56 protein-coding genes and 2 pseudogenes (2 of these 58 running past the window's edge) are annotated in these 57068 nt (G+C 58.8%); 40 read left to right on the top strand and 18 right to left on the bottom strand.

The genetic code is table 11. The annotated features are described in order from the left end of the window. Positions 1–2 carry a 2-nt sliver of a four-helix bundle copper-binding protein gene (locus EPD59_RS00825; RefSeq protein WP_394347193.1) on the top strand. It extends 370 nt beyond the left edge of the window, so a 2-nt sliver of its 372-nt coding sequence is all that appears in the window; the start codon falls outside the window, past its left edge; the stop codon is cut by the window's left edge — 2 of its three bases fall inside, at positions 1–2. Between the two features lies 1 nt (position 3). Here EPD59_RS00825 and EPD59_RS21445 read toward each other — a convergent pair whose 3' ends face one another. Then, positions 4–144, bottom strand: a complete 141-nt coding sequence (locus EPD59_RS21445; protein WP_165963426.1) for a hypothetical protein — start codon at positions 142–144, stop codon at positions 4–6. A gap of 23 nt (positions 145–167) precedes the next feature. On the opposite strand from EPD59_RS21445, the gene EPD59_RS00820 reads away from it, so the two are divergent. The 12 genes and pseudogenes from EPD59_RS00820 to EPD59_RS00760 all read left to right on the top strand — a co-directional run bounded on the left by EPD59_RS00820 (position 168) and on the right by EPD59_RS00760 (position 11042). Beyond that, a complete protein-coding gene (locus tag EPD59_RS00820) occupies positions 168–812 on the top strand; it encodes a hypothetical protein (protein ID WP_222841501.1) in 645 nt (214 codons plus the stop codon). A 276-nt stretch (positions 813–1088) separates the two neighbouring features. After that, positions 1089–1427, top strand: coding sequence for a DUF6799 domain-containing protein (locus EPD59_RS00815; protein ID WP_133271139.1), 339 nt, complete (start codon positions 1089–1091; stop codon positions 1425–1427). A 56-nt stretch (positions 1428–1483) separates the two neighbouring features. Beyond that, positions 1484–2191 carry a class I SAM-dependent methyltransferase gene (locus EPD59_RS00810; RefSeq protein WP_133271138.1) on the top strand — a complete coding sequence of 236 codons (708 nt, stop codon included), beginning with the start codon at positions 1484–1486 and terminating at the stop codon, positions 2189–2191. A 53-nt stretch (positions 2192–2244) separates the two neighbouring features. Continuing rightward, positions 2245–2835 (top strand): hypothetical protein, encoded by a 591-nt coding sequence (locus EPD59_RS00805; protein ID WP_133271137.1) that lies wholly within the window; start codon positions 2245–2247, stop codon positions 2833–2835. An 85-nt stretch (positions 2836–2920) separates the two neighbouring features. Then, complete coding sequence (locus tag EPD59_RS23050) at positions 2921–4210, top strand: efflux RND transporter permease subunit (protein WP_133271136.1); 1290 nt, start codon at positions 2921–2923, stop codon at positions 4208–4210. Continuing rightward, positions 4210–6236, top strand: a pseudogene (locus tag EPD59_RS23990) (efflux RND transporter permease subunit). The gene EPD59_RS23050 and the pseudogene EPD59_RS23990 overlap by 1 nt, the downstream one beginning before the upstream one ends. Further along, entirely contained in the window at positions 6229–7500 is a 1272-nt protein-coding gene (locus EPD59_RS00785; protein WP_133271133.1) for a TolC family protein, read from the top strand. The pseudogene EPD59_RS23990 and the gene EPD59_RS00785 overlap by 8 nt, the downstream one beginning before the upstream one ends. Further along, complete coding sequence (locus EPD59_RS00780; RefSeq protein WP_133271132.1) at positions 7484–7786, top strand: hypothetical protein; 303 nt, start codon at positions 7484–7486, stop codon at positions 7784–7786. Before EPD59_RS00785 ends, EPD59_RS00780 begins: the two co-directional genes overlap by 17 nt. Next, entirely contained in the window at positions 7783–8739 is a 957-nt protein-coding gene (locus tag EPD59_RS00775) for an efflux RND transporter periplasmic adaptor subunit (RefSeq protein WP_133271131.1), read from the top strand. The genes EPD59_RS00780 and EPD59_RS00775 overlap by 4 nt, the downstream gene beginning before the upstream one ends. Further along, complete coding sequence (locus tag EPD59_RS00770; RefSeq protein ID WP_133271130.1) at positions 8736–9890, top strand: efflux RND transporter periplasmic adaptor subunit; 1155 nt, start codon at positions 8736–8738, stop codon at positions 9888–9890. Before EPD59_RS00775 ends, EPD59_RS00770 begins: the two co-directional genes overlap by 4 nt. Positions 9891–9999: 109 nt before the next feature. Then, positions 10000–10644 (top strand): ceramidase domain-containing protein, encoded by a 645-nt coding sequence (locus EPD59_RS00765; protein WP_165963424.1) that lies wholly within the window; start codon positions 10000–10002, stop codon positions 10642–10644. 191 nt (positions 10645–10835) lie between these two features. Continuing rightward, positions 10836–11042 carry a heavy-metal-associated domain-containing protein gene (locus tag EPD59_RS00760; protein ID WP_133271128.1) on the top strand — a complete coding sequence of 69 codons (207 nt, stop codon included), beginning with the start codon at positions 10836–10838 and terminating at the stop codon, positions 11040–11042. 80 nt (positions 11043–11122) lie between these two features. Here EPD59_RS00760 and EPD59_RS00755 read toward each other — a convergent pair whose 3' ends face one another. Then, positions 11123–11383 (bottom strand): hypothetical protein, encoded by a 261-nt coding sequence (locus EPD59_RS00755; protein WP_133271127.1) that lies wholly within the window; start codon positions 11381–11383, stop codon positions 11123–11125. 74 nt (positions 11384–11457) lie between these two features. On the opposite strand from EPD59_RS00755, the gene EPD59_RS00750 reads away from it, so the two are divergent. The 14 genes from EPD59_RS00750 to EPD59_RS00685 all read left to right on the top strand — a co-directional run bounded on the left by EPD59_RS00750 (position 11458) and on the right by EPD59_RS00685 (position 23163). Further along, on the top strand, positions 11458–11850 hold the full coding sequence (locus EPD59_RS00750) for a metal-sensing transcriptional repressor (protein WP_133271126.1): 393 nt from the start codon (positions 11458–11460) through the stop codon (positions 11848–11850). 54 nt (positions 11851–11904) lie between these two features. Next, positions 11905–12177: a YbbN family protein gene (locus EPD59_RS00745; RefSeq protein ID WP_133271125.1), complete on the top strand. Its 273-nt coding sequence runs from the start codon at positions 11905–11907 to the stop codon at positions 12175–12177. An 85-nt stretch (positions 12178–12262) separates the two neighbouring features. Further along, on the top strand, positions 12263–12460 hold the full coding sequence (locus EPD59_RS00740; RefSeq protein ID WP_133271124.1) for a hypothetical protein: 198 nt from the start codon (positions 12263–12265) through the stop codon (positions 12458–12460). 298 nt (positions 12461–12758) lie between these two features. Beyond that, positions 12759–13877 (top strand): DUF2231 domain-containing protein, encoded by a 1119-nt coding sequence (locus EPD59_RS00735; protein ID WP_133271123.1) that lies wholly within the window; start codon positions 12759–12761, stop codon positions 13875–13877. A 6-nt stretch (positions 13878–13883) separates the two neighbouring features. Then, positions 13884–16277, top strand: coding sequence for a multicopper oxidase domain-containing protein (locus EPD59_RS00730; RefSeq protein ID WP_133271122.1), 2394 nt, complete (start codon positions 13884–13886; stop codon positions 16275–16277). An 87-nt stretch (positions 16278–16364) separates the two neighbouring features. Next, positions 16365–17075 (top strand): DUF6122 family protein, encoded by a 711-nt coding sequence (locus EPD59_RS23390; RefSeq protein WP_317128344.1) that lies wholly within the window; start codon positions 16365–16367, stop codon positions 17073–17075. A gap of 587 nt (positions 17076–17662) precedes the next feature. Beyond that, on the top strand, positions 17663–18454 hold the full coding sequence (locus tag EPD59_RS00720; protein ID WP_133271121.1) for a DUF6503 family protein: 792 nt from the start codon (positions 17663–17665) through the stop codon (positions 18452–18454). Beyond that, entirely contained in the window at positions 18454–19080 is a 627-nt protein-coding gene (locus EPD59_RS00715; protein WP_133271120.1) for a DUF2911 domain-containing protein, read from the top strand. Before EPD59_RS00720 ends, EPD59_RS00715 begins: the two co-directional genes overlap by 1 nt. 58 nt (positions 19081–19138) lie before the next feature. Continuing rightward, positions 19139–19387: a DUF6122 family protein gene (locus tag EPD59_RS22050; protein WP_133271119.1), complete on the top strand. Its 249-nt coding sequence runs from the start codon at positions 19139–19141 to the stop codon at positions 19385–19387. Positions 19388–19636: 249 nt separating this feature from the next. After that, positions 19637–20101: a DUF6756 family protein gene (locus tag EPD59_RS00705; RefSeq protein ID WP_133271118.1), complete on the top strand. Its 465-nt coding sequence runs from the start codon at positions 19637–19639 to the stop codon at positions 20099–20101. Positions 20102–20432: 331 nt separating this feature from the next. Then, entirely contained in the window at positions 20433–21422 is a 990-nt protein-coding gene (locus EPD59_RS00700) for an IS110 family RNA-guided transposase (protein ID WP_133271117.1), read from the top strand. Positions 21423–21664: 242 nt separating this feature from the next. Then, positions 21665–21907 carry a hypothetical protein gene (locus EPD59_RS00695; protein WP_133271116.1) on the top strand — a complete coding sequence of 81 codons (243 nt, stop codon included), beginning with the start codon at positions 21665–21667 and terminating at the stop codon, positions 21905–21907. 45 nt (positions 21908–21952) lie between these two features. Next, on the top strand, positions 21953–22618 hold the full coding sequence (locus EPD59_RS00690) for a hypothetical protein (protein WP_133271115.1): 666 nt from the start codon (positions 21953–21955) through the stop codon (positions 22616–22618). Positions 22619–22758: 140 nt separating this feature from the next. After that, the gene (locus EPD59_RS00685; RefSeq protein ID WP_133271114.1) at positions 22759–23163 is read left to right on the top strand and encodes a hypothetical protein; all 405 of its coding nucleotides are present in this window, start codon (positions 22759–22761) and stop codon (positions 23161–23163) included. 35 nt (positions 23164–23198) lie between these two features. On the opposite strand, the gene EPD59_RS00680 is transcribed toward EPD59_RS00685, so the two are convergent. The 6 genes from EPD59_RS00680 to EPD59_RS00655 all read right to left on the bottom strand — a co-directional run bounded on the left by EPD59_RS00680 (position 23199) and on the right by EPD59_RS00655 (position 27060). After that, positions 23199–23474 carry a hypothetical protein gene (locus EPD59_RS00680; protein ID WP_133271113.1) on the bottom strand — a complete coding sequence of 92 codons (276 nt, stop codon included), beginning with the start codon at positions 23472–23474 and terminating at the stop codon, positions 23199–23201. A gap of 435 nt (positions 23475–23909) precedes the next feature. Next, positions 23910–24446: a GNAT family N-acetyltransferase gene (locus EPD59_RS00675; protein WP_133271112.1), complete on the bottom strand. Its 537-nt coding sequence runs from the start codon at positions 24444–24446 to the stop codon at positions 23910–23912. A 243-nt stretch (positions 24447–24689) separates the two neighbouring features. Then, a complete protein-coding gene (locus EPD59_RS00670) occupies positions 24690–25220 on the bottom strand; it encodes a sensor histidine kinase (protein WP_165963423.1) in 531 nt (176 codons plus the stop codon). Then, entirely contained in the window at positions 25220–25660 is a 441-nt protein-coding gene (locus tag EPD59_RS00665) for a hypothetical protein (RefSeq protein WP_133271110.1), read from the bottom strand. Before EPD59_RS00665 ends, EPD59_RS00670 begins: the two co-directional genes overlap by 1 nt. After that, positions 25661–26308 (bottom strand): hypothetical protein, encoded by a 648-nt coding sequence (locus tag EPD59_RS00660; protein WP_133271109.1) that lies wholly within the window; start codon positions 26306–26308, stop codon positions 25661–25663. A gap of 539 nt (positions 26309–26847) precedes the next feature. Continuing rightward, positions 26848–27060 (bottom strand): hypothetical protein, encoded by a 213-nt coding sequence (locus EPD59_RS00655; protein ID WP_133271108.1) that lies wholly within the window; start codon positions 27058–27060, stop codon positions 26848–26850. A gap of 554 nt (positions 27061–27614) precedes the next feature. On the opposite strand from EPD59_RS00655, the gene EPD59_RS00650 reads away from it, so the two are divergent. Further along, positions 27615–27950 (top strand): hypothetical protein, encoded by a 336-nt coding sequence (locus tag EPD59_RS00650; RefSeq protein WP_133271107.1) that lies wholly within the window; start codon positions 27615–27617, stop codon positions 27948–27950. Between the two features lie 128 nt (positions 27951–28078). Further along, positions 28079–29176, top strand: a complete 1098-nt coding sequence (locus EPD59_RS00645; RefSeq protein WP_133271106.1) for a DUF6268 family outer membrane beta-barrel protein — start codon at positions 28079–28081, stop codon at positions 29174–29176. 23 nt (positions 29177–29199) lie between these two features. On the opposite strand, the gene EPD59_RS00640 is transcribed toward EPD59_RS00645, so the two are convergent. The 3 genes from EPD59_RS00640 to EPD59_RS00630 form a co-directional block, all read right to left on the bottom strand. After that, the gene (locus EPD59_RS00640; protein ID WP_133271105.1) at positions 29200–29727 is read right to left on the bottom strand and encodes a hypothetical protein; all 528 of its coding nucleotides are present in this window, start codon (positions 29725–29727) and stop codon (positions 29200–29202) included. A gap of 11 nt (positions 29728–29738) precedes the next feature. Continuing rightward, positions 29739–30803 carry an ArnT family glycosyltransferase gene (locus EPD59_RS00635; protein ID WP_133271104.1) on the bottom strand — a complete coding sequence of 355 codons (1065 nt, stop codon included), beginning with the start codon at positions 30801–30803 and terminating at the stop codon, positions 29739–29741. Positions 30804–30974: 171 nt separating this feature from the next. Beyond that, complete coding sequence (locus EPD59_RS00630; RefSeq protein ID WP_317128343.1) at positions 30975–31907, bottom strand: NAD-dependent epimerase/dehydratase family protein; 933 nt, start codon at positions 31905–31907, stop codon at positions 30975–30977. Between the two features lie 185 nt (positions 31908–32092). Here EPD59_RS00630 and EPD59_RS00625 point away from each other — a divergent pair, with 185 nt between their 5' ends. The 8 genes from EPD59_RS00625 to EPD59_RS00590 all read left to right on the top strand — a co-directional run bounded on the left by EPD59_RS00625 (position 32093) and on the right by EPD59_RS00590 (position 46159). Beyond that, positions 32093–32770: a response regulator transcription factor gene (locus tag EPD59_RS00625; protein ID WP_133271103.1), complete on the top strand. Its 678-nt coding sequence runs from the start codon at positions 32093–32095 to the stop codon at positions 32768–32770. Further along, positions 32767–34020, top strand: coding sequence for a sensor histidine kinase (locus EPD59_RS00620; RefSeq protein ID WP_133271102.1), 1254 nt, complete (start codon positions 32767–32769; stop codon positions 34018–34020). Before EPD59_RS00625 ends, EPD59_RS00620 begins: the two co-directional genes overlap by 4 nt. A 233-nt stretch (positions 34021–34253) precedes the next feature. Then, entirely contained in the window at positions 34254–34922 is a 669-nt protein-coding gene (locus EPD59_RS00615) for a lipid-A-disaccharide synthase N-terminal domain-containing protein (RefSeq protein WP_133271101.1), read from the top strand. A 224-nt stretch (positions 34923–35146) separates the two neighbouring features. Beyond that, on the top strand, positions 35147–36568 hold the full coding sequence (locus tag EPD59_RS00610; RefSeq protein ID WP_133271100.1) for a TolC family protein: 1422 nt from the start codon (positions 35147–35149) through the stop codon (positions 36566–36568). 19 nt (positions 36569–36587) lie between these two features. Further along, positions 36588–37805 carry an efflux RND transporter periplasmic adaptor subunit gene (locus EPD59_RS00605; RefSeq protein ID WP_133271099.1) on the top strand — a complete coding sequence of 406 codons (1218 nt, stop codon included), beginning with the start codon at positions 36588–36590 and terminating at the stop codon, positions 37803–37805. 98 nt (positions 37806–37903) lie between these two features. After that, complete coding sequence (locus EPD59_RS00600) at positions 37904–40984, top strand: efflux RND transporter permease subunit (protein ID WP_133271098.1); 3081 nt, start codon at positions 37904–37906, stop codon at positions 40982–40984. Positions 40985–41511: 527 nt separating this feature from the next. Beyond that, positions 41512–42300 (top strand): undecaprenyl-diphosphate phosphatase, encoded by a 789-nt coding sequence (locus tag EPD59_RS00595; protein ID WP_133271097.1) that lies wholly within the window; start codon positions 41512–41514, stop codon positions 42298–42300. 100 nt (positions 42301–42400) lie between these two features. Further along, a complete protein-coding gene (locus EPD59_RS00590) occupies positions 42401–46159 on the top strand; it encodes a BamA/TamA family outer membrane protein (RefSeq protein ID WP_133271096.1) in 3759 nt (1252 codons plus the stop codon). Between the two features lie 118 nt (positions 46160–46277). Here the strand turns inward: EPD59_RS00590 and EPD59_RS00585 are convergent, their stop codons facing one another. The 7 genes and pseudogenes from EPD59_RS00585 to EPD59_RS00555 form a co-directional block, all read right to left on the bottom strand. Beyond that, entirely contained in the window at positions 46278–46463 is a 186-nt protein-coding gene (locus EPD59_RS00585; RefSeq protein ID WP_133271095.1) for a hypothetical protein, read from the bottom strand. Positions 46464–46658: 195 nt separating this feature from the next. Continuing rightward, positions 46659–46883, bottom strand: coding sequence for a hypothetical protein (locus EPD59_RS00580; RefSeq protein WP_133271094.1), 225 nt, complete (start codon positions 46881–46883; stop codon positions 46659–46661). Between the two features lie 190 nt (positions 46884–47073). After that, the gene (locus EPD59_RS00575) at positions 47074–47286 is read right to left on the bottom strand and encodes a hypothetical protein (protein WP_133271093.1); all 213 of its coding nucleotides are present in this window, start codon (positions 47284–47286) and stop codon (positions 47074–47076) included. A 103-nt stretch (positions 47287–47389) separates the two neighbouring features. Next, positions 47390–47638, bottom strand: coding sequence for a hypothetical protein (locus tag EPD59_RS00570; protein ID WP_133271092.1), 249 nt, complete (start codon positions 47636–47638; stop codon positions 47390–47392). Positions 47639–47970: 332 nt separating this feature from the next. Continuing rightward, a pseudogene (locus tag EPD59_RS00565) lies at positions 47971–48564 on the bottom strand (recombinase family protein); the annotation flags it as partial. Positions 48565–49139: 575 nt separating this feature from the next. Further along, a complete protein-coding gene (locus tag EPD59_RS00560; RefSeq protein ID WP_133271090.1) occupies positions 49140–50045 on the bottom strand; it encodes a sugar transferase in 906 nt (301 codons plus the stop codon). Further along, complete coding sequence (locus tag EPD59_RS00555; protein ID WP_133271089.1) at positions 50042–50575, bottom strand: hypothetical protein; 534 nt, start codon at positions 50573–50575, stop codon at positions 50042–50044. The genes EPD59_RS00560 and EPD59_RS00555 overlap by 4 nt, the downstream gene beginning before the upstream one ends. A gap of 137 nt (positions 50576–50712) precedes the next feature. Between EPD59_RS00555 and EPD59_RS00550 the strand changes: the two genes are divergently transcribed. The 3 genes from EPD59_RS00550 to EPD59_RS00540 form a co-directional block, all read left to right on the top strand. Continuing rightward, a complete protein-coding gene (locus EPD59_RS00550; RefSeq protein WP_133271088.1) occupies positions 50713–52992 on the top strand; it encodes a KAP family P-loop NTPase fold protein in 2280 nt (759 codons plus the stop codon). 599 nt (positions 52993–53591) lie between these two features. Next, entirely contained in the window at positions 53592–54674 is a 1083-nt protein-coding gene (locus tag EPD59_RS00545) for a hypothetical protein (protein ID WP_133271087.1), read from the top strand. A 2262-nt stretch (positions 54675–56936) separates the two neighbouring features. Then, positions 56937–57068, top strand: partial view of a hypothetical protein gene (locus tag EPD59_RS00540; protein WP_133271086.1) — the start only. Its footprint extends 144 nt past the window's final position; only the first 132 of its 276 coding nucleotides appear in the window; the start codon lies at positions 56937–56939; the stop codon falls past the right edge of the window.

The following is a 57068-nucleotide window of genomic DNA, read 5'->3' as shown; positions in this document are numbered from 1 at the left end:
AGCTTACCCCGCCTGACTTTCCAGCAGCCAGCCGGTATTCGTACCAGCTGGCTGCTGCTGTTTTTCGGGGCCTAAAAAACAGGCAGGTGGTTGGCGCACTTCTGTAGCGTAGCCTACCCCAGGGCCGGTAAATTCGCGGGCCATCTCCGTCTCTCAATTCCATGTCGATGACTTTATCCCCGCTCCTGCGCAAGTTCATGCTCACGGCCCATATCACGTTCTCCGTGGGCTGGCTCGGGGCGGTAGCCGTGTTCCTGGCCCTGGCCATCACCGGGCTGACCAGCGAGGATGCCTTGCTGGTGCGCACGGCGTACCTGGCCATGGGACTCAGCGGCTGGTTGATTATTGTGCCCTCCAGCCTGGGGGCGTTGCTCACGGGCGTGGTGCAGGCCCTGGGTACGCCGTGGGGGCTCTTCAAGCACTATTGGGTGCTGGTGAAGCTGGTGCTCACGGTGGGGGCTACGCTGCTGCTGCTGCTCCACATGCAGCCCATCAGCTACCTGGCCGAAGTGGCCGCTAAAACGGATCTTTCCGCGACCGATCTGCGTGGACTGCGCCTGCAACTGCTGGCCGATGCCGCCGCCGCGCTGGTGGTGCTGCTGGCGGCCACCGCTATTTCGGTGTACAAGCCCTGGGGGCGGATCGGCCAGTGGCGCCGGCAACAACGCGAACACACCCAGCGGGTAGCCGCTGGGCGCGCTTCGGCGGCGCCCACGCCGTGGGGGCGGTACGTGCTCTTCATCCTTTTGGGGGCGGGCCTGCTGTTGGTTATCCTCAAACACCTGTTAAGTGGGGGCATGGGGCATCATTAGCGCCTGCCCGCTAACGCCTGACTGGGTGGCGCGGGCCACTAGCAGGGCCGCTTAGGCGACTGCCCTGGTTCCCAGATATCCATTTCCACTCCTCAAAGTACCGGCCCGGCGGGGCTTTCGTGCCGGGCCTTTCGGCAGGGGGTAAGCCATCACTGCTGGGTAGACTATGATAAAGGTCATGTGCTTCGGGCACGAAGATCATGGGGAGGGCCTCCCCAAAGCCGGAATTTTGCTCGCTCTTATTACGCTCTCCCGCGTGCGCCCTGCCGTCCCGTTATGAAGAAGCTACCCTTTCTGCTGTTCGTTTTCCTGCTGCTGGGGCTCGCCAGCGCCTCCCACGCGCAGACCAGTCCCCCTGGCCCGGCGGCCGCCCTGCCGCTGCACGACTACTGCGTGCTGAAGGACGGCCGGATGATGTTCGTTCAGGGCGGCCAGCTGCTGCCGATGACCCAACCCATGACCATGCGCGACGGCACCGTCTGCCGAACTAATGGTAGCTGCACCCGCAAGGATGGCACCGTCATCCAGATGAAAGAAGGGGAGCACATGATGAAGAATGGCAAAATCATGAAGAACCCGCGCTTCTTGAGCAAAGGCGCGAAAGCCGGGGCCTGAGCCCTCCACGGCCCGCCACCTGCGGACTCTTGCCCTGCCTGTTTTCGGTAGGGTAGTTGGGTTCCACCACTCTTTCTACGCTATTGCTGATGTCCGTTTCCACCGCTTCGGCCCGCACAACCTCGACCCGGCGCCTGTATTCCAGCCGCCCCGGTCTCTACGAGACCATGATCGGGCTGCTGCGCTACCCGCAGGGGCTGACCCGGTACTTTGCGCAGGCCGACTTTCTGCGGCCCGACCTGAAGGTGCTCGACGCGGGCTGTGGCACTGGGGCGGCCACCATAGCCCTGCACACGGCCCTAGCGGGGCGCCACTTGCTGCCGGCCCGGTTTCACGCCTTCGATGTGACGCCGCGCATGCTCCGCCGGTTCGCCCGGCACTTGGACCAGCACCCTGTGGTCGGCATTGAGCTGGAAGTAGCCGATGCCCTGGACTTAGGCACGCTGCCGGCCGGCTGGTGGGACTACGACCTGATTATCTCCTCGGCCATGCTCGAATACCTGCCCAAGGCCGATCTGGCGGCGGCGCTGGAGAGCCTGCGGCTCCGGCTGCGGCCGGCCGGCACGCTCGTGGTGTTTATCACGCGGCAGAGCCCGTACATGGTGCCGTTTATCGGCCGGTGGTGGCACGCCAACCTCTACGACAAGTCGGAGCTGCACCAAGCCTTTCGGCAAGCGGGCTTTAGGCAGCTCGATTTTCAGGCCTTTCCCCGCCCGTACCGCTACCTCAACTGGTGGGGCCACGTCGTGGTCGCCCGCCTCTAAGGTGGGGCTGCTGCTTTCCGCCCTTTCCTCCTCCAAGCCTCTTGTCCACTGTCATGCAAACTTACTTTTTTGCCCTGCTGAGCCTGCTGATGGCCGTGGCCACCAGTGCCCGGGGGCAGACCGCCCGGCTGGGCAGCGGACTGTACCGCTCGGCCGAAGACTTCCGCCAGCACCGCCTCACGCTGGGCGTGGACTGCAAAACGGCAACCCACAAGCTGCGCCTACATGAGTTCAGCGGCAAGCCCACCATGACGGTCATTCACGGGGGCAGATCGTATCAGGTAGCCAAGGACAGCCTATTTGGGTTTCGTGACTGCGACGGACGCGACTATCGGTTTGCCTCCAATAATCAGCACTATCCCATCCTAAACCCCGGCGAGGAGTTGCTACTCTATAAGGTGGAGCAGCCCACCGTGGGCAAGAGCCCCGGCTTTGTGCGCCTGTTTTTTAGCCCCAACGCCGAAGCGCCCCTGCAGCCGCTGACGCTGCTGGCTGTCAAAAAGGCCTTCCCCAACAACCACCGCTTTCACGACCTGCTCGACGCGCAGCTTCCGCACGGCAATCTCACCGCCTACGACCAGATGCACCGCATGACCAAAATCAACTGGCTGCTCCAGCAAAGCCGGACGGGAGCGGCGCACTGAGCGCCTATCCAACGACACAGCGGCGGGCCCTTGCTGCTGGCAAAGCGCAGCGCCCACTTTTTATGAATCACCACTTCAATCTTACATGTTAGAACGCCTGATTTCCTGGTCGGTGAACCACCGCTTCTGGGTCAGTCTGCTTGCGGGCTTGCTGGTGGCGGGCGGCGTGTATTCTATTTACACGACGCCGGTGGACGCGCTACCGGATTTGTCGCAGAACCAGGTCATCATCTACACGGAGTGGATGGGGCGCAACCCGCAGATTATGGAGGACCAGGTGACTTACCCGCTGGTGTCCAACCTGCAGGGCGTGCCCCGGGTTAAGTCCATTCGCGCCGCTTCCATGTTCGGTATGAGCTTCGTCTTTATGATATTTGAGGACGACGTGGACATCTACTGGGCCCGCTCGCGGGTGCTGGATCGGCTAAACTACGCGCAGAAGTTCCTGCCGCCCAATATCACGCCCTCCCTGGGGCCCGATGGCACGGGCGTAGGCCACGTGTTCTGGTACACGCTGCAGGCCCCCGACTACAACCTGGGCGAGCTGCGCGCCCTGCAGGACTGGTACGTCAAGTTTGCCCTGCAAAACGTGGAGGGCGTAAGCGAAGTGGCTTCCTTCGGTGGCTTCCAGAAGCAGTACCAGGTGAGCATCAACCCCCACAAGCTGCTCTACTACGACATCCCCCTGACCAAGGTCATCAGCGCCATCAACCGCAACAACCGCGACGTGGGCGGCAGCCTGTTCGAGAGCAACCGGGCCGGCTACCTGGTTAAGGGCCTGGGCTACATCAAGAGCGTCGAAGACATCCAGAACATTCCCCTGGGCCAGTACAAGTCCGTGCCCGTGCGTATCCGCGACGTGGCCACGGTGCAGATGAGCGCCGACTTGCGCCTGGGAATCGCCGACGAAAACGGCGAGGGCGAGGTGGTAGGCGGCATCGTGGTGATGCGCTACGGCGAAAACGCTAAGGAGGTCATTGACCGGGTGAAAACCCGCCTCGCTGACGTGGCCAAGGGCCTGCCGCCCGGCGTGAAATTCAAGGTGGCCTACGACCGCAGCGACCTGATTATGGCCGCCATCGGCACGCTGAAGGAGACCATTTCCGAGGAGCTGATTGTGGTGTGCATTGTGGTGCTGGTGTTCCTGTTTCACTTCGGCTCGGGGCTGGTGGCCATCGTCAACATTCCGCTCTCCATCCTTATCGGCTTCATCCTGATGAAGCTGTTCGGGGTCTCGTCCAACCTCATGTCGCTCGGCGGCGTGGCCCTGGCGGTGGGCGACCTGGTGGACTCGGGCATCGTGATGGCGGAAAATGCCTACCGCCAGCTCACCGACCGGGTGGTGGGGCCGGACCAGCCCAACGACGCCACCTGATGATGGAGAAACAACGCATTGGCCACACCCGTGAGCTGCCCGAAGCCGAGCGCATCCGCCTCATCGAGCAGTCGGCCCGCACCATTGGCCGCGCCGTGGTGTCGTCCATTCTCATCACGCTCGTCTCATTTGCCCCCATCCTGCTGCTGACGGGCCAGGAAAAAAAGCTGTTTACGCCCCTGGTGCTCACCAAGAGCTTTTGTCTGGTGGGCTCGGCCCTGGTGGCCGTGCTCATCCTGCCCATGGCCCTGCGGGTGCTGCTCAAGGGCAAGCTGATTCCTAATAGCCGCAACCCGGTGTCGCGCTTCTTCACCGGGGTGTTCGGGCCGGTGGTGCGGCTGGCGCTGCGCTGGAAAAAGACGGTGCTGGCCCTGGTGCTGGCCCTGGTGCTGGGCAGCATTCCGCTGGTGCTGAGCACCGGCACCGAGTTCATGCCGCCGCTCGACGAAGGCTCACTGCTGATGATGCCCACTACGCTGCCCGACGTGTCTTACGCCGAGGCCAAGCGCATTTTGCAGGTGCAGGACAAGCTGCTGATGGGCTTCCCGGAGGTGGCCAACGTGCTGGGCAAGGCCGGCCGGGCCAACACGGCCACCGACAACGCCCCGCTGAGCATGATTGAAACCATCATCCTGCTCAAGCCCCGCGACCAGTGGCGCGACGGCATGACCACGGAAAAGCTGATTGCGGAAATGAATCAGCGGGTGCGCATTCCGGGCGTGGCCGTGGGCTGGACCCAGCCCATCATCAACCGCATCAACATGCTTTCTACCGGCATCCGCACCGACGTGGGCGTGAAAATCTACGGCGCCGACCTGGACAGCATCTACGTACTGGCGCAGCAGGTAAAGCAGGCCATCAGCGGCATTGAGGGCCTGGCCGACCTCTACGTGGAGCCGCTCACGGGGGCAAGTACCTGGAAATTGCCGTGCGGCGCCACGAGCTGGCCCGCTACGGCCTGGACGTGGACGACGTGGGCGTGCTCATCGAAACGGCCCTGGGCGGAGCCCGCATCGGCACCACGGTGGAAAAGCGGGAGCGGTTCACCATCAACGTGCGCCTGGCCCAGGACTTCCGCAACAACCTGCAGGAGCTGGGGCGCGTGCCGGTGCAAACGGCCCAGTACGGCCCGGTGCCGCTCTCGGCCGTGGCCGAGCTGCGCATCACCGAGGGGCCGGCCATGATCAACTCGGAAAACGCCCTGCTGCGGGGCACGGTACTCTTCAACGTGCGCGGCCGCGACATGGGCAGCGTGGTGAACGAGGCCAAGGAACGGGTGGCGGCCCACTTCCCCCGCCTGCCCCAGGGCTACTATATCGAGTGGAGCGGGCAGTACGAAAACCAGGTCAGTGCCCAAAAGCGGCTCCAGCTCATCATTCCGGGGGTGCTGCTCGTCATCTGCTTCATTCTCTATTTTACGTTCAAGGCCATGCGGGAGGTGCTTATCATCCTCTCGGGCATCCCCCTGGCTTTGATTGGGGGCGTGTACTCGCTGCACCTGTTCGACGTCAACTTTTCGGTGTCCGTGGCCGTGGGCTTCATTGCTCTGTTCGGCGTGGCTATGGAAACGGGGGTGCTCGTAGTGGTGTACCTCAACCAGGCCCTGGGCGACTTGGTGCGCTCCCGCCAGCCACCGGCTCTGCCAGATGGGGCGGCCCCGCCGCTCACTGCCCCGCCACCACCCGATGCAGCAATGCCCGGAGTGCCCGCGGGGGTCGTGGCCCCCGCGCCGCCAATGCCACCGATCACGCAGCAGGACATTGAAAAGGCCGTGTACGCCGGCGCCGTGCTGCGCATTCGGCCGGTGCTGATGACGGTAGTGGTGGACATGCTGGGCCTGTTTCCAGTGCTCATTGCCACCGGCGTGGGCAGCGACCTGATGCGGCCGCTGGCCCTGCCTTACGTGTTCGGCCTGGTCACGGCCACCCTGTACGCCCTCGTGGTGGTGCCCGCCCTCTTTGCCCTGGTGAAGGAATGGGAATGGCGCCGCACCGGGCAGCTGACTTACCTCACCCTCCATGATTAACGCCATGCCTCGTCTGTTGTGTATCCTGCTGCTGGGGGCGGCCCTGAGCGGGCCCGCGCCGGTCCGCGCCCAAGTTCAAGCTCCCGCCGCGCCCACGCTTTCCCTGGCTCAGGTGCTGGCCGGGGTGGAAGCCAGCTACCCCTCGCTGACGGCCTACCAGCGCCGCATTCAGGCCCTGGATGCGCGGGCGGCGGGGGCCCGCAGCCAGATGCCGCCGCAGGTGGGCTTCGGGCTAGCCCAATATCCCTACCGCACGGCCATCCTCAAGGAAATGGACTCACCCGAAAATCAGGCTGGTATGGTCGTGTCTGTCGAGCAGATGCTGACCAATCCCGCCAAGCTCAACGCCCGGCGCGACCTGCTGCGGGCGCAGGGGCAGGTGGTGCAGGCCGAGCAGCGCGGGCAGCTCAACGAGCTGCGCGCCGGGGCCAAGGCGGCGTATTACCAGCGGTTCGTGGCCGAGCGCAAGCGGCGCGTGCTAAGCCAAAGCCGGCGCACCCTGCAGCGCGTGGTTGCCCTCACCCGCGACCGGTACACCTACAACCAGGCCGCGCTGGGTACCCTGTTCAAAGCCGAGGCCCAGCTCAAGGAGCTGGACAACACCGACGCCACCCTGCTCTCGCTTATTCGCGAAGGCAGCATCGTGCTCAACACCCTGCTGGGCCAGCCCACCGACCGGGCGTTTGCCCTCGACACCGCCCAGCTGCTGCGCCCTGATTTCGCCGACACCACGGTGGCGCGCCGCAGCGACCTGGCCGCCGGCGAGCGGATGATTGAAGCCACGCGCCTAGAGCAGAAAATTGCCCGCCTAGGCCGCAAGCCCGACTTTGGCGTCCGCTTCGAGCACATGCAGATGACACCGGGCATGGCCAACCGTTACACCCTGATGGGTATGGTCACAGTCCCCATCGCGCCCTGGTCGGCCCGCCTGTACCGGTCCGAAGAGCAGGCCGTGGCCCTGCAGCTCGACGAGCAACAGCTCATGCAGCAGGCCCTGCGCCTACAAGCCCACCGGGCCGTGGCCGAAAAGCGCAGCCAGCTCCGGGCCGGCCACGAGCAGCTGCACAACTACGAAACCGCCATCCTGCCCGCCTACCGCCGCGCTTTCGAGGTGCAGAACCTGGCCTACGGCCAAACCACGGGCAACCTGTTCGTGCTGCTCGATGCCTGGCAGATGCTGCTGATGAAGCAGATGGACTATTGGGACACCTACGGGCAGGTCCTCGCCCTGCAAGCAGCCTACGACTATGAAACCGAGCAATAACTCGCTATTCTCGGCCGCCAACCTCACCGGCTGGCGCACGGCCCTCGTGCTGGGCGTCAGCGTCCTGGCTGGCTGCGGCCGGGATGAGCCACTGGCTGCCTCCGGTGCTAAGCCTGAACCAGTCACGGTGTCGGGGCTGCCTGCCTCGGCTGACCATCTGCTGCAGTCACCCAGCCGGCTAGTGGTATCCGCGCAAGCGTTGGTGGCACCCGTTGGGGCCGGCATGGCTGACTCCATTGCCCTGACCGGCTACGTGGCTCCCGACCCCGGCGGCAGCGGCAGGTGAGCGCCCGCGCGGGCGGCCGCGTGGAGCGCCTGTACGTGCGCTACAACTACCAGCGCGTGCAGGCCGGCCAGCGGCTGCTCGACCTCTACAGCCCCGAACTCAACACGGCCCTGCGCGAATACCAGTACCTGGTGGCCCAGGGCGTGGACGCGGATTTGCAGCAGCGCAGCCGCGCCAAACTGCAGCTGCTGGGCGTGTCCGCCAGCCAACTGGCCAGTGACTCTAAAAACGCCACTCCTACGCTGCTCATTGTCAGCCCCTACGCCGGCTACGTCGTGCCGAGCCAAGTGGCCCCAGCGGCGGCCATGCCGGCGGCGGCCGGGGGCATGGGGGCTACGGCCACTGACGATGGCATGGGTTCCGCGCCGGCCGCGCCGGCCGCCGGCGCAACCGCCCCCGCCGCGGGGAGTGGGCTGCGCGAAGGCGGCTACGTAGCCGTGGGCGACCCGCTCTTTACCATCAACGACCTGCGGCAGGTGTGGGGCATCCTGGCCGTCGAAGCCCGCTACGTGGACCGCGTGCGGCCGGGCCAGCGGGTCCGGCTCCGCAGCGAGCTGAACCCCGGGCAGCTCATCGAAGCGCGGGTAGCCTACATTGAACCCGCCTTCGCCCCGGACCAGAAGTTCCTGCAGGTGCGCGTGTACCTGGACAACGCCGCCGGCCAACTCAAAGTCAACTCCCTGCTCACCGGCACGCTGGAAGCCCCGGCCCCGCGCGGGCTGCAGCTACCAGCATCCAGCGTATACGACACCGGGCGGCGGCACCTGGTGTGGGTGCACCGCGGCACGACCGCCGCCGGCCGCCGCCTTTTTGAGGCCCGTACCGTCACCACCGGCCCGTTGGGCGGGCCGATGGTGGCCATTCTGGCGGGCCTCGGCCCCCAGGAAAAAGTGGCGCGGGAAGCCGGCTACCTGGTCGACAGTGAAAGCTTTTTAGACCCCCAAACGCCATGAGCCCGTACCTAAAAGCCGACTTTCGAATGCCACGCGGCCTGCGGTGGCTGGCGCTACTCCTGGCCCTGACCAGCGGGCTGGGGGCTTGCCGATCGCGCAAAACAGCACCGGATGCCCAAGCACCGGAACACGCCGGGATGGCTACGGATGCCCATCAGCAGCACGGCAAATCTGAAACGACACGGGACACGCTGGGCATCGACGCGGGCCAGCAGGCGCGCGCGGGCCTGCAAACCCGCTTGGTAACGACGACAAGCCTGCCCGCCGAGCTGCTGGTACTGGGCACCGTGGCGGCCGACGAAAACAGCACCGTGGTGGTCAGCGCCCGGGTCGATGGCCGCCTCGACCACCTGTACGCCAATACCCCGGGCCAGCTCATCCGGCGCGGCCAGCCCCTTTACGGCCTCTACAGCGAGCAGCTTCTGAGTGACGCGCAGGAATACGTGCGCATGGGCGGTGCGTCGTCCTCGGCGGGAGGCAAAGCCGCCGCCGCCAAGCTCCGCCTGCAAGGGGTCAGCGCCGCCCAGATTGCCGCCCTTAACGCCGGCCCCCTGCCGGCCACGCTGCGCTTCGACAGCCCGGCCGGCGGCTACCTGGGCGAGCTGCTGGTGCGCGAGGGCCAGTACGTGACGCGCGGCACGCCGCTGCTGCGCATTACCAACGCCGCCACGGTGTGGGTGGAGGCCCAGCTCTACGCTTCGGAGCTGCAGGTGCTGCGCCGGGTGGGGCGCCTGCAGGTGGAAGTGGAGGCCTACCCCGGCCAGCGCTTCGAGGCCCGGCTGGTGGACGAGCGGCCCGTGCTGGAAGAAGACCGCAAGATTAACCTGGTTCGGCTGCAGGTGGCCAACCCCGACGGGCAACTGCGCCCCGGCATGATGGCCACGGTACTGGTGGGCCAGCGGGCCCGTTCCTCCACCGCCGCTCCCGCGACGGCCCTCAACGTCGGCAACATGACCACGGTGTGGGTGCAAACGGCCCCCACCGTTTTCGAGCGGCGCATGGTCCGCACGGGCCTGCAGGCCGGCGGCAACGTCGAGATTTTGAGTGGCGTGACGGCGGGCGAGCGGGTCGTTTCCTCCGGGGCGTACCTGCTGGAAAGTGAGCGGGAGCTGCGGCGCGGCGGCGGGGCTATGGCCGGTATGAAGATGTAATCTACCGGCCCGGCGTGCAGTCCTGACCGTTAGTAAGTATTCTCCCCCTTATCTCCATGGATTCCACTGCCTGCCCCTGGCACAGCCTCGAATTCACCGCCGCTGCGTTTTGCGAGGAGTCGGTGTGCGGTTGGGTGCGGCAGCCCGGCAACACGGTCTCCAACCTGGGATTTCTACTCGGGGCTGGCTTATTTACCGCCACGCCCGGCGCCACGGCCACGCGCACCTGGTGTTGCTGGCCTACATTTCGGTGGTCACGGGCCTGACCTCGGCCTTTTTTCACGCGTCGGAAACGCGGCTCGGGGCCATTCTCGACTTTTCCGGCATCTACCTGGGCTCGGCCTACATGTTTGCCATGAACATCCGCCGGCTCACGCGCTGGGGCAAAGGGCGCATCGGGGCCGTGTATCTGCTCTTTTTCGGGGTCTCTTTTGCCCTGCTGCTCATCGACCCGGACCTGTCCCGCCAGTTCTACGCCCTGCAGAGCTTTGCCTGCTGCGTCGTGCTGGAAGCCATCTTGTTCTTCACCCAGAAAGTCCGGCCGGACTACCGCTGGTTCGGAGCCTTTTGGGCCTCGTTTCTGCTCGGCTACGGGCTGTGGCTGCTGGATGTGCAGCACCTGGTGTGCGACCCCACTAACCACTGGATTTCCGGCCACGCCCTCTGGCACTGGCTCGACGCGCTGGCCCTGTACTGCGTGTACCGGTTGTACACCCAATTCCAGCTCCTGCGATTTGAAGACAGCCGTCCTTAAGAGTTAATTGCCAACCGCGCCAGGGGTGCACAGCAACCATAATACAGCCTCAACCTAACCTGTGGTCCGACGCGGGCTACAAATCATGCAAGCCCCAAGCTTAATTCTGTACCCCTGCCGGCGCACCCCGCGCTAGTTTTGGGTGTTCTTATATCGAACCCGCCCGCCTAGGGCGCTACCTTATTCCTTCCATGAAAACGCTCCAATTCAACACCAACATCAACTGCGGCGGCTGCATTAAAGCCGTGACGCCCACCCTCAACGGCGAGAAAGCCATCACCTCCTGGCAGGTCGATACGGCCAACCCCAACAAGGTGCTGACCGTGACCGGCGACATCACCGAAGAGCAGGTGCTGGCCCTGGTGGAAGATGCCGGCTTTAAAGCCGAGAAGGCCTAAACTCTCTTTTGAGTGCTACCCACGACGTACGGACCGTGGCTTTTCTTCAACTACCCCGCGGCCGTACCGGCGGGCCCATCTTAACCACTAGAACCGATGAAACGCAAGATGATGCTGGTCGGCGCCGCGGCGCTGCTCTCCGGCGGAGCCCTATTTGGCTTCACCAGCCCCGCATCCACTGCGGCTGACTGCCCACTGAAGGGCACCCCCGATTGCCCGCTGGTACAAAACTGCGTGCAGGCCGGTACCCCGGCCTGCATGGCGGGCGCCCCAGCCTGTTGCGCCGCCAAGTAAGTGAACCCAAAGCGTGACTGCGCTAATGAATGAGAAGGAATGTCCAAACACGAATTGGGCATTCTTTTTTTTGCTTGACGGACACCCCTAGGGGCGTGGTTATTGCTGAAAATCGTGAACTATGCTCCCTAAAGATCTCACCCGCGACCTGAAAAGCCGCCTGAACATGCTGGCCGGCCAACTGCACGGCATTGTCAAAATGCTGGACGCGGAAGCCACCGAGCCCGAGCAAATATTGGTGCAGTTTAAGGCCGTGACCAATGGGCTGGGCAGCGCCGAGCACCTGCTGCTGGACGAGGTATTTCGCAAAAGTTTAGCCCTGCAACTCGTGGACGTGGTGAGCGCCTGCCCCGGCAACTGCCAGGACGCCGGGCGCATCGAGGAGTTGCGGCAGCAGTTCCCGAACCTGACGAATGCCGAGCTGACGCAGAAAATGCAGGAGCTGCGCGAGATTGGCGGCCGGCTGGAGCAGCACAATTCCAAGGGGGAGAAAAAAACAGGAAGTAACGCTTGACCGATACCCGGGGAGCGGGCCGAGCTTTGTACTATTACTTATCAACGCCCTTCCATGAAACGCATTATAGAAGTTTTCACCGCCGGGTGCCCCTTGTGCAGCCCCGTGGTCGAGTTGGTTAAAAGCACCGCCTGCAGCAGCTGCGACATCATCACCCACAACCTGACTGAGACCGAAGCCGGCAACCCGGCCCTGCGCCGCGCCCGCCTGCTGGGCGTGCAAAGCCTGCCCGCCGTGGCCGTCAACGGTACCCTGCTGGCCTGCTGCCAAACCGGGGCCATCACCAAGGAAGCCTTGGAGGCCGCTGGAATTGGCCAGGCGGCTTAGCCACTTCACCCTTGCAGGGCCCGGCCTGCGTTTACTCATCGGCCTGGCTGCCGTATCCGGCCGGCTCACTCAAACCCTTTATTGTATGAAACAGAAAGTGTTGATGCTCACCTCTGCGGTTCTGCTGGCCGGCGGGGCCCTGTTCGGCTTTGCCAGCCCCAGCAACACGACGGACTGCCCGCTCAAAGGCACCCCAGAGTGCCCACTGGTGCAAAACTGTCCCGATAAAGGAACAGCCGCTTGCACCTTGGCTGGAGTGCCCGCCTGCTGTGCCGCCAAGTAAGCGGCTCCACGCTTGGATGAAACGCCCGGCCCTGTGCCGGGCGTTTTTCTTTTAGCGGCCCACCAAAGCCGCTCAAAGCCGAGTCCGGCGCGCTTGAAATTATGCAACCGGGCGACCTTGTGTATGCAAACATTGGGGCGAGCTGACCACGTATGGAAGCACAAGGAAAAGCACCGACCACTTGGCTAGAACTGGCGGTCAGCGCTTCTCTCCCTCGCCCTCCGGGAACGGTCCCCCGCGCTGCTGCTTGCGGTGAGCCGGGGTTTTCTCGTGTACCAGCCTTATCCCATTCGGCTCTATGTTTTCAGATTTTCCCAATCTGCACCCCTTGGTGGTGCACGTGCCCATCGTTCTGATTATGCTGGCCGCCGCCCTGCAGGGCCTGCTGGTGTATCGCAACTGGCCCCCGGTGCGCTGGATAACGCTGGGTATCATGGCCGGCGGCTTTGCCGGGGCCCTGGCGGCTAGCACGGTGTTCCACGCGGCGGCGGCTGGTTTGTCGCCCCGGGCGGCCGCGGTCTACGCCGCCCACGAGCAGTACGCGGGCTATACCCTGTGGCTATCGGGCATCACCCTGCTGCTGGCTGGCGTAGGCCGATACTTTAAGATTGAGCGCCGGTCCTACGAAGGGCTGGTGCTGGTGGTGGCCGTGGCCGCGGCCGGCGCGCTCTCCGTGGCCGGCCACCGGGGTGCCCAGTTAGTATACGTGGAGGGCGTGGGCCCCAAGGGCAACCTGCTCGATAAAAGCCACGGCCACGGCGGGGAGGAAGCTATGCCCGCTATGGACATGCCGTCGCCCGGCACCGACGCGCCCCACCTGGATCCTGTACCGCACGACCCGCCGCCCGCGGGCCCGTCGGCCAGCGGCTCGCCTAACCAGGCCCAACCCGGAATGGAGGGCATGAACATGCCCCCTCAACCGCGCGGCGGCCAACCCTCGCGGGCACCGGCGGCCGGGGCCCCGCGGCCAGGGGCCAGGGCGGATATGCCGGGGATGAATATGCCCGGGATGAGCACGCCGCGTTCCTCCGCCCCGGCTCCCGGCCGTAAAGCACAGCCCGCACCGATGGACATGAGCAACATGCCGGGCATGGACATGGGTCCTGCCCGCTCTAAAAATACGCCCCGGAATCAGCCCGCCATGGGCAATATGGGTACGATGCCGGGCATGGAGAACATGCCCGGCATGCCGCCCGCCGGCGGCCAAAAGCCCGCCACGACCCGCCAGCCAATGAACGACATGCCGGGCATGCCCGGCATGAAAAAGGGCGAACCCATGCCTAGTATGGGCGATACGAAGGGAATGGAAGGGAAGGGCGCGGGGACAATGCCGGGCATGGCGATGCCCAGTCCCCTGGACAAGTTTCGCTTCGAGGACAACAACCCGGCGCGCAACCAACCCAAAAGCAGTAACTAATTGACAATGAGAATACTCTTTCTACTGGCTGCGCTGCTGGCTACCTTGCCCGCCTGGGCGCAAAGCATGTCCGGCATGCGCATAGCTAAGGGCACCGAACCCCACCTGACCCAGTCCGCACCCCCGGCCGCCGAGCTACAAGGCAAAGTCGTGACGCCCCGCAGCAGCTACGTGGGCAAGCGGGTGGAATATGACCTATACGTCGACGAGCGCCTGGTCAACTTCACCGGCCGCACCCGCCGGGCCATCGGCATCAACGGCCAGATTCCGGCCCCCACGCTCACCTTCAACGAGGGCGACACCGCCGTGATTCGGGTGCACAACCAGATGCACATGGAAACTTCCATTCACTGGCACGGCCTGCTGCTGCCTAACGAGCAGGACGGCGTGCCTTACCTGAACACGGCCCCGGTCGAGCCGGGCGGCACCCACACGTTTGTATTCCCCCTGATTCAGAGCGGTACCTACTGGTACCACTCCCACACTATGCTGCAGGAGCAGGACGGCGTCTACGGCTCCATTGTCATCCACCCCAAGCGTATTCCCTACGAGATGAAGGAGTATGTGCTGGTGCTCTCCGACTGGACCGACCACAAGTCCAAGGAGGTGCTGCGCTACCTCAAGCGCACGGGCGAGTGGTTTGCCGTGCAGAAAGGCGCCACCCAGAGCTACGGGGAAGCCCTGGCCGCCGGCTACTTCAAGGACAAGCTCAAGCAGGAGTGGGGCCGCATGCCGGCCATGGACCTGACCGACATCTACTACAACAAGTTTCTGACCAACGGGCAGGAAAAAGGGTATTTCAAGGACGCCAAGCCCGGGGAGGTAGTGCGCCTGCGCGTCATCAACGGCAGCGCCTCCTCGTACTTTTTCCTGCAGTACGCCGGCGGCCCCATGCAGGTGATTGCCGCCGACGGCATCAACGTGGAGCCCTTCCCGGTCAACAAGCTCGAAATTGCCACGGCCGAGACCTACGACCTGCTGGTCACGGTGCCCACCATGGGCGCGGCCGAGTTTCGGGCCACGGCCAACGACATCACGGGCTACACCTCCACCTACATCGGGGAGGGCGAGCCGATGAAAGCGCCGGACCTGCCCCGCATCAACTACTTCCAGATGATGCGCGAAATGAACAGCATGGAGGGCATGAGCGGCATGGACATGGGCGGCGCCGGCATGACCAAGCAGCAGGGCGGTGGGGAAATGAAAGGCATGGACATGTCGGGCCAGAAGCCAGCCAGTGGCTCGCCGATGCCGGGGATGGACATGCAGCACGGGGCGCCGCCCGCCACCACGGCGCCCTCGCCGCAGAACCGGCCGGAGAATGCCCAGGAAAAAGCCGGTAAAAGCATGGGCAGCATGCAGGACATGGGCGGCATGTCGGGCATGGACATGGGCGGCATGGCCGGCATGAGCGGCAGCGCCGGCGACTTCAATTACAATATGCTCCGGGCTCTCAACCCTACCACGCTCGATTCCACCAAGCAGTGGCGGGAAATAAACCTGACCCTGACCGGCAACATGCTGCGCTACGTGTGGTCGTTCGACAACAAGACCCTGTCGCAGGCCGACAAGATTCCCATCCGCAAGGGCGAGAACGTGCGCATGACCTTCACCAACACCACCATGATGCGCCACCCCCTGCACCTGCACGGGCACTTTTTTCGGCTCGTCAACGCCCAGGGCGCCTACTCGCCCATGAAGCACACCTTCGACATTCAGTCCATGGGCAAGGTCACCATCGAGTTCGACGCCAACGAGGAGCAGGACTGGTTTTTCCACTGCCACATCCTCTACCACATGATGGCTGGCATGGCCCGCGTCATCAGCTACGAGGGAAGTCCGCAGAACGAGTACGCCCGCACCGACTACAAGGAACTGAAAAAGGAAGACAACCGGCCCTACCTATGGGCCGACCTGATGGCGCACTCGCAAGGCACTTTTCTAGAAAGCACCCTCTCCAACAACCGCCACGCGCTGGAGTTCGAGGGCCGGGTGAACTACCAGGGCAACTTCGAAACCGAAACCCACCTGCTGCGCTACCTCGACAACCGGCAGTTTCTCGCCGCGTTCGTCGGCTTCGACTACCGCAACAACCGCACGCTGCTCGCGGAAGGCGAACGCAACACCAAAAACAACCGACGGGTATTCGACGTGGGAGCCTATTACCTACTACCCCTGCTCGTGCGCTCGGAGCTGCGCCTGGACAGCAACGGCCAGGTGCGCCTGCAGCTGGAACGCACGGACCTGCCTCTGAGCAACAACTTATTCGCTGACCTGCTGGTGAACACGGACCGGGAGTACAACCTTACCTTTCGCTACATGGTCAGCAAGTACGTGTCGTTGAGCACCAACTACGACAGCGACTACAAGTGGGGGGCCGGCCTGACCATTCACTACTAATCCGGCCTATTGTAGTCCAATGCTGCCCTTGCCTGTTGTCCGCCTCATCCTATCCATCGCTACCGGCCTGGTGCTGGTAGTGACCGGTTGCCGGTCCTCCGCTATCGTCCCTACGTTTTTACATACGGGCGGGTACCACCCCCGCGGCCAGTACCGCGCGTCGACACGACGACGGCCGTCACCGTCCAGGAGCAGCCCACCACCCTGCCCAGGCGGGTAAAGGCGGAAGGGCGGCCCCAAGTCGCGGACACGGGGGACCACGTGCGCAGAGCGAAAAAAGAGCCAGCGGGCGAGCCGGGCCGCCGGTATGCCAGAGCAACGCCCGGGGATACCGTGAGCAGCGCTACCCGGCCGGTGGCCCCGCGCGGGCCCCGCCAGTACGCCTCCCCCCAGTTATTCCGCGCCCAGACGCTGGTGCACTATAGCCTGCACTTTGTTTTCCCGGTCGTATTGGCGCTGGTGTTTTTCCCCGTGATGTGGCAAACCGCTTACCTGATTATGTTGGCTACAATGCTCATTGACTTGGACCACCTACTAGCCAAACCCATCTTCGACCCGTTGCGCTGCAGCATCGGGTATCACCCGCTGCACTCCTTCTATGCCATCCCGGTGTATGCGCTACTGCTGCTGCTGCCGGCGACGCAAATGGTGGCTGTGGGGCTGCTGTTCCACCTGTTCACGGATACGGTGGACTGCTTGTGGAACTTCAGCCACTGCCGCGAGTGCTACCTCAACTCCCGTATTTATGCCTTGCGCAACTGGGTGCGGAAGCTTCTGGGCCGGGAGGTGGTTGAGTAGGTTAGAACAGAAGAAAGGCTTGAATGGAGGCAGTACTTTAACAGTCATTCCGGAAGTCAGGCAACAAAGAGAAAAGGAGGAGCCCACGCTTGTTACCGGCTCCTCTTTTTCTCTTTGTAATCCCTCAGAAAGTGTCGCTGGCTGTTTCCCTAATCCTGGCAGATACAATGGCACTAACAATAGACTCGTCCATTTCGAAGACGCATTGGAGGGACGCCGGTCATGTAGTATCCCAAAACCTGCTTAAAATGACAGCTCCTCAACCTGGGATTATAGGTAGCAATTAGGAAGTCTTATCACAACCTGCTATTTATCAGTTAAGGACTGATAATATAGATTTTTCAAACCTAATGAAGTTTGAATGGGATGGCCATTCGGCTCAACCAATAGAGATTGTATGAGTTCCTGTGGATGCTGCACATTTTGGATTATAAAGGCGAGGCAACTTGGGAAACTTGCTTTAAAAGCTTTTTCGGTGTCAAGGATGAATATGGTTTTCTAGGGGTTACATTTTCGATGTTTCATTGCCTTCTCCTTGCAAAAGGAAAGGGAATTTAGAAAAATAAAAAAAATGATTAGCTGATTTTATGAGAAATAATTGGTTTCGAGGTTGTAAATTTTTTTTGGCTGTAATACACGCAGTCGCGGTTCTTTCGTGCCAGAAGGGAGTCGATAAAATACCCGTTTCCATAAAGGCTAAAAGCAAAGCCCAGGAGGTGGTAGACTTATCTATAAAAGCGCACGGCGGCAAATTGTTTGATAAAATCTTGGTTCGCTTCACCTTCAGAGAAAGGCAGTATACAGCTTTTAGAAATGATGGCTTTTTTACCTATACAAGAGCTTTTAGAGATTCTTCTGGCCATGTGAAGGACGTACTGCAGAACAACGGCTTTTACCGTGAAGTGAATGGCAAAAGGATTGACCTGTCAGAAGATAAAAAACTGGCCTACTCAAACTCTGTAAACTCTGTTATCTATTTTGCCTTATTGCCTTATGGTCTGAACGATGCCTCTGTCCACAAACAGTACCTGGGGCAGTTTATGCTGAAAAATATTCCTTTCCATAAAATTAAGGTAACGTTCAACCCGGAAGGGGGAGGAATTGATTTTGATGATGAGTTTGTGTATTGGATACACCCCCAAACATATAAAGTACACTATCTGGCCTATAGCTATAAAGTCAATGGAGGAGGGCTGCGGTTCAGGGAAGCTTTTAACGACAGGGAAATCAACGGCGTGGTGTTTCAGGATTATATAAATTTTGAACCCCTGTCTGACACCGCTTCGCTGGAACACTTGGACAAAGCTTTTCTAACCGAGAGCCTTAAAAAACTTTCCGACATTCACCTGGAGAATATTTTGGTAACCATCAACAAATAATGAAGACAACCTATTTAAACCTATTAGCAGGTGCTTTGGCAGTTGTAGCAGTTGTAAGCTGTAACAATCCCAGCCAACACAGAGATGAAACCCAGGCCAAGCTGACTACAAAAGCAGATGATAAGGAACAAATCTCTGCCTCTACGGAATCTCAGCCAGATACCATCAAGAAAAGTATTCCGTCAGAAACCAACGGAAAGATAGGCAAGGCCAACGTGCAGATTAACTATCACTCACCGGGTGTGAAAGATCGGACAATCTGGGGCGGACTAGTAGCATTTGACCAAGTATGGGTGACTGGGGCACACAAAGCAACTGCTGTCAAGTTTGATAAGGCAGTAAAAATTGACGGAAAGGAAGTGGCAGCAGGTACTTATGCCTTATTCACTATACCGGGGAGAGAAGAGTGGACCATCATCCTGAACAAAGATTATGAGCAACACCTGGCAGATGACTATGATCAGAAAAAAGACGTTCTGCGGGTAAAGGTAAAGCCGAAAACGCTTGATCAACACCAGGAAAGACTTAAGTACGAGATACATGCTACTACTACCGAAGAAGGAGCAATCACCATTTCTTGGGAGAAAGTCCAAGTTTCCTTGCCAGTAAGCACGAACTTCTACTAAGTATTGTGGCAAGGGCAAACAGTTAGAGTTCCTTTCCTAGATAGGCAAAAGTACTGGCATGAGCGGCGCTTTCCTTTTACATAGGGTGCTGCAGGTGGTTGTTCCAATGGCTATTGCGTGGTTGTTCTATCAGTCAATATTCAAGCGAGCCACCTTGTTGCTGCTGGCAGGGATCCTGATAGACTTAGACCACCTGCTGGCCAATCCAATTGTTGATCCCAACCGGTGCAGCGTAGGGTATCACCTGCTGCACCAATACTGGCTTATCCCAGTGTATGGACCAGGGCGTACGCATCAAAAATTCTAGACTTCTTTTCTAGCTTGTGAGAGCATACTGAGTTCGAAAACCTGAATGCTATAGCTGATTGGAAAACGGCACTAGCGCCGCAAAGGCACTTCGCTAGGTTTGATGCGTAAGCCCTGATCAACTACCCGCGATAAGGACTGATAAGACCCTTTATTCTTATCGGTCCCTATCCTAAGAGTAGCAATCCACCTTTCCGCTGGAATTACAGCGAAAGACGGTATCTTTTCCGCCTTTACTAGGGGGACTGCCATGACTGAATTCAAAAACGATTTGCTTCAACTCGCGCGTCACTTGGGTATAGCCGAGGCGGAGTTTGCTGCCGTTGGTATTCATTCTTGGCCTGCTATTATGCACCGGATAAAAACCACCTTTTTTATCCAATCCGAATCTAGTACTTCCTATTCTTGGTCTTGGGATAACCTAAAAAAACCGTACTGCCAAGTGCCCTTTGCGAATGGGCAGGCTTATAAGGTTTTACCGAGCCTCGTTGAGGACTCGGAGAAGGTATGGTTCGTAGCGTGTGACACGAAGTTCTGGCTCTTTGAAGGCACTGTCCGAGCCATCCAGCTTCTGATTCAAGAACATTACGCCTTTGAGTATTATCTCGTCTCTAAAAAGTATGCGTGGCTATTGTGCGAAACAGACCATGACGTTCTGCTTGGTGCAGGAAGCATGATGGCCAAGATGCGCCCGCTGCTTTCGCCTATAAGCTAAGTGGATAAATGCCGAGGCTATCGCAGTAAAGTTATGCATTGCGTCAGCTGAAAAGTTGAATGGTATCTACCACTATTCCCAGACCTTGCCTATAACTCCGATTATCCTATGTTCGCCAACCCGCCCTAACTTGAGGCTGCTGAGAAGGAAAAGGGAGGAATAAGATTCCGCCATTATGGGGCTATTGCAAGCTCGTTTGACATGACAATCCCCTCCCTTTTCTAGGGCTACTTTGGACAGTTCCACGAGGCCGCAGAGCCTGTATCAGGATAACAAAAGACTCCCTAGAAGTCCTTGTCGCGTCATCTTACCACCTTACTTACTGCTTGTTATGGTCTCGCACGTATTATTCTCTGTCGTTGGCATTGACGTGAGCAAAGCCACGCTGGCCGTCTGTTACCAAGTGGGTGAACAAGTCAAGCACTTGGAGGTGCCCAACACCAAAGCTGGCTTTCAGCAGGTAATCAAGACGTGCGGAGCGCACTGCCGGTTCGTGATGGAAGCCACCGGCACCTATAACCTGGCCCTGGCCTATTACCTGCATGAGCAGGGTGGCCAAGTCGCCGTGCTCAATCCCTTGGTCATCCGGCGCTTTATTCAGATGCATCTGAGCAAAGGCAAGACTGACCGCAAGGATGCCCAGTGGCTGCTGCGCTATGGCCAACAGCAGACAGTCACCGTCTGGCAGCCCGAGGAATCCGTACTGGTGGAGTGCCGCCAACTCGAACAGGTGACGGAGCAACTGCTCAAACAGAAAACCATGGTCAGCAACTCGCTCGAAGCGTTGCAGCGCCAACCGGTTATCAGTAAGTTGGCCTGTAAGCGCCTCCAGCGGTTGTTGAAAGCCCTCACCCAGCAGGTAGCAGCCGTGGAGACCGAGCTGCTGACTTTACTGGAACAGCGTTTTGCGGCGGAAATGACCTTGCTGTGCTCCATTCCCGGCATCGGGCGCAAGACGGCGGGCATGTTGCTCTTGTTTGCCGGCGGCTTTACGCGCCTGGATAACTACCGCCAGCTCATTGCCATGGCGGGCCTCTCGCCGCGCGAGCACAGTTCGGGCACGAGTATTCGCGGCAAGGTGCGCATCACCAAGATGGGCGGAGGCTTGATTCGCGGCAAACTGTTCATGTGCAGCTTCGCAGCCAAGAAAACCAACGCGGCCTGTAGCGCGCTTTTTGACCGCCTGGTGGCCAAAGGCAAGAACAAGAAACTCGCCTTGATTGCCGTCTGCAACAAGCTGCTCAAGCAAGCCTTTGCCATCGTCAAATCGGGCGTGCCCTACCAAGCTGATTTTACCTCCAAACTGGCCCTCAACGCTTGACTTTTAACACAGTTCATGTCAAGCGATATTTCTGCGAACATAAGTTCGATCTTAACGAAGGAAGATCTTCGTTAAGGTCTAATTATGCCTCTCAAGATCTTACTATGAAAAGAACGATTTATGTCGCCGTTGGGTGTAGCCTTGGTGCTGCACTTGTAGGTTTAGTAGCCGGCTATCGTCTAGCAATCTATAGGCAAGAAGAATTTTTTAGTTTAGAGAACGACATTCGCAGAGGAGCCAATGTGGATTACGAGGACACCTTGGTCAATGCCTCCGTTTTTCGCACCCAACTGCGGGAGACGCCTAACCTGGATACTGTATTCGCGCGGGTGCCTTTTCTAGCAAAGTGCATCCGGGTTCTGTGGCAGGATTCGGTAGCATTAGAGGCTATATCCATTCCTGCCCCGGGCGAGGACAACAACTTCTATCTGATCCGGGGTGATTCTATTACCCAACTATGGATGCGTCCGCGAAAAACCCGCTAGACTTCATCGGTCTTAGAAGGTAACGTTATGTTAAAAAGAGCATCTATGAACTTAGTTATGCAGGACAAAAGGCATTTCGGCCTGACAACAGGCGATGCCATCCGCTTGCTCGTCATTCATCTGCTTACCGCGATGCTAATCCTGTCCCCGTTTTTGCCCGGTCCCAGTGCCTTTAGCCAAGCGACGAATGCCCTCTTTAGTGTTTTTCAGCTCCTAAGCTTGCCCTGCCTGCTCCTCGTGCCCGTCGGCTTGCTATGGCTGTGGCACCAGCGGCGGCAAGCTAAGGCCACGCGCCTTGGCTTTTACCCACTGCTCGTGTGTACCCTACCCGTGATGCTATTCGTGCATAGTATCGGCAGTGCCCAAGTGCTTCGTTCGTGGAGCAGAAGCAGAGCCATCACCCGCAGTGCGCCGCTGTTGGCTGCGTTGGCAACCTACCAGGCAAAGCACCAGCGCTATCCGGTTCACTTAACCGAACTAAGTCCGCGCTACTTACCCCAGCTTCCTAGTCCCGGCGTGATGGGCATCGCAGGTTATGCGTATGAGACGCATCCGGACTGCTTCCAGCTCACCTTCGCCCAGAACGTGTTGTTAGGCTTTAACTTTGAAGTAGTGGCCTATGACCCGAGCGACCATCACCGGGCGCAAGGCGAGCTGTCCACGCTCTCTTCCGCCGGTGCCCCGCACTGGCAGTATTACATCTATGATTGACCAGGTACCGAGCCGCAACGGGTTTGATCAAGAGGATAGGTTTGCCGTCGTATAATGGCCATTATGATAAGTGACTTCTTAAATTTTGTATTGGTGTGAGAGCAGCGGTTGCTATCACTATTTCATGCAATTTGCTACGTATGAATCAACACCTTTACCTGTTCCTGGAATCCTTTCTGAACAAGCATTCCAAGAAGCAATGGTTGGACCAGGTGAACCGGGCCAAGCCGAGTGATAACTTGCTTCGGGGGATGGATGCCTTACCCCGAGAATTCGATGAGCGCTACTGCGTCAAACTAGCCAAAGGAAGCAAGCAGCAGGATATTGCTTTCGTAAACCAAGCCCTTGCCCGGTATAAGCTGACCACCTGTTATGTGCTGTCGGCTTACGCACCGTTGCATGAGCAAACGATGACAATCAGCGAAGCGCTGGACACGATCGTAGGGGATAGCTCCACGACGCTTATCTCCTTCATCGCGGGCAAAGTAGCCTATTTTGAAGGGCATTCGCCAGGGGACCGTTACCTCTGTATTCGCGAAGTATAATTAAGCAAAAGCGTTAGTTCATCTTCTGCGTTAACTCAATCGCCCAGCAGAATCAAAAACCCTTCTGTTTCCGGAGATGATACGCCCGCTTGTATCTCCTGCAACGCGTTAGTTGGGTAGCCCCGTTGCTGGGCCATCTCGATTAACTTTTGCCACTGGGTAAGGTATAAGCGGGCCTTGCCATAGGGATCAACCGGAATACCCGTGGTTTGCCCATACGCATAGAGTAAGTCCTCCAAGGGAGTATCAATTGCCAAGCTACCGAGGTATTGTTTCTTTTGTCCTGCCTGCCAGTAAATGTCTAGTCCCATAATGGCGCTTGGGTTGCATTTGTGAAAGGTACGCTAGTTAGACAAAAGGCAGAAAAGGCGCATCTGTCAGCTTGGCGGGTTTCGCGGAATCCTTTCTTAACATAAGATAGGTTATAAGAGCTGTCTTAGAATAAGTGCGGTTTTGGCCCTGTTGTCTCTGGCCTCAAACCGTGGTACTTTGGCGGGGACTAGGCTCCCATAGGGGCGTTTACGAAACTCGTTTTTTCGGAGTACTTCGTACACGTGGATTCGCAGACGAGTTTCGTACACTCCCCTGGCCCTACAGCGGCCGGCTGGCACTTGGTGCCGGCCAACTGCCAGGCGTTCACGGACAGGAGGGTCCGCATAGAACATGTGGGAAAATTACAGTAAGCGGTGGAGGCCAGGGGGTGGCGGTGGCGCACCGGGTCTTACAACTACATGATTGGCGGTCCGTTATTCTTTCTTCCAGCCATTATGGGTCAAGTTGAACAGCGTGACGTTTTCGGCGGCCGCACGGTCGCTCTTAAAATGGAATTTCTCCAAAACGCTGGTAGAACGGTGGTTTTCGAAGTGGGTATAGGCTTCTATTGCCTGTAGTCCGACCTGTTGAAACCCAAAGTGAATTACCGCTGCAATCGCTTCGTGCATAAACCCTTTTCCCTGACAGTCCGGTAATAATTCATACCCAATTTCTGCCTTCGAAGCGTTGTCCGAAAAGTTAAACAAGCAGACCGTTCCCATTACGTTGTCAGCCCCGCTCAGCGTAATAGCCCAATAAATTAAATCGTCGCGTTGGACATTTTCGTTAATGGTGTGGATGAAGGTCCTGGCCTCGTCAATTGATTTGCTGGGTCGCCTGTCCAGGTATTTGTTCACGTGCTCGTTCGAACGCAAAGCCAATATTTCCTGGTCATCGCTGCGTCTGAGTTGCCGCAATGTCAGCCGTCCGGTTTTCAACACTGGAAACGGTGTAAACCTTTTGCCCGTCATTTTTTCCTAACTAAGCGCTTTTGGGGGAATCGATCGTGAGGGAAAGCAAAATGGTGGTTTCGAGGAGGTGCAAGCGCTTTTAGGTACTGCAAACGACCTGCTACAAGTTGTAAAGATGGCTACATAAGGACCGATAAGAATAAAGGGTCGTATCGGTCCTAAAATAGGGTCGTCAGGTCGTCGCGGAGCAATAGCCGGCCAGCAGGGCCCGGCCGGGAACGGCATGGGGTGGCCGACCGCCGGTTAGCGCGGGAAGTAGATGGAAAAGGTCGAGCCCTGGCCCAGCATGCTGGCGACTTCGATTTTGCCGCCCCCGTTTTCCACCAGCTTCTTGACCATGTGCAGGCCCACGCCCGAGCCTTCCACGTGGGTGTGGTAGCGGCGGAATAAGCCAAACAACTGGTACTCGCCGCTCAAATCCAGGCCCAGGCCATTGTCCTGCACTTCTAACACCACGTACTCGGTTTCCACCCGGCTGCGGACCGTGACCTGGGCGGGCCGGGTGGGGTCATGGTACTTGAAGGCATTGCTGAGCAGGTTATACAGGACGGAACGCAGGTTTTTCTCCGCGAACGTGATGGTGGGCGTGGCCGCCACGTCCACCCGCAGCTGGCCGCCCACCTGCTGCTGCAGGCTAGCTAGGTCCAGGCGCACGGCTTCAATGAGCGGGGCCACGGCGACGGGGGCCGCCGTTTCACGGAAGGAATCCTGCAGCTTGGTGATGTCGGTGAGCAAAGCCAGGGTATGGGTGAAGCGCGCGATGGAGTCCTGCATCAGCTCCAATAGGACGGCCACGGCGCTGCCTTCGGCCGGGGCGGGCAGCTCCTGGCGCAGGGAGGTGAGCAGGCCTTCGAGGTTGGCGATGGGGCCTTCAGGTCATGGGAGGCCGTGTAGACGAAGTTGTCCAGGTCCATGTTGGTGCGCAGCAGTTGCTGGTTGCTGTTCCGCAATTCCGCGTTGCGGGCCTGCAGCGCCTGGTTGGCCACGGCCAGCTCCTCGTTCAGGGCCTGCACCTGCTGGCGGGCCTCCACCTGCTCGCTCACGTCGTAGGCGAAGTTCAGGACGCCGTCGATGCGGCCCTGGGCGTCGCGCAGGGCCTGAAAGAACACGTCGAAGTAGCGTACTTCCGGCTGGCCGGCGTTGGCATAATCCACGGCGGCGGGCATGGCGCGGCCGTAGAACGGCTCGCCGGTCTGGTACACCTGGTCGAGCAACTAAAAAAACTGCTGCCCGGCCAGCTCCGGCAGGGCCTGGCGCACGGGCTGGCCCTGCACCACGCGCGCGGGAAACTGCTGCTGGTAGCGCGGGTTAACGAGGGCGTACACGTGGTCGGGCCCCCGGTTGAGGGCCACTTGCGCCGGCATCTGCATCAGAATGTCGTGCAGGCGCTGCCGCTGGGCCTCGGCTTCGGCGCGGGCCGCCTGCTCCCGGGCCTGGCTCTCGCGCAAGGCCTGCTCGACCTGGCTCCGGTCTTGGTCGCTGGTATCGGTAAAGCTGACCACCAGCCGCTCGCCGCTGCGCTGGGCCACAATGTGGAAGTAGTTGTCGAGGCCGTCCGCTTGGTAGTTGACTTGGTGCCGGTCGGGGGCCCCGTCTTGGTACGCGCGCCGGTAGTAGTCGAAAATGCCGGCGGCGAGGGTATGCGGAAAATGGGTGAGCAGCCGCCCTCCCGGCTGCTCCGGCAGGCCCATCATGCGCTGGGCAGGGGGATTGAGGTACTCAATCGTGAAGTCGACCAGTTCGCTGGTGGTGTCATAAATGGGGCGTAGCACACCGATGCCCGTGAGCGAGACGTCCAGCACCGTTTGCAGCAGGTCGAAAGGAGCGGAGGGATCAGCTGTCAACCAGGGGGCAGGGAGCATAAGCAGAGGCACGAAAGAGCGAAGCGAGGCAAAGGTACAGCCGGGATCTCGGCCTTCCCAGTGGCTATACGCGACAGCCGAGGAGAACGAAGCATAGACGCTTCCTAATTAATGATTCCCTTCGACTAGACGAAAGCAAGAAGGAACTTCCAGCAGCAAGCCGTCTGGATTCTGGGAATCGTAGTTAACGTAATGGCCGTGACTGTTGCAAAACCCCCTCTAGTGAATCTACTCGGTCGCATCAATCACTAGTAAGAGGCGAAAAGGCTTGGTAGCGCCCCTAACTGGTGGCGTATGGAGGCACGAATAACCTGGTTTCCGCCCACTGACCGACTTTTGCAACAGCCACAGGGTCTTTTCGGTCCCTATACGGGAGGCTGAACAGTTGTTGAACGCTCGTTGCACACCTGTGCAGCGTCAACAGTCCGTACTGATAAGGCCGGCTTATCGGACCTTATCCTTGTCTAGCGCCAGACTTATGCCAACCCTTAGCGACCGGATCTGCGGGCGTAGCGCCCAAGTCTAGGGCACTGGTGCCCTTACGTCGGTATCAGATTGCCGGACCGCATCAAGGGAAAGGGAAGCTGCTGGTGGGGGAGGGTCAACGGCGGCTGGGGGCAGGGTTGCTGGCTTTCGCCTGGCTTGCAGCACTGGCGGGGCGGGGTGTGCCCCCGATAAAGCAGGCGGTTGATCACGACAATAGCGGCCCCAATGCCAAGTAGCGCTAAGACGGAGGCTTGTTGAGTTACCATCCAAGTAAGCAGATCATCGAACAGAAAGGAGCACTACGCATGAGCCTCCTATACGTAGTCTACCTAATTTTAGGATTGTTAGGGTCAGCTACAGCTACCTACCTGAGTACCTTAACGAAAGCAGTGGGCCCCGGATGAGCGGTGTTACTGCGGCTTAGGCAGCATCGGGGTGGATGCGGACGCCCGTGCGGCCCCCTGGAAGCCGGCCGTGGCTGCCACATTCACGGCTTCTAAAAGGACGGCGCCCGCAACGACCGGACTGCTGGTAGCCGTTCAACATGGAAAAAAGATCTACTGCGGCTTTTGGACGCCGAAGCACAGATTTACGACAGAATTGAAGGGTACTATGGCAGCTCCTTAGCGCGCTGGCGCACCCCATGCTTACTTAACAATTCCTTGTTTTGCAGAAGCTTTCTTGTTGTACCACGGGCCTCGCCTGGGGACTAATCAGTTTCGCGGCGGGGTTGGCAGGGTGCGACGCGGACCCGCCCTCAACCCACCGGCAGTCACCCACCTCAGCATCCGTCCTCGTGCCGAAAGCTGCGCAACAGGCCTTGCATCAACGGTTCCAGGGGCCGCTGGAGAAGCTGCACTGGCAGACGACGCCAACGGGTCTGACCGCCACTTTTCGCTGGCGGACGATTCCGATGCGGAGCCAGGTGACGCGCGGCGGCGTGATCGCAGAAACGGAACTGGAAGTAGAGGACCTCGACGTTCCGCCAGCGTTGTGGGATGCGCAGCAGCACCAGTATCCATCGTATCAGGTCCGGCAGCTGCGCTTGGTAGAAACCGGCAACAAGCGCTTCTTCCGGCTGCACCTAACCAGCCCCAGGGGCGAAACACGCGCCTATTCCTTCACCCGAGCTAGCGGGTTAGTGGTCGACCACTAACCCGCACACCCGCGTAGAACCTATTTGGCTGGGCTGGGCTCAACACAGCCCACCCTAGCTTTTCTTCTAACCCCTTTTTCCCGGCTATGCGACCCCTTGCTCTTCCTGTTCGCTGCGGGCAACTTGCTGTGATCAGCCTTGTCTGCCTACTAAGTCTGCCTGCGGGCGCGCAAGTCCAGCCGCCGCGCACCCCGGTGTACCCGCCTCCTGCTCCCCTCGCCACCGATACGGCGGCGGCCAACCAGGTCGGGCAAAGCCAGGAATTCGCGGTGCCTTCGGTCTTGGGCAGCGGCCCGAGCAAGGGCGTCGTGGCGCACTACGAACGGCTCAGCAACTTCTCTATTAGCACGAAGCTGCGGGACCAGAACCCCGAAGCCCGGGCGACGACCACCGTCACGAAAAATGCCCGCGCCTTTATCAAGGCCTATGCGCCCCTGATCAACCACCCGCATCTCAAGCTGATTCTGGGCGTGAACTACGACCGGGAGGAGTTTCAATTTAAGAGCCCTAATGCCTCCACGTTTTACCGCGACCTCGAAGATAAAGGCTTGAAGGTGCTGGGAGCCCAGCTGGCCGCTATTCGGCCGGTCGACCAGGTCCATTGGTACATCGCGCGGGTGAAGGGCGAGTTGAATGGCGACTATACCTCCGGCGAGCTGTCGGTGCCGGACTATCTAAAGGTGTCGGGTGAGTTTATTTACGGCTGGAAACGGTCGCCTACCTTCGCCTGGGGCGTGGGCGCGCAGCTTGGCTACACGTTTGGGCGTCAGAGCATCTACCCCGTTATCTTGTACAATCGGACGTGGAACAACCGATGGGGCGTGGAGTCGCTGTTTCCGGCTCGTGTGTCGGTGCGCTACAACCTGTCGCCCACCACCCTGCTGTTCGCGGGGTATACCGTGGACGGCTATAACTATAATATTAAGCTGCGCGAACCGCTGCAGAATGGCCTGCAGACCCTGATTCTGCGCCAGACCGAGCTCAAGCCCCGGGTGCGGCTGGAGCGGGAAATCTATGATTTCGTGTGGGTAGGCCTGGAAGCCGGTTACCGCTACAATGCCTCGTTCAACGCCCTGGATGAAGAGGGGAATGAAGGCCTAAGCCTGTTGCGCGGTAGCCCGCGTCCGCGTATTATTGACAATACGCTGGGCGGCGCCCCGTATGCCAGCGTGGAAATATTCTTGGTGCCCCCGCGTAAGTTCTTGCAGAAAACGACCAGCCAATAGCCCCCGCAGGCACCGTAAGTTACCTAATGGGGAGGGTTCGCGTTGGGCCGGACAAGGGACACCAGCCAGCGCCCCGCTTCGCGGGACCGGCCCGTGTAGAAACTGTCTACTAGTTGCACGTGCACCTGCCGTTGCCAGAAAAGCGGCAGCTGGGGGGCGACCGGCGAGAGCGAAAACACGACGATCGGGTGGTGGGGAACGGCCCGCCACTCCGGCTGTAACTGGGGAATGGAGCGCCCCGCCTGCCACACCTGCTTGATGTGCACCTCATCAAGGCTATACCAGGGCAGCTGTTGCAGGCCGGGATGCTGGCGCACCTGCGGTAAGCGCCGCAGGCCGGCCTTGTCCCGCCATTCCCACACCGGATAAGCGGGCATAAGCAGGGTGACCACCAGCGCGAGCAGCGTGACGGAGATTCCACTTAATCGGCCCGGGTGGGGGCGGCGGAAGCCATAGAATAGCGCCAGGGCCCCCAGCATCCCGAACGCGGGCACGGCGACCCAGAAGCGGACACTGTGCCCGTCGAAGCCAGGTAGCGGGAAGAACGCCATGGCCGCGGGTATCAGCCCGCACACCAACGCCAGCAAGCCCGCCCAACTTCTGAGCACCAAACGGTCAGCTCGGGGCACGACCCGCTCGCGAAACAGGACCTCCCAAGACCGGAGAAGCCCCCCATCAGCAACACCAGCGGCGGCAGCAGGGGCAGCATGTACCGCGTTTTCTTTTCGGGCACTACGCTTAGCAACACCAACGCGGTAATGAGCCAAGCCAGCGTGAACGCCACGGGCACATAGCGCTGAAGGCGGGGCCGGCTATAGGGCACCACGAGCGCGGCCAGGGCCACGATCACCCAGACGCCTGTGAACACCGGCAGCTGCCCATAGTACCAAAGGGACTTGACGTGGCGATCCGACCACGCCGCCACCTCTAGTTGGGCGACGCGCAGCGCCTCGGGTGCCACGTGGTAGAGTACATACCAAGGCCACGCTGCGCCCATCACTAGCCCTACGCCCGCCGCTACGAGCCCCCCGCGCCAGTGGGTACGGACCGTGGCCCGCCAGGGAGATAGGGGCGAGAGAAAGCAGCCCAGAAAGGGGAGCAGCAGGCTATACAGCGCCACGGGTCCTTTACTCAGGATACTCAACCCCAGGAATAAGCCCCCCAGCGCAAACCAGCCGTAGCCGCTGCCGCGCTGCCGCCAGCCCCGCACGAGCCCCCATAAGGCCCCGACCAAGAAGCTGTTAGAGAAGATATCCCACTGTCCATCACGGCCGACCGTGAGCAGCAGCAGGCTACTGGCCAGGACCAGCGCCGCGAGCCAGGCGGTGCGGCCCGGCGCTTCCACTTCGCCGGGCAAGTCGGCGGTGAGCTCCTGAGCGAGCCGCCAGAAGAAAAACACCAGCAGGGTAGCCATTAGCGCCGCCGGCAGCCGCAGTACCCCGAGGTTCTCCGTCGGTCCCGTCACGCGCATCACCGCTGCTACGGCCCAGGTCGGCAGCGGGGGCTTGGCCACCCGCAGCTCGCCGTTCATGGTCGGTAACAGCCAGGAGCCGCCGGCCGCAATTTCGCGGGCGGCCGTGAAATTGCGTGCTTCCATCAGGCTGGCCTCGGGGGCCCCCAGGTGCATAAAGCAACTGAACAAACACACGACCAGCAGGACCAGGGGGGAAGCCAGCGAACTGGGCGCAGGAAAGCAGAAATTACGAACAGAAAACGGACGTCACGGACAGCGCCGCGCGGTCGCGGAGGGAGTAGAAGTCTTGCGCGTTTCATCTGGTCACCCACTCTATAAACTGCTTCAGGCCTTCGGCCAGGGAAGTCTGGGGGGCATATCCCAGTAGCTGTTGGGCCTTGCTGATGTCGGCGTAGGTGACCTCCACGTCGCCGGCCTGCATGGGCTGAAACTCCAGCTGGGGGCAATGCCGACCGCATCGCCCACGGCTTGAATTAGCGCTAGCAGGCTCACAGGGTGGCTGTTCCCTAGGTTCACGGTGTGAAAGCCTGCTGGTTGGGACAGTAAGTACGCGACGCCTTTGGCCACGCCATCGACGGTATCCAGCACATAGGTGTAGTCGCGGGCGGTGGTGCCGTCGCCGAATACGGGTATTGGCTCACCCGCCCGCAGCAGGCGCACAAACTTGTGGATGGCCAGATCGGGCCGTTGGCGGGGGCCAAAGACGGTAAAGAAGCGGGCGTTCATGACGCTCAGCCCGTAGAGGTGGTGGTAGGTATAGGTCAGCTGCTCGCCGGCCAGCTTGGAAGCCGCGTAGGGGGAGATACACGCCTGCAGTAACGACTGATCCTCCCGAAAGGGCCGCTGGGGCGAATTGCCGTACACGGAGGACGAGGACGCAAAAAACAGCTTACCGATCCCCTGCAGCCGCATCCATTCCAGCAGGTGGGTAGTGCCCAGCACGTTGTTCTCCAGGTAAGCGGCTGGCTCGCGCACCGAGGGGCCCACACCAGCTTTGGCCGCCAGGTGCACCACCACCTCTACGGTCGTCTGGCCCAGTGCGTGGGTCAACGCGTCAGGGCCGGCGCGTAGGTCCAGCTCGTGGAAGCGAAACCGGGGATGCGCCAAAAAGCCCCCCAGGTTCGCCTCTTTCAGGGAGCGGGCATAAAACGGATCAAAGTTGTCCAGGCCCACAACCTGATAGCCGTCGGCCAACAGCCGCTCACACAGGTGAGAACCAATAAAGCCGGCGCAACCCGTAACCAAAACCGAAGGCATAAGCAAAGAGGGATACTCGACTAAAAACTAACACCGGCAATGAGGGGGCGAAGGTGACGGCCGATTCTGAAGAATATCTGTAGCTAGGCCACCAAGAGAATGTATCCGGAGGCAGTAGAGCAGTGGGTTCAGAAAGTCTTCAGATTCGTTCGCTACTTTTCGCCTTTCCCCTAAGCCCTGCTATTGTGAAAATTCTGATTGTGGAAGATGAGCCCACCCTGCGCACTTCCCTGGCCGACTACCTGCGCCAGGACGGGTACGTGATTGAGCTGGCAGCCAACTACGCGCAGGCCCACGAAAAGATCAAGCTCTACCAGTACGACTGCGTGCTGCTCGACCTAACGCTGCCCGACGGCAACGGCCTGAACTTACTGCGCACGCTCAAAGCCGATAGCTCCCCCGCCGGCGTGCTGGTCGTATCCGCCCGCGATGCCTTGGATGATAAAGTTCTGGGCTTGGAGCTGGGAGCCGATGACTATTTGGCCAAGCCCTTTCACCTGTCCGAGCTCAGCGCCCGCCTCCGAGCTATTATCCGGCGCCGCAACTTTCAGGGCAACCGCCACATCCTGTTTCAGGAATTAACCGTTTTCCCCGACCAGGGCCAGGTACTGGTTAAGGGTGAGCCCGTGGCCCTGACGCGGAAAGAATACGACCTGTTACTGTACCTACTCGCCCACCCCGGTCGCGTCCTGACGAAGGAATCAATTGCCGAGCACGTCTGGGGCGACGCGGCGGACGCGGCCGACTCGTTTGATTTTATCTATACGCACCTGAAGAACCTGCGCAAAAAGCTGCAGGAAAAAGGGGCGGGCGATTATATCCGCACCATTTACGGAATGGGTTACAAGCTGAGCGTCGAATGAAATTACTGGCCGCTACCAACCGCTATTACCTTTTGCTGGCGGGCTTGCTGTTCACGATCGGCAGCGTGCTGCTGTACGTGGGTGTGCTGTGGGCGCTGCGGGAAGAAGTAGAAGAGCGCTTGTTTCAGCAGCGGGAGTACCTCACGCGGGCCGTGCAGCGTACCGGTAAGTTGCCCAATACGCCCTTTGAAGGGCGCACGAGCCTCAGCGCCACGCCCCAGCCAGTGGGTCTGCGCGACGTACTGCTCCTCGAGCCCCTGGAAAATGAGCTGGAGCCCTACCGGCAACTGACCTTTGTCCTACCCCTGGAGGGCCGCCCCCAGTGGGTGTCCCTGAGTAAATCCTTGCTGGAAACCAAGGATGTGCGGCGGCTTATCCTGCAGTTGTTACTGGGCGTGCTGGGTTCGTTGCTGGGCGGGATGGTGGTGCTGAACCGTTGGCTGGCCCGCCGCCTCTGGGCCCCGTTTGAGCGCACCCTGCACCAACTGCAAGGCTATGACGTGCGGCACCACCAGGTTCTGCACCTGCCCGATACCCGCATCGAGGAATTCACGCAGCTCAACCGCGCGCTTACCAGCATGAGCCAGCGCGTGGCCAACGACTACACCATGCTCAAAGAGTTCACCGAGAACGCGGCCCACGAAACGCGGACGCCGCTGGCCATCATGCAAGCCAAACTCGAGCAGCTGCTCCAACTCCCGGATTTACCGCCCGCCGCGGCGCCCCTGATTAGTGACCTGTACACGGCGACCCAGCGGCTCACCCGGCTGCACCAGAGCCTGACGCTGTTGAGCAAAATTGAAAATCGGCAATTCATCGCTGCCGAGCCCATCCGTTTGGAGGAGGTGCTGCGCGAGAAACTGCACCAACTGGAAGATTTTATTCAGGCCAAGCGCCTGCGCTTGGAAGTATCGCTAACCCCCGTGCCAGCGCTTCCGCTCCACCCCGCTCTGGTCGATTCCTTGGTCAGCAACCTGCTACACAATGCCATCCGCCACAATCATGAGGGCGGGCTGCTGCGCGTTCTGCTCACGGCTACGGAGTTGGAAATAACCAACACGGGTCCGGCTTTACCCGCAAAGGAGCAGCCGGCGCAATTTTTCGAGCGCTTTCGCAAGCATAATATGGCCTCCGATTCGCCGGGACTGGGCCTCTCTATTGTGCAGCGCATCGGCGAGTTATACGGTTTTGACATTCACTATGCGTACGCCCCCGAGCAGGCCCTGCACACACTACGCGTTGTTTTTTAAGCTGCTAAGCGAATCAACCGGGGTTGGGTCCAAGGGTTGGGTCCGGGCGGCGGGGCCGGTGCGCAGGCGTAGCGCGTGAAACCGAAACCTGAGGCGTTTTGCCGCCCTGATTTCGCCCGCACTATAAAAAATTAAACAATGTTTTTTTTACGCCGACGTCTAGCATCCCTTACCCCCTGGCTTACTCTCCCTCTGCTACCGGTTGCTGATCGGGCTACTAAATGCCTTGACCAATGGCGCTAGTGAGCACCCAAACCGCTGCCTTGGGCCTCGGGTTTATGGCGCAGCTGCTGTTTTCGAGCCGCATTATTCTGCAGTGGATTGAGAGCGAGCGGGCCAAGCGCGTGCTCGTGCCGGTGCGGTTCTGGCAAATCAGCTTGATCTCATCGTTGCTGATGATCCTGTACGGCATGCTGCGCCACGACCCCATTATTCTGGCGGCTCAACTGATCAGCTACGGCATTTACATTCGCAACCTGCAGCTGCTAGGCGAGTGGGGCAAGCTCCACGGCGCTTTTCGGGCGGGCGCTTACACGTTTCCCTTAGCAGCTATTGGCTGGTTTGTGGTCGGCACCTCGTTTTTTAGTCTGCGCACCATGCTCGAAAACCGGATTCCGGGCGGGGTGCTGGTGCTAGGGGCCGTGGGCCAGACCATCTTTCTGCTGCGCTTCGTCTACCAGTGGCTGTACTCCGAGCGCAAGGGCGAGTCGGTGCTGCCCCTGGGCTTCTGGCTGGTCAGCCTGATTGGCTCCGCCCTGATTCTGGCCTATGCCGTGCTGCGCCGCCCCGTGGATTACGTGCTGATTTTGGGTAATGTACCGGGCATCGTGGTGTATGCCCGCAACGTGGTGCTGCTGCGTCGGGAGATCAAAGGGCTGCGGGTGGAGGAAATAGAGCAATGACGAACGAGGCAATGAGGGTGCGATTGTTCAGGCTTTTTTTCGGGTTAAAGCGGTGTTTAAGATGCCTCTAGGGCCCCTACAGATTTGCTTCAGAAACGCCGCCTAACCTTGTGCGTACTGCCGCTTCCTGCATCCACTACCTCTGCCTATAGTGCTACTTCACTGAGATTAAAATGGCATTAAAATTAATTCTAACCTGCCACCTTCATTAGTAGTCCTATTTCATGCCCCGCGATGCAGCCGTTGCACGTTCTTTTTCCGATGCCCCACTACCCGTTGCCGTGACCGTTACCTCCCTGAATCAAACCCCTGTTCCCCTGGTTACCTCACCCCGCTGGCGCGGCCTCTGGCTGTTGGCGCTGCCCCTGCTGCTGACGGGCTGCGCCGGCACCAAGTCCACCTACACCCGTGAGCACGTGGCCCAGCGCCTGCGGGCCCGGGCCGGCTACGAGCTGGGCGCGGCCCGCACGGCCCGCGCCCCGGCTCCTGCGCTGCCCAACCTGCAGGACGGCCTGAGCGAGGACGAAACCGTGAACCTGGCCCTGACGCGCAACCCCGCCTTTCAGGCCGACCTAAGTGCGCTGGCTCTGGCGCAGGCTGACCTGCAGGACGCGGGCCTGCTGGCCAACCCCGTGCTCAGCGGCGTGACGGCCTTTGGCACCTCGCCCGCGTCCCTGGCGTTGAACTTCGCCTCCGATCTGCTCTGGCAGCGCCCCGGCCGGGTCCGGGCCGCCCAGCTGGAAACCCAGCGCGTGGCCGAAAGCCTGGTGTCCCGCGGCCTGCTGGTGAGCCGCGACGCGCAGGTATCGTACACTGACATCACCCTGGCCGATGAGCGGCTACGCATCGCCCGCGAGGCCATTGCCATGCGGGCCGAAGTGGCGCGCATTGTGCGCGCTCGCTACCGCGTGGGCGAAGCCAGCGAGCTGGAAACCGTGGCCCCCAGCGCCGACTCCTTGCGCGCGGTGGATGATTACTACCGCGCCCGCCGCGACGCCCAAGTGGCTCGCCTGCGTCTGCTGGCCACCTTGGGGCTGGATTCGGTAAATGCCGACTCCGTGCGGTTCACTGCGGCCCCTGCGGCGGCTACCACGGTGCCACCACTGCCCGTGCTGCTGGATTCGGCCTACGCCGCCCGGCCCGACCTGTGGGCCGCCCGCATCGGTATTGAGGGCATCGGCAAGCGGCTGCGGTGGGAGCGGAGCCGGGTGTTTTCCTTCGTGCTCTCGCTCAACGCCCGCCTCAACGACCCCAATCCGGTGCACCTAGGGCCGGGCGCGGCCATCGGTCTGCCCATTTTTAACCGCAACCAAGGCCGCATCTCCCGGGTGAAAGCCGAACTGGAGCAGGCTTCCTGGCAGTACCTGGCCTTGCGCCAGACCGTGAACCTGGACGTGCGTGAAGCCTATGCCCAGTACGAGCAGGCTGCGCAGAGCGTAGCCCTGTGGGAGCGCAGCTACCTGCCCAGCCTGCAGGACGCGCTGCGCCGCTCGACCAGCGCCTTCATCAACGGCGACTTTCCCTACGTGCAGGTGGCTGAAACCACCCGCCAATTGCTCGACGCTCGTCAGCGCGTCGCCGACGCCCGCGCCGACCAGCGCCGCGCCCTGGCCCGGCTACGCTACGCCGTGGGCGGCCGGTTTTAATCTCTAATTGTCCTCTCCTATGCCCGTATTCCCTCTTTTTGTTGCTTCCCGCGCCGTGGCGCTGGCTGGCCTGCTCGGCCTAGTCACTGCTTGTGTCAAAGAAGAAGCCGTTAAGCATGTCAGCCCTTCCGAGATCGCCAACCCGGTCAAGGAATCGGACCTGACCACCGTGACCATCACCGAGCAGGCGGAACAGCGGCTGGGCATTAAAACCGTGGCCATCAAAACGGATAACGTGCAGGCCACCCGCGAGGTAGGCGGCGAGATTCAAGCCGTGCCGGGCCAGGCCGTTACCATCGTGGCGCCCGTGCAGGGCACGCTGCGCGGGGGTGCCACGATCACGGCCGGCCAGCGCGTGCGGCAGGGTCAGACCCTCTACCAGCTGGTGCCGCTGCCCGCCGAGCGCGACCTGCTCACCCTGGACCAGGGCACGGATCAGGCCCGCACGCAGCTACAGGTAGCCCAGGCCCGCCTGCAGCGGGCCGAGGAGCTGCTGGCCGACCGCGCCGGCAGCGTGCGCGCCCGCGACGATGCCCGCGCCGACGTGGCCTTGGCCCAACGGGCCCTGGCCGATGCCCGCGCCCGCCAGAGCGCGCTGAACGGTAGAGTTGGTGGTGGACAAGCCTTGCCGATCAAAGCGCCCCTGAGCGGGGTGGTGCAGCGCGTGACAGTAGCGCCTGGCTCAGTGGTAACAGCCAACACGGTATTAGTGGAGTTAGCGTCCCTTACGAAGGTTTGGGTACGCGTGCCGCTGTTTGTGGGCGACCTGCGCCGGCTGGGCAAGGAGCAATCCGTGACCGTGCGGCCCCTGAACGGGGGTGCCCCCCGCCAGGCCCGGCCGGTGGAAGCGCCCACCCTCGGGGGCACGGCCGGGACGGCCACGGCCGACGTGTTTTACGAAATTGACAACTCCGACGAGGCGTTCCGGCCCGGCGAGCGGGTGGCCGTGGACGTGAGGCTGGGCAACGCGGCCGGCGGCGCCACGAACGGCGCTGCGGGAGCGGCGGCCAGTACGCCGGCGCTGACCATTCCGGCGGCGGCGCTGCTCTACGACGCCTCGGGCGGGCAGTGGGTGTACGTGCGCACCAAGCCCCGGCAGTACACCCGCCAGCGGGTGGAAGTGCAGCGGGCGGTGGGGGACCAAATCGTCATCTCGCGGGGCGTAAAAGCCGGCGCGGAGGTTGTGACCGACGGCGCGGCGGAGTTGTTCGGAACCGAATTTGGCGGCAGCCATTAACCCTGTGGTTGCGTGCGCGAATGGCGGCGTGGGTAAAAGCTTCAGTGGAGTTTTTTCCCCTTCGCCCATCTCGCTGCTCAGCCCTTTAGCCTAGACTTATGAAGTGGATAATCGAATCGGCACTGCGGCTGCGGCTGGTGGTCGTCATCTTGTTTGGCGTCTTGCTGGTGGCCGGCCTGCAGGTGGTGCGCAACACGCCCCTGGACGTGTTCCCGGAGTTTGCGCCGCCCTACGTGGAGGTGCAGACCGAAGCGCCGGGCCTAAGCACGGCCGAGGTGGAAGCCCTGGTGAGCGTGCCCCTGGAAAACGCCCTGAACGGCACGCCCGAGGTGAAGAAAATCCGGTCGAAGTCGGTGCTGGGGCTCTCGTCGGTAGTCTTGTATTTCCCGCAGGGCATCGACATCAACAACGCCCGGCAGGCGGTACAGGAACGACTGGCGCGGGTAGCACCTACCTTGCCTGGCGTGGCCCGCCCGCCGGTCATGCTCTCGCCCTTATCCTCTACCAGCCGGGTGCTGAAGATTGGCGTGTCGTCGGACAGCCTCACGCAGGTGGAGATGACCACGCTGGCCCGCTGGAGCATCCGCCCGCGCCTGATGGCCGTGCCCGGCGTGGCCAACGTGGCCATCTGGGGGCAGCGCGACCGGCAATTACAGGTACTGGTGAACCCCGAGCAGCTGCGCACCCTGGGCCTCACCCTGGTCGAAGTGGAAAAGGCCGCGGCCGATGCCACCACGCTGGCCGGCGGCGGCTTCATCGATTCGCCCAACCAGCGCCTGGCCGTCTCGCAAAGCTCGGCCATCCAGACCGCCGCCGACCTAGCCCAGATGCCGGTAACCTTCCGCAACGGCGTGAGTTTGAAGCTGGGCGAAGTGGCGCAGGTGGTCGAAGGCTTCCCCGCGCCCATCGGCGACGCCGTGATTAACGATGGGCCGGGCCTGCTACTCATCGTGGAAAAGCAGCCCGGCGCGAATACCCTGGACGTGACGCGCCAGGTGGAAGCCGCGCTCAATGCCATGCGGCCAGGGTTGAAGGGGCTGGAAATCGACTCGACCATCTTCCGGCCCGCGACCTTTATTGAGATGTCGCTCAGCAACCTGAACAAGTCGCTGCTCATCGGCTGCGTGCTGGTGGTGCTGGTGCTGCTGTTCTTCCTCTACGAGTGGCGCACGGCCCTGATTAGCGCCCTGGCGCTGCCCACGTCCCTCATCGCGGCGGCGCTGGCCTTGCGCTACTCCGGCAAAACCATCGACACCATGGTGCTGGCCGGCCTCATCATCGCCCTGGGCGAGGTGGTCGACGATGCCATCATCGACGTGGAAAACATCATGCGCCGGTTGCGGCTCAACAAGGAGGCCGGCTCCCCCAAAACATCCTTTGCCGTGGTCTACGAAGCTTCGATGGAGGTGCGCTCGGCCGTTATCTATGGCTCGGTTATCGTGGCGCTGGTCCTGCTGCCCATTTTCCTGCTGCCGGGCTTGTCGGGCGCGTTTTTCCAGCCGCTGGCCTTTGCCTACGTGCTGGCCATTTTGGCCTCGCTGTTCGTGGCCCTGACGCTGACGCCGGCACTGGCGCTGCTACTCCTGCCCAAAGCCGCGGAAAAAGAATCCAAGGATGCGCCCGTCGTGGCCTGGCTCAAGCGCCGCTACGCCCGCGTGCTGCCCGGCCTGCTGGCCCGGCCCAAGCGCGTGGCCTGGTCGCTGACCGGCGTGGCGGTGGTGTCGATGCTGCTGGTCCCGTTTTTCGGGCAGGAGTTCCTGCCCAACTTCAAGGAATACGACTTTCTGATGCACTGGGTGGAGAAGCCCGGCACCTCGCTGCAGGCCATGTCGCGCATCACGGTGCGGGCCAGCAAGGAGCTGCGCGCCATCCCCGGCGTGCGCAACTTCGGCGCCCACATCGGCCGGGCCGAAGTAGCGGATGAGGTCGTAGGACCCAATTTCACGGAGCTCTGGATTTCCGTGGACCCCAAGGTGGACTACGAAGGCACCGTGGCCAAAATCCAGGAAGTGGTGGACGGCTACCCCGGCCTCTACCGCGACCTGCTGACCTACCTGCGCGAACGAATCAAGGAGGTGCTGACGGGTACCTCGGCTACCATCGTCGTCCGCATATTTGGCCCCGACCTCGACCAGCTCTATGCCAAGGCCAAGGAAGTGGGCAGTAAGCTCGAAGGCGTGGAGGGCGTAGTCGACCTGAAAGTGCAGCAGCAAACCCTCGTGCCCCAGATTCAGGTGAAGATGAAGCCCGAAGCCGCCGCCCGCTTTGGCCTGAGCCCCGGCACGGTGCTGCAGGCCATCAGCACGCTGGTGAAGGGCCGCAAGGTGGGCGAGATCTACCAGGAGCAGAAGATTTTCGACGTGGCCGTGTGGGGCCAGCCGGCGGTGCGCTCCGACTTCGGGGCCGTGCGCGAGCTGCTCATCGGCCTGCCCGGCGGCGGGGCCGTGCCGCTTAAGGAGGTGGCCGACGTGCGCATTGTGCCCACGCCCAACGAAATCACCCGCGAGGCGTCCTCCCGCCGCATCGACGTCACGCTGAACGTGCGCGGCCGGGACCTGGGCTCGGTGGCCCGCGACGTGCAGGCGCAGGTCGATGGCGTGGCCTTCGGCAACGGCTACCACCCGGAAATTCTGGGCGAGTACGCCGAACGGCAGGCCTCCCAAAACCGCATGGCCCTGCTGGTGTGCCTCTCGCTCATCGGCATCTTTTTGGTGCTCTACACCGACTTCGGCACCGTTCGGCTGGCCACCCTGGGCATCCTGAGCTTGTTTTTTGCCGTGTCAGGCTGTTTGCTGGCGGCATTTCTGACGGGCGGCGTGCTCTCGCTCGGCTCCATTGTGGGCTTTATTACGGTGCTGGGCGTAGCGGCCCGCAACAGCATCATGCTCGTGAGCCACTACCAGCATTTGGAGCGGGAAGAAGGAATGCCCTTTAGCCGAGAGTTAGTCATCCGTGGCTCTCTGGAACGGGTGTCGCCCATTATCATGACGGCCCTGACCTCGGTGCTGGCCCTGCTGCCCATCATCCTGGCGGGCAACGAGCCGGGCGCAGAAATTGAGCACCCGATGGCGGTGGTAATTCTGGGGGGCGTTATTACCTCCACGGTGCTGAACCTGCTGGGTATGCCAGCCTTATACTGGGCCTTCGGGCGCGCGAAAGGGGCTAAGGAAGCTAGCTAATGCACAAAATAGAGATTCGGGTAGGACACACGCGGTTCTACGAGCCAACGGTGGATATGAGATGCTTTGTTTCAAGCCCGGCCTTCCAGGCACCCATCGCTTTGGGAATCACCGAATAGCTTTTCCAGTGGTGGCCTCTACCCGGGTCGTGCCCTTTCCCTCCGACGTGCTGGCCGGCGAGGTTGGCGCCAAGCTGGGGGTGAAAGGGATGCACCGGCTCTTTGACCGCTACGTTTAGGCTTTTAACTGCCAGGGGAGTGCTATCCGCACCTGCTGACTGGCCCGGCGCGGGCCACTCCCCTAGCCTTCAGAATTACTACAGAATGCTTCCGTATATCTGCGTCACTAAGCCCTCCTAATTACCGGGAAACAGGCATTACTAACCTGCTTCCTGCTGTAAGAACAAGCTACTCGTGTCCGCCATTGCGCTGGTCGTCATTCCGCTGCTGGTGAGCCCACCGCACCTGCTCGAATTTTAGAATCCTTCACTCGCGGCCCGTTCATGCGGCCAGCTACTATCGCCTCCTATGTCCTATTGGCAAGCGCTGTTCCTCGCTATTGTCGAGGGCCTGACAGAGTTTTTACCGGTGTCGAGCACCGGTCACATGATTATCGTGGCGAATCTGCTCGGCATCGGGCAAGTGCCCTTTACCGAAGTTTACATTACCTCGATTCAGTTTGGGGCTATTCTCGCGGTGGTGGCGCTGTACTGGCGGCGGTTTGTGCAGAGCCTAGACTTTTACCTAAAGCTAATCACGGCCTTTGTGCCCTTTGGCCTACTGGGTTTTTTGCTCAAGGATGTGATTACGGTGTTGCTGAAAAGTGTAACCGTGGTGGCCGTATCCTTGGTATTGGGGGGTATTGTGCTGCTCTTTATTGACAGGTGGTTTATCAGGGAGCGTAAGCAGGTCACGACGCCCAGTTTGGGGCAGGCATTTAACATTGGCCTGTTTCAGTGCGTCGCCCTGGTCCCGGGCGTCTCGCGCTCGGCCGCCACCCTCATCGGGGGCTTAGCTCAGGGGTTTGACCGGCGCTCAGCCGCCGACTTCTCGTTTTTGCTGGCCGTGCCTACGATGGCCGTCATTACCGCCTATCAGTTCTATAAAGTCTACCATACGACGTTACCCAACGGCGAAGAACTGAGATTGCTGTTGTTTGGCAACGTAATAGCTTTTTGGGTGGCACTGCTCGCCGTGAAGACCTTCCTGCGCGTGGTGGTCCGCGTCGGCTTTCGAAGTTTCGGGGTCTATCGGGTACTGGTGGGTCTCACCATTCTCCTGCTCCTGGCCCTGCACGTCGACTTACACATTTTGTGAGCTGTCGCCTACGAGCGTAGCCACAAAATCAAGGGGTAGAGTTGATCATTCACTTGCTCCCAGCGCTATACAATCAAAAAAACATAGATGGTTTACTCCAATGTGTACTCGTTATACCTATTTGCTGGCCGCGGCCGTAATGGCCATCGCCCCCGCCGCCGCGCAGGAAAAGGTGCCTGAGCATCGGGTTTTTCTATTTGGCAACACGGCCCAGCGGGAAGTACCGGCTGCCCGCCTGGCCCAGCTGCGGCAGGTGCTGGAGCAGCAGACAGGGCCTTTTACTGTTGTCCACCTGGGCGACATCGTCGGCAACACCGGTCTGGCGGGCAAAGCTGATAGTGTCCTGGCTCAGCCCGCCCGCACTCGCGCCGACGCGCTCATTTCCCTGGTAAAAGGCCTGCCCCAGGGTCATATCTACTTCCTGCCCGGCGATAAGGACTGGTCCAACTCCGGCCCCGATGGCTTGAAGGCTGTGCGCCGGCTGGAGAAGTACATTGAAAAGCAGCTGCCCGGCCAAAACGCCTTCCTGCCGAGCAACGGTTGTCCGGGCCCTGAAGTGGTGGACGTAGCCCCGCTGGTGCGCCTGGTGGCCCTCAACACGCCTTGGTTTACCCACCCCTACGACCGACCCGAAGCGCCCGATACGGACTGCAAAACCCTGACCGCGGAGGAATTTCGGGAGCAGCTGCATGACATTCTCGACGAAACCCGGGGCAGGAACGTGCTGCTGGCCGGCCACCATCCCGTTGTGAGCAACGGCGAGTATGGTGGCTACCCGCCTCTCACCCGTCACCTGCTGCCCCCGGTGCTGGGCACGGTGTACGCCGCTTACCGGCAGAACGTAGGCACCCCACGCGACATGGCCAATCCGCGCTACCAGGAACTCCGCAAGGAGCTGCTGAATACGTTGCAAAGCAACCCGGGCGTGGTATACGCTGCCGCCCACGACTACAGCCTGCAGCTCACCCCCTTTCAGGGCAACTATCATCTCGTCTCCGGCAGCCTGGTCGAAGGGCACCACATCGGTGCCCAAGGCGAGTCGCTGTTCAACCAACGGGAGGAGGGCTATTCCCGTCTGGACTACTTCGCGGATGGTACCGTGAAAGCTTCTTTTTATGTTTTCAGCGGGGATGAATCCCCTCCGAAGGCCCCCTTTACTACCACGCTCTTCCGCTCTGCCTGCTTGGCTGCCGGCCCTGGCTCTCCCTCCCTCCAAAAACGAGCAGTGGAGGAGGAGGCCCCCACCAACGCTTTTCTGCTCACGTGCGCTACTGAAAGCCATTTCCCCAAAACCCCGAAACCCGATGCGCCTTTTCAATCATCCACGGTCGTCGCTCCGGGCCCGCAGTATCGGGGCACGTTTAGCAAGCGCCTATTCATAGGCCCGGTCTATCGCACCTCGTGGATCCAGCCGGTAGAAGTACCTACGCTGGACCTGCGCTCCGAGAAAGGCGGCCTGCGCCCCTTCGGTAAAGGTGGAGGCCGCCAGACCACGGCCCTTAAGCTCATTGCCGCGGACAGTTCAGAGTACGTTTTTCGCTCGGTGGACAAGGACGTGACCAACATCCTGCCGCCTCAGCTGCGCCACTCCATTGCGGCCGACATCCTGCGCGACGTCACGGCCACGGCGCATCCTTACTCGGCCCTGGTGGCCGGCTCATTACTCGACCACACCGACATCCTGCACGCCCGGCCACGGCTGTTTCGCCTGCCCGATAATCAGCAGCTTGGCCCCTACCGCCAGCAGTATGCCGGTCTGCTCGGCACCCTGGAGGACCGGCCCTCAGATGCCAAGCCCAACCTGCCCGGTTTCGGGGGCAGTGAAGAGGTAAAGCGCAGCTTCGGGCTGTTTCGTCAACTCTACAAAGACCACGACAACCAGGTCGATGCCCTGGGCTTGGCCAAAGCCCGGGCCTTTGATATGCTTATTGCCGACTTCGGCAAGCATGAGGACAACTGGAAGTGGGCCGCTTTCAAGCAGCCCGACGGCGGTACCCTGTACCGCCCCATTCCGCGCGACCGCGACCAGGCGTTTACCCAGTGGAACGGCCTGCTCACGTACCTGTCCGACCGCGAGTGGGCCGTGGGCAGCATTGAGGGGTTTGAAGACCACTTCCACGACCTGAAAAGCCTCAACTGGCCCGCCAAGGACCTCGATCGTTTCCTGCTGCAGGGCCTGAGCCGCGAGCAGTGGCAGCAGGCCGCCCGCTACCTGCAAACCCAACTGACGCCGGCCGTCATTGACGAGGCCACTGGCAAGCTGCCCCCGGAAATACAGCCCCTGTCCGGCAACGACATTAACCGCAAGCTCAAGGCCCGTATCCAGGACCTGCCCCAGGCCGTGGACGACTATTACCGGCTGCTGGCCCGGCGCGTGGATGTGCACGGCAGCAACAAGGGGGAGGTATTTCAGGTGGACCGCCTGCCTGCTGGGCAAGTGAGGGTGCAGGTGTTCGACCGGTCCAAAGAAGGCGAAAGCCCCGACGGTCTGGCCCTGTATGACCGCACTTTTAAGCCCGCCGAAACCGAGGAAATCAGCGTCTACGGGTTTGACGGCCGGGACGTGTTCTACGTCCGTGGCGAAGCTTCCAGGAGCATTCTGGTGCGCCTCATTGGTGGGGCGGGCCAGGACCATATGGTAGATGAATCGCGGGTGAAAGGCCTGCGCACCCTGACCAAGGTGTATGACGTGCCCGACACGGACCTGCAGCTGGGTAAAGAAGCTGACAACCGCACCTCGACGCGGTCGAATATCAATGAGTACAATTTTGAAGCCTTCGACTACAACTCATATCAGCCCCGCTTCATGCTGTTTTACAATCGCAACGACGGCTTCGGCGTCAGCGCTGGGGTCAGCTTTCTCCGCCAGGGGTTCCGCAAGCCCGGTTTCAAAAACCTCTACGCCTTCGATATTCAAAGCAGTAGCAACGGCTTGCTGCTACTTACCGGCAGCACCCGTCACCGCTATGCCATCGGCAAAGTCGATGCGGGCGCCGAGGCCAGCTTCGGCAACTACTTTCCCTACTACAACTTCTTCGGCATCGGCAACGATACGGACATCAGCCAGGACCGCTACAACGACAGGTTCTACACTGCCCGCTACCGGGGCTTCACGCTCAACGCCTTTCTGGAGCGCATCTTCCTGCAGCGGAGCACCCTGCGCCTGGGGCCAGCCTTTGAAGACTACACCTCCAACTTTGCCGACAACAGCCTGTTGGGCCTCTCGACCCAGACCCCTCCGCCGGACGCATTCAACCGGCCCAACGCCAGCGCCCAGCAGCTGCTGGGCGTCAAGGGCCTGCTGGACCTGGACTTCCGCGACCGGCCCAGGTTTGCCCGCCGCGGGGTGCGCCTGCAGGCCCGGCACGAAAGCTACCGCCAGCTTCGCGGCCCGCAACGCACGTTTGGCCTCACTCAGGGCTTTACCGAGTACTACGGCACCACGCGCCTCGGGCTGCCCATTACCCTGGTACTGAAGGGCGGCGGGGCCAAAAACTACGGGCCCGTCGACGACATTCCCTTTTACAAGCTTACCTCGCTGGGCCTGCGCGAAAACCTGCGCGGCTACTACCGCAACCGCTTCACCGGCGACGCCAGCCTCTATGTGAATACCGAACTGCGCCTGGCCTTAGGGCAGGTCAAGAACGGCTTTCTGCCGTTTTACTTCGGGGTGTTTGGCTTTTACGATCAGGGGCGGGTATACTACCAAGGCAACTCGCCTGGGGGCTGGCATGCGGGCTACGGCGGCGGCCTCTACCTTGCGCCCGTGGTCGAAACCCTCGCCTTTTCGGTGTCCTACCAGCAGTCATCCGAAAACAGCCTGATTCAGTTTGGCTTGGGCTTTAATATCGATAAGTGATGCCAGGCCTGCCGCTGGGGACCTAATCTGGTCGTGAAGGTAGGCCTGCAAGCTTAGTGGGCTGCTGGCGCAGCTCCACTTGTTGCTCCAGGGCAATGCCTATCATCGCTGCCCTAGACTACACTATTTCCCTGGCCGCCTCACGCCTACTGGCAGCCCTATTCTGTTTGGCAGGCCGCGTGCTGGGGTCGATGACGGAGCCATCCGCCCCCGAGTGCCCGGTACGCGGTGGCCCGCCGGCATGCGTGGCCCAGGTGCGGAGCACCCGGTTGATGATAAGGATAGCAGTCAGAATGCCCGCCATGCTCAGCAACCAAGCTTGATGAAGACTAATCCACGTAAGCATTTTCTTCTGACTAACCCCCTTATCTACTTACCCTAAGCACCGTGCCTGCGCACTACCCTAGGGCATTTTGTGCTTTTTCCCCGCAAGAATGTCGCCAGCTTGCTCGCCGCCCGTGCTCGCGCTACCGCCGGATGGGGCCTGCCTGCCTGGGCCTTATTTGCCGGGTAAGCGCTGGGATTGCAGGCGCACGACTTGGGCCAAGCTCAGCTCGCCCTGCACATAGCGCTGCAGGAAAGCCAGCGTTTCGCGGCTCACTAGCGGCCCGCCGGCCTCCCGGAGGCCACTAATGCGCTCGGCCTCCTGCAGGCGCCCGAGCCACTGCGCTTGCGCGGCCGGGGCCAGGGTGGCGGGGGGAAGGGGAAAATAGACGTTACTCATCACCTAATAGCTACGAAATAGCACCGATAATCACCTGCAGAACAACGACGCCCGGGTTGCCGGCCGGGTGCTTTCTCCTTCTTGGCAAAGCCAGTGCCACGTTGCCCGGAGCACGCTGGGCGGGCTGGTTCTCCTTCCCTCCTCGCTACCCCGCTCCTGCCGGGGTGGCTATGGTGCCGTGCGGGGGCGATCATGGCCCCCGCACGGCACCATAGCGGGGGAATCCACAGCGTGTCGGTACCAGCCGGGGGCGGGCCGTGATGCTGGTGGGCGTAAAGGGCTCCGCGGCTTGCGCGGCTTGCGCCAGCGTATACAGGGCGTAGGCCTGGGCGACGGGGTTGCCCGGCTCGAGGGAGCTTAACTCGGTGCGTAAGGCGCCCTGAAAGGGCTGGTGGAGGAGCATGTACGGGGGGTGGGCAGGAAGAGGGAGGAGGACGGCGGCCCCAAAGCAAGCGTGAAGCCAAAAACTGAATTTTCTGAAGGTCCTGCCCACCCCGTGGGCAGGCTTACCGTAAGGCCCCGTGCACGAAACGCAGCAGCTCCTCCATATCTTGGATGGGGCCCTGGTAATGTACGTCGGGGGTGAACAAGTCGCCGGTGGCAATCTCCACCACATCGGAAGCGTCGGGTAGGTAGAGGCGCACGGTTTTCGCCGGGGTGAGCAGCACATAGAGGTCCCCCTGCGCGTAGCGCGTGCCCTGGGGCAGATAATCCGCATAAATAAAGCCCGCAGCTTCGAGTTCGGAACGCGTCATGGGGACTGACAGGATGAAACACCAGGGAAGAGAAGGAAGGGGCGCTCGTAGATACAACACCTGAATCGACACCCAGGCCGGGACGATGCGGCGTAGGCACACGCGACGAACGTACGGCTTTTTGGGCATTTTCCCGTATGTCGGCCGTAAGCCTTGCGCGGGCGAACGGCTTACTCGAGTTCTGCGGGCGGAGGCGGAGAAAAACCACCCCTACCTCGGCGGAATCGACGGCTCCGAAAGCTATTGGTTTGGCCATCTTGCCTCCAAGCTGCTACCAAGTTTTTGGCCTTGAGTAAAGGTTGGTACCAAGGTTAAACGGGTGGATTGGCCGGGGCGGGTTTGCGGTGGGCGTGAATGACCACCTTACGATGGCGGAGGTACTTGTAGAGGGTGACCTTGGAGATGCGCAGGCGCTGGGCAATCTCGTTGACGCCGAGCTGCTGCTCGCGGTAGAGCGTTTCGGCGATAATGGCCGTGCGCTCGGCTTCTTCCGAGAGGCCCCGCTGGCGGCCCCCGACCCGGCCCCGCGCCCGGGCCGCGGCCAGCCCGGCATGGGTGCGCTCGCGAATCAACTCCCGCTCAAACTCGGCCAAGGAGGCAAACAGGTTGAAGACGAGCCGGCCCTGGGCGGAAGTGGTGTTGATGGCATCCGTGAGGGACACCAGCCCCACCCCGCGCTGCTGCAAGTCGCCCACTACCTGCAGTAGGTGCTTGAGCGAGCGCCCCAATCGGTCGAGCTTGTAAATGTAAAGGGTGTCACCGGGGCGCAGCTGTGTGAGCAGCCGCTCTAACTCGGGGCGACTGGCGCTGGCCCCGCCGGACACCTTCTCTTGGTAGATGGTCTCGCACCCCGCTTTGGTTAAAGCATCGAGTTGCAGTTCCAGGTTTTGGTCGCGGGTGGAGACGCGGGCATAGCCGATGTTCATAGAGCAAAGTACAGGTTATCCGTGCCGAAGATAGCCTTTACCGTACTTTGATTGCTGAACAAGTTTTCTGTACCAAATCAGCTGGTTTTGGCTTTGGTTTACCCCAGCGGACGTCACTGGATGATTTGTTCAATTATAGGTTCGTTTCGCTTTGCGGAAGTCCACTGTGTGTCGTCCTGGAAAAAGTTGACCGTTGTGTCATCCGTCTTTTTATTCGAGCATTTTTGTAGACAAGACGGTATCTAGTTAGCTACCCCTTAAATGAACTCCAGAGTGAAAGCGAAAGTCCCAACTGATCGTCTCGTAACTCAAGGCCTCATAATTAATGCTGAAACTGACTTAATGAGACACCGTAGAATTGAGGAGTATATATAGTGTGATGATTGTGGCTATAAAACAAGAGCAGCTTATGATTAGGTAGTGAACTCCACACGACAACTGAAATTTTTACTCCTTATATAACAAATAAAAAACGTCTTCAGTAAAATGCTGAAGACGTTTTTTATTTAGGAGCACTTTGTAGGCAATTCTACCACCTCCGAGAAGAACATGGAATATTTGGTTTTAAAAAGTATCTATTCTGAATTGCTATCAATAGTATAATTGTTTTTATATCCACGAATAGCATGTACTAAAGAAGAAAGTATAATTTTTAAATCCAACAATAAAGACCAGTTTTGAATATACTGATCTGAAGATCTTGATTCTTTCTTGCGGCCTACAGCTTGTGCTAACCCTGTGATTCCAGGTGCCACTAGATGACGAACCATGAAGTTGTTTATCACACGTGAATATGATTCCGTGTGCCGTACAAGGTGTGGCCGAGGACCAACAACTGACATTTCTCCTTTTAAAACATTGAAAAACTGAGGGAGCTCATCTATACTAGTTCTGCGCAGAAAGCTTCCTAACTTAGTAACATGAGAAGCTTTACCTTCTGTATTCAATGCAAATGTTCTAAACTTTAAGCAATAAAAAGGGCGATTTCTACGCCCCGTACGTATTTGTTTGAAGAATACGGGGCCTCTAGAACCTAGTTTAATTAAAAGTCCAATCACTGGAATAAGCCATGACAATACTAAGCATATAACTAATAAACTGAATGCTATATCAAATACGCGCTTCAAAACGACTTCTCTCGTCGGTATAGTGCTAGGTTCAATCAAGGCATTACTAAAAATGTCTAAAAGTTCATTCTTGATCTCTTGAGGTGGATTACCGTGTAGAGCTTGTATTATTAAATCCTGCGCCTTCTTATAGTCACCACAACTCAGTGCTAAACTTGCAGCACTTCTGAATAAAACAGAACGAGTTGGTTCTGCAGTAATTTTATCTTTTAATAGAAAGGCGGCACTGGTTTCCAATTCCAACGCGCTACGCAAGTTTTGCTTGTACAACGTGATATCGCGCTGCATCAAGGCTGCTTCAGCCTGATGCAGGCTGTCCATAGCATCATGATGTAATTGCTTAGCGTTGCTCATTTCTTCACTAAAACAGCGACTGGTGACCCAAATTCCACTATAACTACATACGCAGGCAAATTAGTACTATCGGATGCATCTGTCTGCTTCAACTTCTTTCTTACTCTCCCGGATACATTCAGGTCACCTTTACGAATACCTGAAACCTCGAGTCGGGCATTCATAAAGTTGTCTTCATCATACAAGATATGTCCTTTATTATACCCAAGCCAGTAATCTACACCAGTGCCAATAACAGCTTCCTCGATAATCGAATAGTCTGTTAGCTCAACTATTAAAAAGAAAGCAATAGCAGTCGCAGCATTCTCCGTAAGCTTAGCACCAGCTTTCCAGCCAGCAGTAAGGGGTTTGCTAGTCCATAGCAACTCAAACGTAGTAGAATTATCCCCTAATACAGTAAGTAGTGCTCCAGAAAGATGATTGAGCTCCTCTAACAGAACTACGCATGCCTCACTGTAGTAGTCACATTGAACCGCTGAAAAATTAGCTACTTGATTTTTAAGTTCTTCTAAGGTTAATGATTTTAACATCTAACTGGCATTGACATACTTAAGTACTATGCTCACTGGTGCTTTTATTTTAGAATTAATACTACGAATATTCAAGCCTATTTTATTCAACTATTAGATCTGCTCTATTCATGAGCCGCTAAAGTATCGTCCATAATATGACTAATAATCTCGACCGCCAGCACCGCGCCACTGACCGGCCGCTGAATGATCCTCTCCATGATGATTTTCAGCGGGGTTCATTCGCGCAACGCATTGCCGACACCCTTATCTCTCGCGTTAACCCCGACAGCATTGTTATTGGCATGTACGGCAGCTGGGGGGAAGGAAAAAGCACAGTGCTTAACTTCATTCGACATGAGTTGGGCCGTGTTACTGACAAGGTAGTGGTACTAAACTTTAACCCCTGGCGCTTTACCGATGAAACGCAGTTACTGACCAACTTCTTCGGTGAGCTAGCTAAAACGATCGACCGGCAATTGCTCACGCCTGGCCAGCGAGCGGCCAAGCTTGCCGCCGAGTACGTAGCGCCACTGTTGCCTAAGGTGACCTTTTCTGCGCAGGTCGACGGCCCTAGTACGGAAGTAGATTTTAGCACCCAGGTACAAGCACTACTGAATAAGGCACAGCCTGACGCCGACGGCCTGCGCCAGCGGATTGAGCAGCTACTTGCCGATGCTGGCAGGCGCGTTATTGTAATTGTCGACGACATTGACCGGCTGGAAAAAGGGCAAATTCAAGCCTTGTTCCGCTTGGTCAAGCTTACGGCCGACTTCCGTCATACGGCTTATGTACTAGCCTTTGACGACAGTATGGTAGCCCGCGCCCTGGGGGAGGTGTTCAGCCCCGCAGGGGAAGCAGCCACTGCCCAGCAGGCCGGTCATAACTTCCTGGAGAAAATCATTCAGGTGCCGCTGCGCCTACCCCGCGCCCGCGCCGATGACTTATTCGACTTCTGTCTGGCTCGTCTTAATGAGGTGTGCCAAAGCCAAAACATCGAGCCCGACGCGGAAGATGCGCAGCGGGTCAGCAATACATTACGGGCTGCCTTGTTACCGCGGCTGACCACCCCGCGCTTGGCCGTGCGCTACGCCAATGCCGTAGAGTTCGGCTTACCGCTGCTCTACCGGGAGGTCAATCTGGCTGATTTTATTTTAGTCGAAGCTTTGCACCTGTTCTACCCTGAGCTTCATCGGTTCGTTGCCACCCACCCCGAACTGCTTACCGGCAGCACCCAGCGCTCCGATGGCAACTATGAATTCTTACCCGAGGTGGGTAGTGATCCGAAGAAGCCCAAAATAGAACATTTTCTTGATAACCACTATCCACAGCGCGAAGAGCGACAGGCGACGCAGCACTTGCTGTGCACCTTATTTCCCCGCGTAAGTCGACACTTTAACCGGAGTCGCAGCTTGTTCGACGACTCGCCAAGCCGCCTTTCTAACACCGAACTAGCGCAGCGGCAACATGTCGCTGCGCCTACCCATTTTGCCCGGTACTTCGCCTATACCATTCTGCGCGACGACGTAGCCGACCAGGAGTTTGCAGCCTTTCTGGCGCAGCCCCCAGCCCAGCAATTCAGTACCAGTCAGGACCTAATTGGGCGGCTGGGCATCTCTACCTTCTTGCAGAAATTGGCTTACCGCGTCGACCTGCTAAGCCCGGTGGAAGCCACCAACGGATGGTACTTACTCCGTCAGCTCAGCCCTTCCATTAGCGATGAGCGGGTGGGGTGGTTCTCGGGCCGCACGGACCTGTCTCAAAGCGCTTGGCTACTGGTCGCTTTGTTGGCCCGGCTACCCGCTGACCAACGCCTACCCCATATCCTCGATCTGCTTGACAGCGACGCCGCGTTTAGTCTCTGTGAACGGCTAGTGTCCCAATTACTTACTCGCCGTACTAAAGCGTTAGCTAAGCCGCTAGAAGACCAAGACGACAGTACTTTAGACTTATTTACGCGAGCCGAATGGGAGCCTATGGAGCAAGTGCTGGCCGCGACGCTGGTGGAACGGGCTCTGCACGAAGCTGGCAGTCAGGCCATCTACACAGTATTCCCCGTTATCGGCTGCCGGATCATGCACCTGTACTGGCGTTTAGCTGCCAACCCCCAACCCCTGGCTGAGTATGTCTTACCCCGGCTGCGGCGTAATCCTGACGAGGTCGTTCAACTACTGCAAACGTGCGCTCCATTCGTTTCCGTCAACCACGCGCCCCCTTTCCATGGTAATATCGAGGAAGATACTTTTGCGATGCTGTATCAATCCGTGGGCCCCGAGCTATATACCGTAGTGCGGCAGGTACTGGGGCCCGAACCCATTCTCTCCTACTCGGCTGATCGCTTCCGGTCAACCCCTCCTTCCCCGAGGAACGCCTCCGCCAATATAGCTACCTATATGAGCACCAGGTCGATTCCTCTGGTTAGTCCGGATAATACATAGAGCCTCAATTGTACTCACGGTTGTATAATCAGCTATAGCACTGCAATACGTCAAATTAGGACTGTTCACAGAAAAATCAGCAGCTGGACCTGCCTAAAGTCAGTAGCGCTTTAGCTTTACCCGATGGCATGACCAGTACCCGTCCGGCACCGCCGCTCGGCACCGCCGAAGCAGGACAAATAGGAGTGTTCAGCATGGGCTATGCCAGCAGCAAAAAGCCTAGGCAGGAGTCCTATTCACGGATCAGCTGTAAGGACCTGTGTTCTTCTGATTTCATCACTACACATTATGACTTCCCAGCAAAAAATCACAGTAGAAAAGTCGCTTAGCCAACTTGAGTCCCTTAATCTGACTGATATTGCCAAGAAAACATACAGTGGCAAAGACCTCCGCACTGTAGTAATAGGTGACTTTAAATTACCTGAGCTCATTGCCATGTTTAACCGCGCCATTAAGCAGTTGCGGGCTGAATTAGACCGAGGAAGTTGGCAACTGATGTTTCACACCTACAATGACCCGGAGTTGGGGCAAGCCCCCCTGAGTCAGCAACTACAACATATATACAGCCACCTAGCGGGGGGTATAAGTTTGATCACATTGTGGCCCAATTGCTATGGCTGGTGCACTACCAAATGCAAGGGGGGTTCTGGGAAAAATCAAAGCTGCGTGTCCACTCAGTGGAGGAGCTACAATTGCAGAAAGCACAAGACGCTATCGCTTTACTAAGCGCTGAGGTTGAGCGGCGAGTTACCGAAGTAGACACGCTCAGGGAGGAGCTGGAACAAACCCAACTGAAGTTGAGCGACTACCACGTGCATAAGCAACAAGAGTTTAAAACTCTTACCGGAAATCAGCAACAGTCCAGCGAATTGCTCAAAGAAATCCGTGGCTTCCAGACCGAAGCCAGCACCACCAATGCCACCATTGCAGGTATTATGGAGCAGCAAAAATTGCTTTTGACTGATTCAAAAGAGAAGTTGGCGGAGGACCACGAGCAGTACACTACGATAGTCAAATCCTTGGAAAGCATACGTGGCTCTGCCAAGGACCAGCTGTACGAATTAGGCGAAAAAGATGAGCGATTCGCTGAAATCCTTCAAGGTGCAACGGAGAAGGAGGCCCTTATTCTAAGTAAGCAGCAACGCATTGATGAGCTTTTGGGCTTTGCGGCTGATAGTGCTCTAGGGGGCACATTCAGCCGCCGCCAAAAAGAACTGGTGTGGCCAGTACGCATCTGGGCTACAGTTGCAATTGCTGGGGCTGTATTTGCCCTGTGGTGGGTACTGCACATCTTCACGCAGTTTCCTAGCCACGGCGACGGCGGGTTCAGTTGGTCCGTCACGCTACTAAATGTAGTCCGAACTTCCCCCGCGTTCGCGCTGCTATTTTTTGCCATTGCGCAATACACGAAGGAACGTAACCTACAAGAAGAATATGCCTTCAAGGCGGCTGTGTCCATGACAGTAACCGCCTACTCCGACATGATTCATGTCGAAGCAGAGAAAACCGCCATGCTAGTGAGCGCCATCCAAAGCATCTATACTCCGCCTTCACTGGGCAAGGATACTTCCCCTATGAATTCCAGTACCAAGCATCTGGCTGCTGCGACCAAGAATGTAGTAGACACGGCTACTGCCCTGAAAACCACGGCCACAGATTTGGTATCTGCTGCCAAGGCATAATCCACTTTTCATCTGCAACGGGCAGATACATGTAATCAAGGCTCAACTTCCACCAGGAAAAGCTTACCAAAGAACGAATATCACCCTTAACCACTCGTCAGCACATTAGCCAGATTCATTGCTTTCTCGATACCATTCAGCCCGGTTACTGGCTTATCACGCCCTATAGTAATAGCGAAGTCATCTTGGTTAGTCGGTCAAGTGCAGCCCGATCGCTATAATAATGTAGAGACGACTCAGAATACAAGTAGTCAAGAAGAACTGTAGTTCCTACTGGAAGATTAGGAATAGATGTGTTATCTACTACTAACACCTAGTATGAATCATCTAGTACGGGATCTAAGATTCTTGTGATATAAATATTTTAACCTATAGCTCAACTTCGCACAATAATAAATGCAATTTATCCAATTGCTAATTTTGTTAGAGGCCCACCTTCGTAAATCACACCAAGTGTTACACCCCCACTGAAAATCGATCGTTGGAGGGCCAAATAAGCCTCTATAAGCCACGCAAAAGACTTTGACCTACTCCACCTTCAAAAAAGATTGCAAAGCGCTTGTGCGGCATCCAAAACCTATTTGTATATTTGCTATACCTAAGAGGGTGCTACCACAACATTCTTAGCAAAAAAGCCAACCATTATGGTCGGCCTTGAGCAGAGTAATACCATTTAAAGCATAAGAGCGATTGCTACCAACAATCGCTCTCAGTGACCGCCTACTGAAACGCAGTAGGGCATTCGGCGATGTGAACTGTTTACCAGACAGACCACATCGAAATTACCCTTAGTCCATCTGAGCCATGAAGCGCGATGAGAACCAAGAGTATATCTACAGCCCCTATATAACGATAAAGGGTGTGCGGGTGTACAAAAAGGGGGGCGGTGTATTCCGCATTCCTGTGGATAAGCTAAAGAAACGTTAGCATTCCCGAATTATTTTATCGTCGTTAAGCAGCTGCTTTTCGTTCGATTGGAGCATCGGTGGCATCCAAGTTGGGTGTCCAACAGCCAGTAGGTTATTCTTACTGGCTGTTTTTGTGTGCTGAAACAAACAAGTTTTGATGTCTATGCTTTTGTCGTTTTGTCATGCGATGATTCGGCATCTTTTCTTGACTAAACATCTTGATTAACAACAAGATAATAACACTTAACTGGGCACATTGCAAATGTAAGAGAACATTTCAAATTGTGATGTTTCTAGCAAAATATTTTTTGTTATCCAATCAATGGAAATTATCAATATGCTAATTGTCAGCCCAATAATTTCGAAGGGTCTAGACCCTCCAGAACCGTCTTTCTTACTGGGAGTGCAAAGGTACAAAAGAAATTTTATTTGATTACAGAAGATTACAACTGGTGTGGTTAGTTGTCAATCGCGCTGTAAATCAGCATGTTTATGCTACTCACCTTTTGTTGCTGGATTAGTTTCATTCAAAAGTGATGCTCAACAAAGAAAGCTAACCTTAGCTCGTAAAAGCAGCTCAGGTATAAGTTAAACCAACTCTTAAGACAACGCCCGAAGTTCCTACTCCCCTGGCATCATTTCTTGGTCGCTAAATCCAAGACTAACGCTGGCCCACCGTAACATCAGTTCTCGCTTTCCTTAGGTGGTGAATGCTGATTACATAATTCTGACAGGTAATACAGTGCATAAACTAATTACCTTCAGGATGAGCAACTAGCTAGGATCTTGTGACATACTAGCATCAGGTGTTCCCACAACGGCACGAATAGTCTCCCGCTGGATACCAGGAAATAGAGGCGAGCAGAACGAACTCAAAACGGTACGGCTATAACCCAGTAGTTTAGATGCAATAAGCTACAATTTAAGTGTCCAAAAAAGGCCTTCCGCAAAGGTCCCGAAAACTGCGGTTTTCGGGACCTTTGCGGAGATAATTCTATTATTTACCAACCGTTACCTAGATAGCACTGGCTGTTCGAGGATGCCATTATCAGTATTCTGGCGGCTATCGCCAAATAAGAGAAGGTGCGATTAGGGGAGCGAACCAAAGCAGGCATGAGTCGGGCCAAGGAAAAGGGAAAGAGTATTGGACGGCCCAATGTTGGCTCCGAGAAGGTAGCACACGTGAAACACCCGAAGGCAACCGGCATTTCTGACCGCGCTATTAGTACTGTGCTGGGTATACCTTCTAGCACCATGGCCAAGTATTTAAAACAGTAACCCCTGTAGAGGATATCATAAATCGAAAAAGATTAGCTAATTGTACAATCTTATCTCACGACAAACTCTTTTAGTAATGGCTGAAACACCCAAATCTCCAGTATATATAACTGCTGAAAATGCGCCCTCTGTTACATTAGAGACTATTAGGCACTTGATGACCCTACAAAATGTTTCCGTTGAACTGCAAAAAGAGTTGCTAGTTCGA

This window comes from Hymenobacter radiodurans (assembly GCF_004355185.1).
Taxonomy (GTDB): Bacteria; Bacteroidota; Bacteroidia; order Cytophagales; family Hymenobacteraceae; genus Hymenobacter; species Hymenobacter radiodurans.
The sequence above is the reverse complement of the archived record's forward strand: the minus strand, read 5'-3'. Positions and strand labels throughout refer to the sequence as shown.

What these genes read in the sequence shown, in the direction of transcription:
- EPD59_RS00700 (WP_133271117.1), top strand. Translation starts at nt 20,433, where the DNA reads ATGGTCTCGCACGTATTATTCTCTGTCGTTGGCATTGACGTGAGCAAA.
- EPD59_RS00715 (WP_133271120.1), top strand. Translation starts at nt 18,454, where the DNA reads ATGAAGACAACCTATTTAAACCTATTAGCAGGTGCTTTGGCAGTTGTA.
- EPD59_RS00580 (WP_133271094.1), bottom strand. Translation starts at nt 46,883, where the DNA reads ATGAGTAACGTCTATTTTCCCCTTCCCCCCGCCACCCTGGCCCCGGCC.
- EPD59_RS00740 (WP_133271124.1), top strand. Translation starts at nt 12,263, where the DNA reads ATGAAACAGAAAGTGTTGATGCTCACCTCTGCGGTTCTGCTGGCCGGC.
- EPD59_RS21445 (WP_165963426.1), bottom strand. Translation starts at nt 144, where the DNA reads ATGGCCCGCGAATTTACCGGCCCTGGGGTAGGCTACGCTACAGAAGTG.
- EPD59_RS00785 (WP_133271133.1), top strand. Translation starts at nt 6,229, where the DNA reads ATGATTAACGCCATGCCTCGTCTGTTGTGTATCCTGCTGCTGGGGGCG.
- EPD59_RS00805 (WP_133271137.1), top strand. Translation starts at nt 2,245, where the DNA reads ATGCAAACTTACTTTTTTGCCCTGCTGAGCCTGCTGATGGCCGTGGCC.
- EPD59_RS00595 (WP_133271097.1), top strand. Translation starts at nt 41,512, where the DNA reads ATGTCCTATTGGCAAGCGCTGTTCCTCGCTATTGTCGAGGGCCTGACA.
- EPD59_RS23050 (WP_133271136.1), top strand. Translation starts at nt 2,921, where the DNA reads ATGTTAGAACGCCTGATTTCCTGGTCGGTGAACCACCGCTTCTGGGTC.
- EPD59_RS00670 (WP_165963423.1), bottom strand. Translation starts at nt 25,220, where the DNA reads ATGCAGGACTCCATCGCGCGCTTCACCCATACCCTGGCTTTGCTCACC.
- EPD59_RS00630 (WP_317128343.1), bottom strand. Translation starts at nt 31,907, where the DNA reads ATGCCTTCGGTTTTGGTTACGGGTTGCGCCGGCTTTATTGGTTCTCAC.
- EPD59_RS00675 (WP_133271112.1), bottom strand. Translation starts at nt 24,446, where the DNA reads ATGACGGGCAAAAGGTTTACACCGTTTCCAGTGTTGAAAACCGGACGG.
- EPD59_RS00760 (WP_133271128.1), top strand. Translation starts at nt 10,836, where the DNA reads ATGAAAACGCTCCAATTCAACACCAACATCAACTGCGGCGGCTGCATT.
- EPD59_RS00590 (WP_133271096.1), top strand. Translation starts at nt 42,401, where the DNA reads ATGTGTACTCGTTATACCTATTTGCTGGCCGCGGCCGTAATGGCCATC.
- EPD59_RS00745 (WP_133271125.1), top strand. Translation starts at nt 11,905, where the DNA reads ATGAAACGCATTATAGAAGTTTTCACCGCCGGGTGCCCCTTGTGCAGC.
- EPD59_RS00750 (WP_133271126.1), top strand. Translation starts at nt 11,458, where the DNA reads ATGCTCCCTAAAGATCTCACCCGCGACCTGAAAAGCCGCCTGAACATG.
- EPD59_RS00640 (WP_133271105.1), bottom strand. Translation starts at nt 29,727, where the DNA reads ATGGCGTTCTTCCCGCTACCTGGCTTCGACGGGCACAGTGTCCGCTTC.
- EPD59_RS00720 (WP_133271121.1), top strand. Translation starts at nt 17,663, where the DNA reads ATGAGAAATAATTGGTTTCGAGGTTGTAAATTTTTTTTGGCTGTAATA.
- EPD59_RS00770 (WP_133271130.1), top strand. Translation starts at nt 8,736, where the DNA reads ATGAGCCCGTACCTAAAAGCCGACTTTCGAATGCCACGCGGCCTGCGG.
- EPD59_RS00820 (WP_222841501.1), top strand. Translation starts at nt 168, where the DNA reads ATGACTTTATCCCCGCTCCTGCGCAAGTTCATGCTCACGGCCCATATC.
- EPD59_RS00815 (WP_133271139.1), top strand. Translation starts at nt 1,089, where the DNA reads ATGAAGAAGCTACCCTTTCTGCTGTTCGTTTTCCTGCTGCTGGGGCTC.
- EPD59_RS00550 (WP_133271088.1), top strand. Translation starts at nt 50,713, where the DNA reads ATGACTAATAATCTCGACCGCCAGCACCGCGCCACTGACCGGCCGCTG.
- EPD59_RS00690 (WP_133271115.1), top strand. Translation starts at nt 21,953, where the DNA reads ATGAACTTAGTTATGCAGGACAAAAGGCATTTCGGCCTGACAACAGGC.
- EPD59_RS00585 (WP_133271095.1), bottom strand. Translation starts at nt 46,463, where the DNA reads ATGGCGGGCATTCTGACTGCTATCCTTATCATCAACCGGGTGCTCCGC.
- EPD59_RS00620 (WP_133271102.1), top strand. Translation starts at nt 32,767, where the DNA reads ATGAAATTACTGGCCGCTACCAACCGCTATTACCTTTTGCTGGCGGGC.
- EPD59_RS00685 (WP_133271114.1), top strand. Translation starts at nt 22,759, where the DNA reads ATGAATCAACACCTTTACCTGTTCCTGGAATCCTTTCTGAACAAGCAT.
- EPD59_RS00575 (WP_133271093.1), bottom strand. Translation starts at nt 47,286, where the DNA reads ATGCTCCTCCACCAGCCCTTTCAGGGCGCCTTACGCACCGAGTTAAGC.
- EPD59_RS00660 (WP_133271109.1), bottom strand. Translation starts at nt 26,308, where the DNA reads ATGCTCCCTGCCCCCTGGTTGACAGCTGATCCCTCCGCTCCTTTCGAC.
- EPD59_RS00680 (WP_133271113.1), bottom strand. Translation starts at nt 23,474, where the DNA reads ATGGGACTAGACATTTACTGGCAGGCAGGACAAAAGAAACAATACCTC.
- EPD59_RS00610 (WP_133271100.1), top strand. Translation starts at nt 35,147, where the DNA reads ATGCCCCGCGATGCAGCCGTTGCACGTTCTTTTTCCGATGCCCCACTA.
- EPD59_RS22050 (WP_133271119.1), top strand. Translation starts at nt 19,139, where the DNA reads ATGAGCGGCGCTTTCCTTTTACATAGGGTGCTGCAGGTGGTTGTTCCA.
- EPD59_RS00730 (WP_133271122.1), top strand. Translation starts at nt 13,884, where the DNA reads ATGAGAATACTCTTTCTACTGGCTGCGCTGCTGGCTACCTTGCCCGCC.
- EPD59_RS00570 (WP_133271092.1), bottom strand. Translation starts at nt 47,638, where the DNA reads ATGACGCGTTCCGAACTCGAAGCTGCGGGCTTTATTTATGCGGATTAT.
- EPD59_RS00560 (WP_133271090.1), bottom strand. Translation starts at nt 50,045, where the DNA reads ATGAGCAACGCTAAGCAATTACATCATGATGCTATGGACAGCCTGCAT.
- EPD59_RS00615 (WP_133271101.1), top strand. Translation starts at nt 34,254, where the DNA reads ATGGCGCTAGTGAGCACCCAAACCGCTGCCTTGGGCCTCGGGTTTATG.
- EPD59_RS00600 (WP_133271098.1), top strand. Translation starts at nt 37,904, where the DNA reads ATGAAGTGGATAATCGAATCGGCACTGCGGCTGCGGCTGGTGGTCGTC.
- EPD59_RS00655 (WP_133271108.1), bottom strand. Translation starts at nt 27,060, where the DNA reads ATGGTAACTCAACAAGCCTCCGTCTTAGCGCTACTTGGCATTGGGGCC.
- EPD59_RS00780 (WP_133271132.1), top strand. Translation starts at nt 7,484, where the DNA reads ATGAAACCGAGCAATAACTCGCTATTCTCGGCCGCCAACCTCACCGGC.
- EPD59_RS00605 (WP_133271099.1), top strand. Translation starts at nt 36,588, where the DNA reads ATGCCCGTATTCCCTCTTTTTGTTGCTTCCCGCGCCGTGGCGCTGGCT.
- EPD59_RS00555 (WP_133271089.1), bottom strand. Translation starts at nt 50,575, where the DNA reads ATGTTAAAATCATTAACCTTAGAAGAACTTAAAAATCAAGTAGCTAAT.
- EPD59_RS00705 (WP_133271118.1), top strand. Translation starts at nt 19,637, where the DNA reads ATGACTGAATTCAAAAACGATTTGCTTCAACTCGCGCGTCACTTGGGT.
- EPD59_RS00735 (WP_133271123.1), top strand. Translation starts at nt 12,759, where the DNA reads ATGTTTTCAGATTTTCCCAATCTGCACCCCTTGGTGGTGCACGTGCCC.
- EPD59_RS00635 (WP_133271104.1), bottom strand. Translation starts at nt 30,803, where the DNA reads ATGCACCTGGGGGCCCCCGAGGCCAGCCTGATGGAAGCACGCAATTTC.